The 57,072-nt window shown below is 57.8% G+C and carries 55 protein-coding genes and 1 pseudogene (2 of these 56 running past the window's edge); 13 read left to right on the top strand and 43 right to left on the bottom strand.

The genetic code is table 11. The features are described from left to right. The 3 genes in view from ENTHG_RS04045 to yobA are tightly spaced (at most 17 nt apart) and all read right to left on the bottom strand, a layout consistent with a single transcriptional unit that may run on beyond the window. A protein-coding gene (locus tag ENTHG_RS04045; protein ID WP_044173730.1) for a YebY family protein crosses the window boundary here: on the bottom strand, positions 1-314 show its 5' portion. Its footprint begins 28 nt before the window's first position; 314 of the gene's 342 nt are visible here — the first part of the coding sequence; it begins with the start codon at positions 312-314; its stop codon lies beyond the left edge, outside the window. A gap of 17 nt (positions 315-331) precedes the next feature. Beyond that, positions 332-1,189 (bottom strand): copper homeostasis membrane protein CopD, encoded by an 858-nt coding sequence (copD, locus tag ENTHG_RS04040; protein ID WP_044173728.1) that lies wholly within the window; start codon positions 1,187-1,189, stop codon positions 332-334. Between the two features lies 1 nt (position 1,190). Beyond that, complete coding sequence (gene yobA, locus ENTHG_RS04035) at positions 1,191-1,565, bottom strand: CopC domain-containing protein YobA (protein ID WP_044173726.1); 375 nt, start codon at positions 1,563-1,565, stop codon at positions 1,191-1,193. 134 nt (positions 1,566-1,699) lie between these two features. Here yobA and ENTHG_RS04030 point away from each other — a divergent pair, with 134 nt between their 5' ends. Then, on the top strand, positions 1,700-1,930 hold the full coding sequence (locus ENTHG_RS04030; RefSeq protein WP_044173723.1) for a DNA polymerase III subunit theta: 231 nt from the start codon (positions 1,700-1,702) through the stop codon (positions 1,928-1,930). 11 nt (positions 1,931-1,941) lie between these two features. Continuing rightward, positions 1,942-2,604, top strand: a complete 663-nt coding sequence (gene exoX / locus ENTHG_RS04025; RefSeq protein WP_044178962.1) for an exodeoxyribonuclease X — start codon at positions 1,942-1,944, stop codon at positions 2,602-2,604. On the opposite strand, the gene ptrB is transcribed toward exoX, so the two are convergent. The 4 genes from ptrB to ENTHG_RS04005 form a co-directional block, all read right to left on the bottom strand. Further along, positions 2,601-4,661, bottom strand: coding sequence for an oligopeptidase B (gene ptrB, locus ENTHG_RS04020; protein ID WP_044173721.1), 2,061 nt, complete (start codon positions 4,659-4,661; stop codon positions 2,601-2,603). The two genes, exoX and ptrB, sit on opposite strands and share 4 nt — an antisense overlap. Before the next feature lie 77 nt (positions 4,662-4,738). Further along, positions 4,739-5,398 (bottom strand): tellurite resistance TerB family protein, encoded by a 660-nt coding sequence (locus tag ENTHG_RS04015; protein WP_044173719.1) that lies wholly within the window; start codon positions 5,396-5,398, stop codon positions 4,739-4,741. A 94-nt stretch (positions 5,399-5,492) separates the two neighbouring features. Beyond that, positions 5,493-5,849 (bottom strand): protein YebF, encoded by a 357-nt coding sequence (gene yebF, locus ENTHG_RS04010; protein WP_044173716.1) that lies wholly within the window; start codon positions 5,847-5,849, stop codon positions 5,493-5,495. 64 nt (positions 5,850-5,913) lie between these two features. After that, positions 5,914-6,249 carry a YebG family protein gene (locus ENTHG_RS04005; RefSeq protein ID WP_044173715.1) on the bottom strand — a complete coding sequence of 112 codons (336 nt, stop codon included), beginning with the start codon at positions 6,247-6,249 and terminating at the stop codon, positions 5,914-5,916. Between the two features lie 130 nt (positions 6,250-6,379). Here ENTHG_RS04005 and purT point away from each other — a divergent pair, with 130 nt between their 5' ends. Beyond that, the gene (gene purT / locus ENTHG_RS04000) at positions 6,380-7,558 is read left to right on the top strand and encodes a formate-dependent phosphoribosylglycinamide formyltransferase (protein ID WP_044173713.1); all 1,179 of its coding nucleotides are present in this window, start codon (positions 6,380-6,382) and stop codon (positions 7,556-7,558) included. 91 nt (positions 7,559-7,649) lie between these two features. On the opposite strand, the gene ENTHG_RS03995 is transcribed toward purT, so the two are convergent. From ENTHG_RS03995 to zwf, 3 genes are all read right to left on the bottom strand, one after another. Continuing rightward, entirely contained in the window at positions 7,650-8,291 is a 642-nt protein-coding gene (locus ENTHG_RS03995; RefSeq protein ID WP_044173710.1) for a bifunctional 4-hydroxy-2-oxoglutarate aldolase/2-dehydro-3-deoxy-phosphogluconate aldolase, read from the bottom strand. A gap of 37 nt (positions 8,292-8,328) precedes the next feature. Continuing rightward, the gene (edd, locus tag ENTHG_RS03990; protein WP_044173708.1) at positions 8,329-10,140 is read right to left on the bottom strand and encodes a phosphogluconate dehydratase; all 1,812 of its coding nucleotides are present in this window, start codon (positions 10,138-10,140) and stop codon (positions 8,329-8,331) included. A gap of 234 nt (positions 10,141-10,374) precedes the next feature. Continuing rightward, positions 10,375-11,850, bottom strand: a complete 1,476-nt coding sequence (gene zwf / locus ENTHG_RS03985; RefSeq protein WP_044173705.1) for a glucose-6-phosphate dehydrogenase — start codon at positions 11,848-11,850, stop codon at positions 10,375-10,377. A 342-nt stretch (positions 11,851-12,192) separates the two neighbouring features. Here zwf and ENTHG_RS03980 point away from each other — a divergent pair, with 342 nt between their 5' ends. After that, on the top strand, positions 12,193-13,062 hold the full coding sequence (locus ENTHG_RS03980; protein WP_044173702.1) for a MurR/RpiR family transcriptional regulator: 870 nt from the start codon (positions 12,193-12,195) through the stop codon (positions 13,060-13,062). 113 nt (positions 13,063-13,175) lie between these two features. After that, entirely contained in the window at positions 13,176-14,618 is a 1,443-nt protein-coding gene (pyk, locus tag ENTHG_RS03975) for a pyruvate kinase (RefSeq protein WP_044173699.1), read from the top strand. 55 nt (positions 14,619-14,673) lie between these two features. On the opposite strand, the gene lpxM is transcribed toward pyk, so the two are convergent. The 3 genes from lpxM to znuA form a co-directional block, all read right to left on the bottom strand. Then, positions 14,674-15,645, bottom strand: coding sequence for a lauroyl-Kdo(2)-lipid IV(A) myristoyltransferase (lpxM, locus tag ENTHG_RS03970; RefSeq protein ID WP_044173696.1), 972 nt, complete (start codon positions 15,643-15,645; stop codon positions 14,674-14,676). Positions 15,646-15,759: 114 nt separating this feature from the next. Further along, positions 15,760-17,088, bottom strand: coding sequence for a murein DD-endopeptidase MepM (gene mepM / locus ENTHG_RS03965; protein WP_044173694.1), 1,329 nt, complete (start codon positions 17,086-17,088; stop codon positions 15,760-15,762). Positions 17,089-17,103: 15 nt separating this feature from the next. Further along, positions 17,104-18,048, bottom strand: coding sequence for a zinc ABC transporter substrate-binding protein ZnuA (znuA, locus tag ENTHG_RS03960; protein WP_044173692.1), 945 nt, complete (start codon positions 18,046-18,048; stop codon positions 17,104-17,106). Between the two features lie 78 nt (positions 18,049-18,126). Here znuA and znuC point away from each other — a divergent pair, with 78 nt between their 5' ends. Both znuC and znuB read left to right on the top strand, forming a co-directional pair. Continuing rightward, positions 18,127-18,882: a zinc ABC transporter ATP-binding protein ZnuC gene (znuC, locus tag ENTHG_RS03955; RefSeq protein WP_044173689.1), complete on the top strand. Its 756-nt coding sequence runs from the start codon at positions 18,127-18,129 to the stop codon at positions 18,880-18,882. Continuing rightward, the gene (gene znuB / locus ENTHG_RS03950; RefSeq protein ID WP_044173687.1) at positions 18,879-19,664 is read left to right on the top strand and encodes a zinc ABC transporter permease subunit ZnuB; all 786 of its coding nucleotides are present in this window, start codon (positions 18,879-18,881) and stop codon (positions 19,662-19,664) included. Before znuC ends, znuB begins: the two co-directional genes overlap by 4 nt. 305 nt (positions 19,665-19,969) lie before the next feature. On the opposite strand, the gene ruvB is transcribed toward znuB, so the two are convergent. The 6 genes from ruvB to aspS all read right to left on the bottom strand — a co-directional run bounded on the left by ruvB (position 19,970) and on the right by aspS (position 25,223). Next, positions 19,970-20,980 carry a Holliday junction branch migration DNA helicase RuvB gene (gene ruvB, locus ENTHG_RS03945; protein ID WP_044173683.1) on the bottom strand — a complete coding sequence of 337 codons (1,011 nt, stop codon included), beginning with the start codon at positions 20,978-20,980 and terminating at the stop codon, positions 19,970-19,972. 8 nt (positions 20,981-20,988) lie between these two features. Further along, positions 20,989-21,600, bottom strand: coding sequence for a Holliday junction branch migration protein RuvA (ruvA, locus tag ENTHG_RS03940; RefSeq protein WP_044173681.1), 612 nt, complete (start codon positions 21,598-21,600; stop codon positions 20,989-20,991). Between the two features lie 80 nt (positions 21,601-21,680). Then, entirely contained in the window at positions 21,681-22,202 is a 522-nt protein-coding gene (gene ruvC, locus ENTHG_RS03935) for a crossover junction endodeoxyribonuclease RuvC (RefSeq protein WP_044173679.1), read from the bottom strand. Between the two features lie 37 nt (positions 22,203-22,239). Further along, positions 22,240-22,980 (bottom strand): YebC/PmpR family DNA-binding transcriptional regulator, encoded by a 741-nt coding sequence (locus ENTHG_RS03930; protein ID WP_044173677.1) that lies wholly within the window; start codon positions 22,978-22,980, stop codon positions 22,240-22,242. A 28-nt stretch (positions 22,981-23,008) separates the two neighbouring features. Continuing rightward, a complete protein-coding gene (gene nudB / locus ENTHG_RS03925) occupies positions 23,009-23,452 on the bottom strand; it encodes a dihydroneopterin triphosphate diphosphatase (RefSeq protein WP_044173674.1) in 444 nt (147 codons plus the stop codon). Position 23,453: 1 nt separating this feature from the next. After that, complete coding sequence (gene aspS / locus ENTHG_RS03920) at positions 23,454-25,223, bottom strand: aspartate--tRNA ligase (protein ID WP_044173672.1); 1,770 nt, start codon at positions 25,221-25,223, stop codon at positions 23,454-23,456. Between the two features lie 266 nt (positions 25,224-25,489). On the opposite strand from aspS, the gene ENTHG_RS03915 reads away from it, so the two are divergent. Genes ENTHG_RS03915 through cmoB form a run of 5 tightly spaced genes read left to right on the top strand, consistent with a single transcriptional unit; the run spans position 25,490 to position 29,066 of the window. After that, the gene (locus ENTHG_RS03915; RefSeq protein WP_044173670.1) at positions 25,490-26,056 is read left to right on the top strand and encodes a hydrolase; all 567 of its coding nucleotides are present in this window, start codon (positions 25,490-25,492) and stop codon (positions 26,054-26,056) included. Then, entirely contained in the window at positions 26,053-26,871 is an 819-nt protein-coding gene (locus ENTHG_RS03910; protein ID WP_044173667.1) for a DUF72 domain-containing protein, read from the top strand. Before ENTHG_RS03915 ends, ENTHG_RS03910 begins: the two co-directional genes overlap by 4 nt. Before the next feature lie 48 nt (positions 26,872-26,919). Beyond that, complete coding sequence (locus tag ENTHG_RS03905) at positions 26,920-27,315, top strand: MAPEG family protein (protein WP_044173664.1); 396 nt, start codon at positions 26,920-26,922, stop codon at positions 27,313-27,315. 39 nt (positions 27,316-27,354) lie between these two features. Next, a complete protein-coding gene (gene cmoA, locus ENTHG_RS03900; RefSeq protein ID WP_044173662.1) occupies positions 27,355-28,098 on the top strand; it encodes a carboxy-S-adenosyl-L-methionine synthase CmoA in 744 nt (247 codons plus the stop codon). Next, entirely contained in the window at positions 28,095-29,066 is a 972-nt protein-coding gene (gene cmoB / locus ENTHG_RS03895) for a tRNA 5-methoxyuridine(34)/uridine 5-oxyacetic acid(34) synthase CmoB (RefSeq protein ID WP_044173660.1), read from the top strand. Before cmoA ends, cmoB begins: the two co-directional genes overlap by 4 nt. A 106-nt stretch (positions 29,067-29,172) precedes the next feature. Here cmoB and cutC read toward each other — a convergent pair whose 3' ends face one another. Together cutC and ENTHG_RS03885 are read right to left on the bottom strand one after the other, a co-directional pair. Continuing rightward, on the bottom strand, positions 29,173-29,913 hold the full coding sequence (cutC, locus tag ENTHG_RS03890) for a copper homeostasis protein CutC (RefSeq protein WP_044173658.1): 741 nt from the start codon (positions 29,911-29,913) through the stop codon (positions 29,173-29,175). 22 nt (positions 29,914-29,935) lie between these two features. Beyond that, positions 29,936-30,496: a VOC family protein gene (locus ENTHG_RS03885; protein ID WP_044173656.1), complete on the bottom strand. Its 561-nt coding sequence runs from the start codon at positions 30,494-30,496 to the stop codon at positions 29,936-29,938. A gap of 188 nt (positions 30,497-30,684) precedes the next feature. Here ENTHG_RS03885 and argS point away from each other — a divergent pair, with 188 nt between their 5' ends. After that, entirely contained in the window at positions 30,685-32,418 is a 1,734-nt protein-coding gene (gene argS / locus ENTHG_RS03880) for an arginine--tRNA ligase (RefSeq protein WP_044173650.1), read from the top strand. Between the two features lie 155 nt (positions 32,419-32,573). Here the strand turns inward: argS and bglB are convergent. From bglB to flhC, 22 genes and pseudogenes are all read right to left on the bottom strand, one after another. Then, positions 32,574-33,714, bottom strand: a pseudogene (bglB, locus tag ENTHG_RS03875) (beta-galactosidase BglB). A 10-nt stretch (positions 33,715-33,724) separates the two neighbouring features. Continuing rightward, positions 33,725-35,302 (bottom strand): MFS transporter, encoded by a 1,578-nt coding sequence (locus ENTHG_RS03870; RefSeq protein ID WP_044173648.1) that lies wholly within the window; start codon positions 35,300-35,302, stop codon positions 33,725-33,727. Positions 35,303-35,575: 273 nt separating this feature from the next. Further along, a complete protein-coding gene (gene flhE, locus ENTHG_RS03865; RefSeq protein WP_044173645.1) occupies positions 35,576-35,968 on the bottom strand; it encodes a flagellar protein FlhE in 393 nt (130 codons plus the stop codon). Further along, positions 35,968-38,046 carry a flagellar biosynthesis protein FlhA gene (flhA, locus tag ENTHG_RS03860; protein ID WP_044173643.1) on the bottom strand — a complete coding sequence of 693 codons (2,079 nt, stop codon included), beginning with the start codon at positions 38,044-38,046 and terminating at the stop codon, positions 35,968-35,970. Before flhA ends, flhE begins: the two co-directional genes overlap by 1 nt. Next, positions 38,039-39,187 (bottom strand): flagellar biosynthesis protein FlhB, encoded by a 1,149-nt coding sequence (gene flhB / locus ENTHG_RS03855; protein ID WP_044173641.1) that lies wholly within the window; start codon positions 39,185-39,187, stop codon positions 38,039-38,041. Before flhB ends, flhA begins: the two co-directional genes overlap by 8 nt. A 248-nt stretch (positions 39,188-39,435) precedes the next feature. Further along, a complete protein-coding gene (gene cheZ / locus ENTHG_RS03850; RefSeq protein WP_044173637.1) occupies positions 39,436-40,080 on the bottom strand; it encodes a protein phosphatase CheZ in 645 nt (214 codons plus the stop codon). A 10-nt stretch (positions 40,081-40,090) separates the two neighbouring features. After that, entirely contained in the window at positions 40,091-40,480 is a 390-nt protein-coding gene (gene cheY, locus ENTHG_RS03845) for a chemotaxis response regulator CheY (RefSeq protein WP_044173635.1), read from the bottom strand. Positions 40,481-40,496: 16 nt separating this feature from the next. Further along, the gene (gene cheB / locus ENTHG_RS03840; protein WP_044173632.1) at positions 40,497-41,546 is read right to left on the bottom strand and encodes a protein-glutamate methylesterase/protein glutamine deamidase; all 1,050 of its coding nucleotides are present in this window, start codon (positions 41,544-41,546) and stop codon (positions 40,497-40,499) included. Next, complete coding sequence (gene cheR, locus ENTHG_RS03835; RefSeq protein ID WP_044173630.1) at positions 41,543-42,412, bottom strand: protein-glutamate O-methyltransferase CheR; 870 nt, start codon at positions 42,410-42,412, stop codon at positions 41,543-41,545. Before cheR ends, cheB begins: the two co-directional genes overlap by 4 nt. An 18-nt stretch (positions 42,413-42,430) precedes the next feature. Further along, positions 42,431-44,029 (bottom strand): methyl-accepting chemotaxis protein IV, encoded by a 1,599-nt coding sequence (tap, locus tag ENTHG_RS03830; RefSeq protein ID WP_044173628.1) that lies wholly within the window; start codon positions 44,027-44,029, stop codon positions 42,431-42,433. Positions 44,030-44,071: 42 nt separating this feature from the next. Continuing rightward, entirely contained in the window at positions 44,072-45,736 is a 1,665-nt protein-coding gene (tar, locus tag ENTHG_RS03825) for a methyl-accepting chemotaxis protein II (protein ID WP_044173626.1), read from the bottom strand. 126 nt (positions 45,737-45,862) lie between these two features. Beyond that, on the bottom strand, positions 45,863-46,843 hold the full coding sequence (locus ENTHG_RS03820; RefSeq protein ID WP_044173624.1) for a Csu type fimbrial protein: 981 nt from the start codon (positions 46,841-46,843) through the stop codon (positions 45,863-45,865). Then, the gene (locus ENTHG_RS03815; RefSeq protein WP_044173621.1) at positions 46,843-49,239 is read right to left on the bottom strand and encodes a fimbria/pilus outer membrane usher protein; all 2,397 of its coding nucleotides are present in this window, start codon (positions 49,237-49,239) and stop codon (positions 46,843-46,845) included. Before ENTHG_RS03815 ends, ENTHG_RS03820 begins: the two co-directional genes overlap by 1 nt. Next, positions 49,218-49,982 (bottom strand): fimbrial biogenesis chaperone, encoded by a 765-nt coding sequence (locus tag ENTHG_RS03810; RefSeq protein ID WP_044173619.1) that lies wholly within the window; start codon positions 49,980-49,982, stop codon positions 49,218-49,220. Before ENTHG_RS03810 ends, ENTHG_RS03815 begins: the two co-directional genes overlap by 22 nt. Positions 49,983-49,997: 15 nt before the next feature. Next, the gene (locus tag ENTHG_RS03805) at positions 49,998-50,558 is read right to left on the bottom strand and encodes a Csu type fimbrial protein (protein WP_044173615.1); all 561 of its coding nucleotides are present in this window, start codon (positions 50,556-50,558) and stop codon (positions 49,998-50,000) included. 10 nt (positions 50,559-50,568) lie between these two features. Continuing rightward, the gene (locus ENTHG_RS03800; RefSeq protein WP_044173613.1) at positions 50,569-51,141 is read right to left on the bottom strand and encodes a spore coat protein U domain-containing protein; all 573 of its coding nucleotides are present in this window, start codon (positions 51,139-51,141) and stop codon (positions 50,569-50,571) included. Between the two features lie 429 nt (positions 51,142-51,570). Beyond that, positions 51,571-51,951, bottom strand: a complete 381-nt coding sequence (locus ENTHG_RS03795; protein WP_044173611.1) for a hypothetical protein — start codon at positions 51,949-51,951, stop codon at positions 51,571-51,573. A gap of 218 nt (positions 51,952-52,169) precedes the next feature. Continuing rightward, complete coding sequence (cheW, locus tag ENTHG_RS03790) at positions 52,170-52,673, bottom strand: chemotaxis protein CheW (RefSeq protein WP_044173610.1); 504 nt, start codon at positions 52,671-52,673, stop codon at positions 52,170-52,172. Positions 52,674-52,693: 20 nt separating this feature from the next. After that, positions 52,694-54,730 (bottom strand): chemotaxis protein CheA, encoded by a 2,037-nt coding sequence (gene cheA, locus ENTHG_RS03785; protein ID WP_044173607.1) that lies wholly within the window; start codon positions 54,728-54,730, stop codon positions 52,694-52,696. 4 nt (positions 54,731-54,734) lie between these two features. Next, entirely contained in the window at positions 54,735-55,694 is a 960-nt protein-coding gene (gene motB, locus ENTHG_RS03780; RefSeq protein WP_044173603.1) for a flagellar motor protein MotB, read from the bottom strand. After that, the gene (gene motA, locus ENTHG_RS03775) at positions 55,691-56,578 is read right to left on the bottom strand and encodes a flagellar motor stator protein MotA (protein ID WP_044173601.1); all 888 of its coding nucleotides are present in this window, start codon (positions 56,576-56,578) and stop codon (positions 55,691-55,693) included. The genes motB and motA overlap by 4 nt, the downstream gene beginning before the upstream one ends. Before the next feature lie 121 nt (positions 56,579-56,699). Further along, positions 56,700-57,072: the 3' portion of a flagellar transcriptional regulator FlhC gene (flhC, locus tag ENTHG_RS03770; RefSeq protein ID WP_044173598.1), read on the bottom strand. It continues 206 nt past the right edge of the window; the window shows 373 of its 579 coding nt (coding positions 207-579); the start codon falls outside the window, past its right edge — the gene reads right to left on this strand; its stop codon occupies positions 56,700-56,702.

Here is a 57,072-nt window from a genome sequence, read left to right as displayed (position 1 = left end):
ATAAACGGCTCAAGACTCATCTTTTCGCCAGGCCGTGCGGGGTCATCAATCTGAATAACTGTGATGGGCTGCGCAGTGGTTTTGCCGCTTTTTACCTGCTCCTGGGCGACATCGTTTAACGGATACTGCACCAGCGTACTGGGGTTAATGGCGTACAGCGCGTGGCCTGGACGGCACGTCAGCATCACCTCTTCCCGGTTGAATGCCCATTTGTCTTTGCCCACCTCGAATCGACTTACGGTAATGACCGAAGGCGCAGCCATCGCGCCCGCAGAACAGGCCAGTAACAGTATCGTCAGTATGCTTTTTCTCATCTTTCTCGCCCGATTTATCAGAAGGGTTCCCATGTTGCGAACTGGCTGACTAAAACCAGCACCGCAATACCCAGCGCCACCTCGGCCCAGGTTAGGGTAATAAAAAGGTCTCTTTGTCGCCCCAGACGCGGCACCAGAACATACCTGTTCACCAGCGCAATTGCCACCATTAACGCTACCAGCGCACATTTGGCAATAAGCCAGCAGCCGTAACCGGTCGCGGTCGACCATAACTGCCCCTGAATGAGCAGGGTATTGATAACGCCCGTCGCCAGCACGCCCGCCACCGCCAAATGGCCGTAGCGGGAAAAACGCATCATGGCATGAATGGCCTCGCTTTTATGGCGGCTGCGCGCCAGGCGCATACAGAACAGCACCGGCAGCAGACTGCCCAGCCAGGCGGCCGCAGAGAGTAAATGCAGGGCGTGGTTGCCCCGTTGGAGGGTGCCAGCCAGCCCTTCCCGCATCGCCGCGTGTCCTGTGCCAGCCAGCAGCAGCAACTGCGCGCCAGCCAGGATGGCAAGCCGCCCCTGCTGACGCGGATGCCAGTACGCAACAAGCAGCGTGGTGACTGCAAGCAGGAGTTGCCACAGCCACAGGTGGCCAAACTGGGTGCCTGCCACCGCCAGCCAGATTTGCGGCTGCCAGACATCCTGCCAGCCGTTGCCCATCATGCCGCCCTGAACGACGTACATCATCAGCGCCGACGCCAGCCCCAGCCACAGGCAGCCGCGCTGCATCACGCAAAACCGCCTTGTCATCAGGGGCGCTATCTGCCGTGGGGCGAGGCGGCTGATAAACAACGTACAGCCGAAAAGCAGCATCAGGGCCGCAAAATGGAGGCAACGCAGCCCGACATAGCCTGTTGCCAGCATCTTACTTCACGCTAAAACGGTAAGCGCCATGCGTTTTATGCCCGTCGACGGAGACCACATGCCAGTCAATGGCGTAGTCGCCGGGGGGTAATGGCTGCTCAAGCGGCACAATCATCTGCGTCTTGTCCTGCTCGTTACGCTTTACCGCGCCTGTTTTGATCTGTTGCTGCTGAGGGCCGGTTATCGTCACGCCGCTAAATTTCGGCTCGATACCTTCGGAGAAGTTAAGCGTAAGCGCCTGCGGCGCGGCCGTTACCTGCGCATCAGCGGCAGGATACTGGTGTTTCAAATGCGCATGGGCAAAAACGGCAGGAGCAGTAAAAAAAGCGGCAATAAGCGTCATCGCACGCAGTGCGGCAGGTGCAGTGAAGGCCATATTTCATTCCTTTTCGTTATAGATAATGCGTTGAGAATAACCCTGTATAATAGCTTCGTCGAGTATGATCGTCGGCGGGCTTGTCTTTCTGCGACAGGCTTAGTAACGTTGCGGCTTAGCTTTGGGAGATACACATGAACACAAATCTGGCTCGTCTTTCTCAGGAAGAGATGGACAAAGTGAACGTTGATCTGGCGGCTGCGGGCGTCGCTTTTAAAGAGCGCTACAACATGCCGGTGGTGGCCGAAATGGTCGAGCGGGAGCAACCGGAACATCTTCGCCAGTGGTTTCGTGAACGCCTTGTCGCCCATCGACTGGCATCGGTGAACCTTTCACGCTTACCTTATGAGCCTAAATCTAAATGAGCGACGAGACGATTTTACGGGTTATCGATACCGAAACCTGCGATCTGCAGGGCGGCATAGTCGAAATCGCCTCGGTGGATGTGGTGAACGGGCAGATAATTAACCCCATGAGTCATCTTGTCCGCCCTGATCGCCCTATCAGCCCGCAGGCGATGGCTATCCACCGTATCACAGAGGCGATGGTCGCGGACCAGCCGTGGATTGAAGAGATCATCGGGCACTATCAGGGCAGCCAGTGGTACGTTGCCCATAATGCCAGCTTTGACCGCCGCGTTCTGCCGGAGATGCCCGGCGAGTGGATCTGTACCATGAAGCTGGCGCGGCGGCTGTGGCCCGGCATTAAATACAGCAATATGGCGCTTTATAAGTCGCGTAAGCTGACGGTGCAGACGCCGCCGGGCTTACACCATCACCGCGCGCTCTACGACTGCTATATCACCGCAGCCTTGCTGATCGACATTATGAATACCTCTGGCTGGACGCCGGAGCAGATGGTCAATGTGACGGGTCGCCCTGCCCTGCTCACCACCTTCACCTTTGGTAAATACCGGGGCAAACCGGTGGCGGAGGTTGCCGAGCGCGATCCGGGCTACCTGCGCTGGCTGTTTAACAACCTCGACAGAATGAGCCCGGAACTGCGAATGACCCTTAAGCACTATCTGGATCAGAATTAATCCGCTTTCCTGCCCGGTAAGGTGCCCTGCGCCAGGCCGATCAGGAAGGCATACTCCAGCGCTACCCCTTCCCAGGATTTAAAGCGGCCCGATTTCCCCCCGTGGCCTGAATCCATGTCGGTACAAAGCAGTAGCAGGTTATCATCGGTTTTCATTTCGCGCAGTTTGGCAACCCATTTGGCGGGCTCCCAGTACTGTACCTGCGAATCATGCAGCCCGGTGGTCACCAGCATATGCGGATAATCATGCGCGGAGATATTGTCGTAGGGGCTATAGCTCTTGATATAGTGATAGTAGGTTTCATCCTGCGGATTCCCCCACTCCTCAAATTCCCCCGTGGTGAGCGGAATAGACTCATCCAGCATGGTGGTCAGCGCATCAACAAACGGCACCTGAGCGATAACGCCGTGGAACAGCGAAGGCCGTTCATTGATAACGGCCCCCATCAGCAGCCCGCCCGCGCTGCCGCCCATGCCGTAGCAGAACAGCGGCGAGCCATAGCCCTGAGCCAGCAGAGCGTCGGTTACATCGATGAAATCGTTAAAGGTGTTTTTCTTTTTCAGGAACTTACCGTCTTCATACCACTGCTGGCCCAGCTCACCGCCGCCACGAATATGGGCAATAGCGAAGACGAAGCCACGATCCAGCAGGCTAAGACGGCTGCTGCTGAAATCAGCATCAATGCTGGAGCCGTAGGAACCGTAACCGTAAACCAGCAGCGGGTTTTCTCCCTTGCGGAAATATTTGTGGTTGTAGACCAGTGATACCGGCACTTCTACTCCGTCGCGCGCCCTGACCCACAGGTGCTCGCTGCGATACAGGCTGGCATCGAAGCCGTTGACCTCGGCCTGTTTAAGCACCCGCCGCTCGCCGGTGTCCATATCCAGCTCAAAAAGCGTATCCGGCGTGGTCATTGACGAATAGCCGTAGCGCAGACGCGAGGTCTCCGGTTCGGGGTTATAAGCAAGCCAGGTAACATAGGCGGGATCGTCAAAGGCGATACCCGTTACCTCGCGCGTTTTGCGGTTGATCTGCCGCAGGCTGGTCAGCCCCCGCTGGCGCTCTTCCACTACCAGCCAGTCGGTAAAGAGGGTAAAGCCTTCCAGCATGATCTGATCCCGCGGCGGGATCAGCACTTCCCAGCGTTTTTCCGCGCGCACTTTGGTGCGATAGAGGCCAAAGTTCTTGCCGTCCCGATTCGAGCGCAGATAGAAGGTGTGCTGAAAGTGGTCGAGGCTGTATTCGTGATCTTTGCGACGGGGTAAAAAACAGAGCGGCTGCGCATCGGGCAGTTCCGCATCCAACAGCAGCACTTCGCTGGTGGTCGCGCTCGCCAGATGGATAATGATGTAATGTTGTGACGTGGTTTTACCCAGGCTGACGTAAAAGGTGTCATCGGCCTCTTCATACACCAGTTCGTCCTGACTTGCCGGGGTGCCTACGGTATGACGCCAGACCTGGTAGGGCAGCAGCGTGGTGGCGTGTTTACGCACATAGTAGAGCGTTTCGGAATCATTCACCCAGACGAAATCCGGCGAGACGTTGCTTAACATCTCCGGATACCAGTTTCCGGTTTCCAGATTCCTAAAGCGCAGGCCGTACTGACGGCGGGAGAGATAATCTTCCGCGAGCGCCATAAGCTTGTTATCAGGCGTCACGGCAAAGCCCCCCAGCGTATAGAATTCGCTGTGGGCGGCGCGTTTATTGGCGTCCAGCAGCACCTGCCACTCATCCCACTCTTCCGCCAGCACCGACTGGCGCTGGTAAATGGCATACTCACACCCCGGCTCATAGACATGACGGTAGCGGTAGCCGTTTTTGACGTAGGGAGCGGAGACTTCACGCGGCGGTATACGCGAAACGATTTCCTGGAGCAATCGCTCCTCCAGCGCCTGCTGAGAGGCCATTACCCGCCTGCCGTAGTCGTTCTCCTGGTTGAGGTACTCAAGCACCTCCGGCTGCGAGCGCGAATCGTCACGCAGCCAGTAATAGTTATCCAGTCGTGTATCGCCATGCACGGTCATGGCGTGGGGAATTCGTTTTGCTTTCGGCGGCATAGCTCTGTTCTTATCTGTTTTACACTCTATAAGGTTGGCAAAAGCCGCGCGTGATGCAAGCGAAACGTATTCTCAGGTCACTGCGGCAACGCCTGTTTTTGCGCTTGCAGGTCCGCCTGGATGCCGTCACGAACCTCCTGCGGAATTTTCAGCGCGTCGCCCAGCGCGCTCAGATAACTGCGCTCCATAAAGTGGTCGATATCGATGGCCGCGCAGCTGAGGAAGTAAACCTCCAGCGCCTCTTCTTCATTTTTGATATCCCGCGCCAGCCGCTGGGGATCCAGTGGTTGTTCAATGGCTTGCGCTATCAGCGCTCTGCCCTGGTTTTCGACGCCCGCCTCCCTGAGCTGTTGCTCAATGTGCGCACGTTCCTGGTCATCAATATGCCCGTCGCTTTTCGCGGCGAAAACCAGCGCCAGTATCAGCCGTTCGGTGCGTACATCCAACGGCGAGTTCTGCTGGCCGAAGTCAGGTTCCCCTTCGTGTGCCGCACGAATTTTATCTTTGTATTTATTCCACAGGACGGTGCCCGCTACCGCGCCACCGCCAACAAGCAGCGCGCTGGTACCGTATTTCGTCAGCAGTTTACGGGAGGATTTGCTGGAGACCAGCAGCCCGGCGAGGCCGCCTAACGCGCCAGGCACCAGCAGCTTGCCGAGACCCTGTTCGCCGCCAGAGGTAGTGGATTGCGCCTTTTGGCCAAGAAGTGATTGCAGTTGGTTTAACCAGTTTGACATGATGCCCCTCGCTATATGGCTTAAAAGGCTCAGCGTAAGCGAGGGGGTGTCAGGAAATGTCTAAATCAGCAAAAGTTGCGCAAAGGTAAATAAGTTACTGAGGCTGGTACTCTGCCTTGCCCGCCTTGCAGTCAAGGTGAACCAGGTAGTGAACGTCGGCGCTCTTGCCCCGGGCCGTTAGCGGCACCTGCCATTTGTCATCCTTGCCTTTAATATCTTTAAGGTTTATCCAGACAACCGGATCGGCCTGTCCCAGCTTTTTCTGATCGTCAGCCCAGCGCACGATGCGGTTTTGCTGATAATCGCGTTTGACGCTGGCCGCGATAGTTTCCGCGCTGCTGCCTTCACACGTCGGGAATTTTACCGTTTTGTGATCGACAGTCTCAGCCGCCGAAGCGGCCATCGCACTCGCCAGCACGACTGCGCCCAGTACCACCCCTGAAATTTTCATGCTTTTCTCCTGTGCATAAAGCCCATAGAAAGCATGGTACAAATTAGCGGCTGCGCAAGGCGGATCAGGCGGCGGAGCGTTTCGCTGCGCGCTTAATGCTCACTGCGTCTGCGCCAGCGCTGTCGGATTCATCGGTAGCAGGCTCGGAGGCAGGCGTATCGGCACCCGGCAGCTTGCCCGATTTAAGGATATGGCTGAGGACATCTTTTTGTTCAGCCACCCACATCGCCATCTGGTCGCGCTGTTCAGCTTCAAACGCTACGGGCGCATCGGCCAGCCAGGTTTCGAGCACCTCTGCCAGGTCGAGCATTTTATCGTAAGCGTCAGCTTCCTTTTTGCTGGCAAAAGACATTTTTTCCTCACCTTCGCGAATGACTACGTATTTAACTTCAACCGCCATGATGCAGCCCTCTATACTGTGTTTATGTACAGTATATTACCCCTGATCGCGTGAAAGCGCAAGACGGAAAAGACAGACGCAATCGTTTTCGTTATACTGCCGCCAATTTTTTTACGAAGGTCAAACGGCTATGACTCTATTAGGTACTGCGCTGCGTCCGGCAGCGACACGCGTCATGTTACTGGGTTCTGGCGAGCTTGGAAAAGAGGTGGCGATTGAATGCCAGCGTCTTGGCATTGAGGTGATTGCCGTAGACCGCTACCCAGACGCCCCCGCTATGCAGGTGGCGCACCGCGCCCATGTTATCAATATGCTGGATGGCGACGCCCTGCGGGCGCTGGTAGCCCAGGAGCAACCCCACTTTATCGTGCCGGAGATCGAAGCGATCGCCACCGATACGCTGATCGAGCTGGAAGCGCAGGGCCAGCGCGTCGTGCCCTGCGCCCGCGCGGCGAAGCTGACCATGAACCGGGAAGGTATTCGTCGCCTGGCGGCGGAAGAGCTGGCCCTGCCGACCTCGACCTACCGGTTTGCCGACAGCGAGGCCGGTTTTCGCCAGGCGGTAGAAGAGATTGGCCTGCCCTGTATCGTCAAGCCGGTGATGAGCTCTTCTGGCAAGGGACAGAGTTTTATCCGTAGCGCGGCGCAGTTGTCCAGCGCGTGGGAGTATGCGCAGCAGGGCGGCCGCGCAGGCGCAGGACGCGTTATCGTTGAAGGCGTCGTGAAGTTTGATTTCGAGATCACCCTCCTGACGGTAAGCGCGGTTGATGGCGTGCACTTCTGCGATCCGGTTGGTCATCGTCAGGAGGATGGCGATTATCGCGAATCATGGCAGCCGCAGGCCATGAGCCAGCAGGCGCTGGAGCGGGCGCAGGAGATTGCGCGCAAGGTGGTTCTGGCGCTGGGCGGGCACGGGCTGTTCGGCGTTGAGCTGTTTGTCTGCGGCGACGACGTTATCTTTAGCGAAGTTTCACCGCGCCCGCATGACACCGGTATGGTAACGCTTATTTCGCAGGATATGTCCGAGTTCGCTTTGCACGTTCGGGCATTTCTCGGGCTGCCTGTGGGACAGATCCGTCAGTATGGCCCGTCAGCGTCGGCGGTTATCCTGCCGGAACTGAAAAGCCAGAATGTGACGTTTGATAATCTGCAGCTGGCCGTGGGCGCAGGCATGCAGCTACGCTTGTTTGGCAAGCCGGAAATTGACGGCACGCGTCGGCTGGGGGTAGTACTGGCAACCGCCGCGACGGTTGAAGAGGCGGTTGAGCGGGCAAAAGCGGCGGCAGGTGCGGTGAAAGTCGCAGGCTAGTTGCGCCATCAGCCTGGCCGGCGCGAAATAAAAACCCCGGAAGCGTGACCGCCTGCCGGGGTTTGCCATCGCGCAGCTTGCGCTGTGGGAATTACTGTTTCGCGCCTTCTACCGCTTCGCGAGCCAGTTTAGTGATGCGGTCCCAGTCGCCTGCTTCCATCGCGTCTGCCGGCACCAGCCAGGAGCCGCCGATGCACAGTACGCTTTTCAGTGCCAGGTAGTCGCGGTAGTTGGCTGGAGAGATACCGCCGGTCGGGCAGAAACGAACCTGCGAGAACGGGCCGGCAATCGCCTGCAACGCTTTGGTGCCGCCGTTGGCCTCAGCCGGGAAGAATTTGAACTCTTTCAGGCCGAAATCCATGCCCAGCATCAGTTCGGAAACGGTGCTGATACCCGGAATCAACGGGATGGTGCCTTCGGTTGCCGCTTTCAGCAGCGGCTCGGTCAGGCCAGGGCTGATAGCAAACTGCGCGCCTGCTTCGGTCACTTCTTTTAACTGCTGCGCATTCAGCACGGTGCCCGCGCCGATAATGGCTTCCGGTACCTCTTTGGCGATGGCGCGAATCGCGTCCATTGCGCAAGCGGTACGCAGGGTGACTTCCAGCACGCGAACGCCGCCGGCGACCAGCGCTTTCGCCATCGGTACTGCGTGTTCCAGTTTGTTAATCACAATAACCGGCACAACCGGGCCAGTTTTCAGGATTGCTTCTGCACTCGTTTTCCAATTTTTCATCAGAGTTTTTCTCTCGCCTGAACTAAAAAACTTCGTCTTAAAAAGTGATACAGGTCGCACCCTGCTCCGCGCCGGAGAGTTTTTCCCGCAGCGCGCCAAACAGTTCGCGCCCCGTGCCAACGCGCGACGCACTTAAATCGGGGATATGCGGCTGACGTGAAGCCAGCTCGTTGTCATCCACCAGCAGCGTCAATTCGCCCGTCTGACCATTAACCCGAATAAGATCGCCGTCGCGGACTTTCGCCAGCAGGCCGCCATCATAAGCTTCGGGTGTCACGTGAATCGCTGAGGGCACTTTACCTGATGCGCCGGAGAGCCGTCCATCGGTAACCAGCGCAATTTTGAAACAGCGGTCCAATAATACACCAAGTGGTGGCATAAGTTTATGTAATTCTGGCATGCCGTTCGCTTTAGGTCCTTGATGGCGGACAACCACCACGCAATCTTTATCCAGCAGTCCGGCTTCGAAGGCAGGCAGCACGTCGTGCTGGCTTTCGAAAACCACCGCAGGCGCTTCGATCACCTGGTTTTCTGTTGGCACGGCGGAGGTTTTCATTACCGCGCGTCCCAGGTTGCCGCTCAGCACTTTGGTGCCGCCGTGATGGGAGAACGGTTTATCAATGGTCGCGATAATTGCGGCGTCCAGCGATGCGCTCGCCCCTTCACGCCAGTCAAGCTCGCCGTTATTGAGCCACGGCTCAAGGGTGTAGCGGGAAAGCCCAAACCCGGCCACGGTGTTGACATCTTCGTGCAGCAAACCGCCTTTCAGCAGTTCGCGCATCAGTACCGGCACCCCGCCTGCGGCCTGGAAGTGGTTGATATCGGCCGGGCCATTCGGGTAGAGACGCGCCAGCAGCGGCACGACGTCAGAAAGCTCAGAGAAATCATCCCAGTTAATGATGATACCCGCCGCCCGCGCCATCGCCACCAGATGCATGGTGTGGTTGGTGGAGCCGCCAGTCGCCAGCAGCGAGACGATGCCGTTGACGATGACCTTTTCATCAACCATTTTACCCACCGGCATCCATTCGCTGCCGTTGCCGGTCAGGCGCGTGACCTGACGCGCGGCGGCAGCGGTAAGCGCCTCGCGCAGCGGGGCGTCCGGCTGCACAAAAGAGGAGCCGGGAAGCTGCATCCCCATAAACTCCATCACCATCTGGTTGGTGTTAGCGGTGCCGTAGAAGGTGCAGGTGCCGGGGGCATGGTAAGAGGCCGCTTCAGACTCCAGCAGCGCCATCCGGTCTACCTTGCCTTCGGCATACAGCTGGCGGATGCGGACTTTTTCTTTATTCGCCAGGCCGCTGGCCATCGGGCCGGAAGGAACAAATACCGCAGGCAGATGACCAAACGAGAAGGCCGCCATAGCAAGCCCCGGAACAATCTTGTCGCACACGCCAAGGAACAGCGCGCCGTCAAACATATTATGCGACAGACCCACCGCCGCCGACATGGCGATCACTTCACGGCTGAGCAGGGAAAGTTCCATCCCATCCTGGCCCTGGGTAACGCCGTCGCACATCGCCGGAACCCCGCCTGCCACCTGCCCTACCGCATTCACTGAATGCAGCGCCTTGCGAATAATAGCGGGATAGGTTTCATAAGGCTGGTGGGCGGAGAGCATGTCGTTGTAGGAGGTGATAATGCCAATGTTGTTACGCAGCATGCTCTTTAAAGAGGCTTTATCTTCCGGCTGGCAGGCGGCAAAACCGTGAGCAAGGTTCCCGCAGGCGAGCGTCGAACGATGGACGGTGTTGCTCTTCGCCTGCTCGATGCGTTGCAGGTAGGCTGAGCGGGTTGCCTGAGAGCGTTCAATAATACGATTTGTTACCCGTAACAATACTGAGTTCATAAAAGCTCCTGAAATTTATCTGTCCGGGGCTGTGCAGGTCAGCGCAATTAATTTCTGCTGTTATACGGCAGGAAATGAGCTATACCACGCCCCAAAGGCAAAATCACTGGAGCCAGTGTAATAAAAAAAGCCCCGCTGGTGAATCCAGTCGGGGCCTGAAAGCATAAATATTAACCTGATTTCTGTGTTAGATCATGTTACCGGTAAACATGCGTAACATCACCGCAGGGGCGATCACTCAAATTCGTTCCAGGAGCGTCCGTCACGGGTAATCATCGCCACCGAGGCCACCGGCCCCCAGGTGCCAGCCTGGTAGGGTTTCGGCGAGTCGTTATCCATCGCCCAGGCTTCGGTAATGGAATCCACCCATTTCCACGCCTCTTCGACTTCATCACGACGCACGAACAGCGCCTGAATACCACGCATGGTTTCCAGCAGCAGACGTTCGTAGGCGTCGGCAAGATGCGTTTCATTGAAGGTTTCTGAGTAGCTCAGATCCAGTTTGGTGGTCTGCAGATTGTGCTTGTGATCCAGCCCCGGTACTTTGTTAAGGATCTGGATATCCACCCCTTCATCCGGCTGCAAACGAATGGTCAGCTTGTTCTGCGGCAGATCCGGCCAGGACTCTTTAAACAGGTTGAGTTCCGGGTTCTTGAAGTAGACCACCACCTCAGAGCATTTTGCCGGCAGGCGTTTGCCGGTGCGCAGGTAGAACGGCACGCCCGCCCAACGCCAGTTATCGATGTCCACGCGGATGGAGACAAAGGTTTCGGTGTTGCTGCTTTTGTTCGCGCCCTCTTCTTCGAGGTAGCCAGGCACTTTTTTGCCCTGGGCAAAACCGGCGGTGTACTGGCCGCGCACGGTTTTCTCACGCACGTTCGAGCGATCGATACGGCGCAGGGATTTCAGCACTTTCACTTTTTCGTCACGGATGCTGTCGGCGGTAAGATCCGACGGCGGCGCCATGGCGATCATGCAGAGGATTTGCAGCAGGTGGTTCTGGATCATATCCCGCATCTGCCCGGCCTGATCGAAGTAACCCCAGCGCCCCTCAATGCCCACCTCTTCCGCCACGGTGATCTCGACGTGGTCGATAGTGCGGTTGTCCCAGTTATTGACGAACAGCGAGTTGGCAAAACGCAGCGCCAGCAGGTTCAGCACCGTCTCTTTACCCAGATAGTGGTCGATACGATAGACCTGGCACTCTTCGAAATATTCGCCAACCTGGTTGTTGATATCACGGGAGGTAGCCAGCGATGTCCCCAGCGGTTTCTCCATGACAACCCGGGCCGGTTTCGCGTTGAGTTTCGCTTCGCCTAAGCCTTTGCAGATGGCGCCGAAGGTGCTGGGCGGCATAGCAAAATAGTTGATGGTAGTACGCGCTTTCTGGTCGAGCATGCTGCCAAGACGCTTAAACGCTTTGGTGTCGTTAACGTCGAGATTGCAAAAATCCAGGCGGCCGCTCAGCGTGTCCCATAAACTTTCATCAATTTTCTCTTTCATGAAAGTTTCCAGCGCTTCACGCACCACTTTGGTATAGGCTTCTTTATCCCAGTCCGCGCGCCCGACGCCCAGGATACGCGTGTCGGGATGGATCTGGCCCGCTTTTTCCAGTTGATACAGGGAAGGCAGCAGTTTCCGGCGCGCGAGGTCGCCTTTCGCGCCGAAAATGACCAGGTCACAGGCCTGGGCTGTTTGCGTTACCGCCATGTCATTCTCCTCAGTTAGCTTACCTGGTGCTTTTGCCAGGTTTTACTTGTAATTTTATTACACTGCACTGTACTGCTTTTACGTAAAACGCGATACCGCAAACGCTTAACCGCACGTGCCTTATTCCCTCTGCGGCGGAAAATCGCTTAACCGACGCTGAAAATCCAGGATATGTGCCTGATCTGGCAGGTGTAAAACCCGACGATGATCAAGTTATGAAAAAAACAACAACTTTCCCCGTAGTAATGACTTTTCTGAATCATGGGAAAGTATATTCTTGCTAAAACACACCACGATTTCACCTGCCGGTGGCATCGTTTAACCTGTGGGCATGTCGTTAAAATGAATATGCTGGAAAAAATCCAGTCACAACTGGAACACCTTAGCAAATCCGAACGTAAAGTGGCGGAAGTGATTCTGGCCTCGCCTGAGCAGGCCATTCATTCCAGTATTGCCGCTCTGGCCCAGCAGGCAGGCGTGAGCGAGCCAACCGTTAACCGCTTCTGCCGCAGCCTGGACACCCGTGGATTCCCCGATTTCAAACTGCATCTGGCGCAAAGTCTGGCAAACGGCACGCCGTATGTAAATCGTAATGTCGACGAAGATGATAGTGTTGAAGCCTATACCGGGAAAATTTTTGAGTCGGCGATGGCAAGCCTGGACCATGTTCGCCAGTCTCTGGATATGACGGCGGTTAACCGCGCGGTGGATCTGCTGACCCAGGCGAAAAAAATCGCCTTTTTCGGTCTGGGCTCCTCGGCGGCGGTTGCCCACGACGCGATGAATAAATTTTTCCGCTTCAATGTTCCCGTGGTCTATACCGACGACATTGTGCTGCAACGCATGAGCTGTATGAATTGTAGCGATGATGATGTCGTCGTCCTGATCTCCCACACCGGGCGCACGAAAAGCCTTGTGGAGCTGGCGCAGCTGGCGCGGGAGAACGACGCCATGGTTATCGCGCTGACCTCGGCCGACACCCCCCTCGCCCGTGAGGCGACGCTGGCGATAACCCTGGATGTGCCGGAAGATACCGACATTTATATGCCAATGGTGTCGCGGCTGGCGCAGCTGACGGTGATTGATGTACTGGCAACAGGCTTTACGCTGCGTCGGGGGGCAAAATTCAGGGATAACTTGAAGCGGGTCAAAGAAGCGCTGAAAGAATCGCGCTTTGATAAGGAGCTCCTTATCAGAAGCGATAAATACTAATAGTAATAACAAAGTTGTAACATCTTACGCTATTCGGTTAAATTCTTAGTTTGAGAACTGAATCGAATCCATGTTCACGCAACACCAAGTTGTTTTAGTCAACGGAGTATTACATGTCCAGAAGGCTTCGCAGAACCAAAATCGTGACTACCTTAGGCCCGGCTACCGACCGCGATAATAATCTGGAAAAGATTATCGCCGCTGGCGCTAACGTAGTGCGTATGAACTTTTCTCACGGTACGCCGGAAGATCATAAATTACGCGCCGACAAAGTGCGTGAAATCGCAGCGAAACTGGGCCGTCACGTTGCTATCCTGGGGGACTTGCAGGGTCCTAAAATTCGTGTTTCTACCTTCAAAGAAGGTAAAGTTTTCCTCAATATCGGCGATAAGTTTCTGCTCGACGCAAACCTCGGCAAAGGCGAAGGCGACAAAGAAAAAGTCGGTATCGACTATAAAGGCCTGCCTGCTGACGTCGTGCCGGGCGATATCCTGCTGCTTGACGACGGTCGCGTACAGCTGAAAGTGCTGGAAGTTCAGGGCATGAAAGTGTTCACCGAAGTGACCGTTGGCGGCCCGCTCTCTAACAATAAAGGCATCAACAAGCTGGGCGGCGGTCTTTCCGCAGAAGCCCTGACCGAGAAAGATAAAGCGGATATCGTCACCGCCGCGCTTATCGGCGTTGATTATCTGGCGGTCTCCTTCCCGCGCTGCGGCGAGGATCTCAACTATGCCCGTCGCCTGGCGCGCGACGCAGGCTGCGACGCGAAAATCGTGGCAAAAGTAGAGCGCGCGGAAGCCGTCTGCAGCCAGGAAGCGATGGACGATGTCATCCTCGCCTCTGACGTGGTGATGGTAGCCCGTGGCGACCTGGGCGTAGAGATTGGCGACCCGGAACTGGTCGGCATTCAAAAAGCGTTAATTCGCCGTGCCCGCCAGCTGAACCGTGCGGTGATCACCGCCACCCAGATGATGGAGTCGATGATCACTAACCCAATGCCGACCCGTGCGGAAGTCATGGACGTGGCGAACGCCGTGCTGGACGGCACCGACGCCGTGATGCTCTCGGCGGAAACCGCTGCCGGCCAGTACCCTGCGGAAACGGTCGCCGCGATGGCGCGTGTCTGCCTTGGCGCAGAAAAGATCCCCAGCATCAACGTCTCTAAACATCGTCTGGATATTCAGTTCGACAATGTGGAAGAGGCCATCGCCATGTCCGCCATGTACGCGGCCAACCACCTCAAGGGCGTTACCGCGATTATCTCTATGACGGAATCAGGCCGTACGGCGCTGATGACCTCACGTATCAGCTCTGGCCTGCCTATCTTTGCCATGTCCCGTCATGAGCGCACCCTGAACCTTACCGCGCTCTATCGCGGCGTTACACCGGTCTACTTCGATAGCGTAAACGAGGGTGTGGTTGCGGCGAACGATGCCGTTAACCTGCTGCGTGACAAAGGCTATCTGGTCTCTGGCGATCTGGTGATCGTGACCCAGGGCGATGTGATGAGTACCGTGGGCACCACCAATACCACCCGTATTCTGACCGTCGAGTAACCCATATCCGGCTAACGTTGCCCGTTACAGAAAACCCCGCGTTCGCGGGGTTTTTTTATCGTTTCGGGAACAGCTCTTTGCGCCGGTAAGGCTCTTTTTCGCCGGGCCTGCGTGTTTTTAAGAGCTTCAGTATCCAGGTGTACTGCTCCGGATGTGGGCCGACAAACACCTCCACCTCTTCGTTCATCCGCCGGGCGATGGTGACGTCATCTGCGGTCAGCAGATCGTCCATCGGCGGGCGAATCTGAATGATCAGCCGATGGGTTTTAGCGTCGTAGACCGGAAAGAGCGGCACAATGCGCGCGCGGCACACTTTCATCAGGCGGCCAATTGCGGGCAGCGTGGCTTTGTAGGTAGCGAAAAAATCAACGAACTCGCTATGCTCCGCCCCGTGATCCTGATCGGGCAGATAGTAACCCCAGTAGCCCTGGCGCACCGACTGAATAAAAGGCTTGATGCCGTTGCTACGCGCATGAAGACGCCCGCCAAAGCGGCGGCGCACGCTGTTCCAGACGTAATCAAAGACTTTATTCCCCTGGTTGTGGAACATCGCCGCGATATTTTTCCCCTGCGAGGCCATCAGCATTGCCGGAATATCTACCCCCCAGCCGTGCGGCACCAGGAAGATGACGTTTTCGTTATTGCGCTGCAGCTCATCAATCAGCTCACGCCCCTGCCACTCCACGCGGGGCAGGATCTTTTCCGGGCCGCGTATCGCCAGTTCGGCCATCAGCGCCATCGCCTGCGGCGCGGTGGCGAACATCTGGTCGATGATGGCTTCCCGCTGCGCATCTGATTTTTCCGGGAAACAGTACAGCAGGTTAATTTGCGCGCGACGGCGCGCGCTCTTACCGAGGCGTCCTGCCAGCCGTCCCAGTTTACCCAGCAGCGGGTCGCGTACGGAGGGGGGGAGCAATGCGACCCCGGCAAAAGCGAAGACACCTATCCATGCGCCCCAGTAGCGCGGATGGCGAAACGCTTTTTCGAACTCGGGAATGTACTCTGAATGATTTTTCCTGGTTTCCATGCATCTTCCGCAGGCAGTTTTGGTGATTAAAGTTGAGATAGTTTAGCGAGGCGAACCGGTTCCGACAAAACAAAAAGCCGGCGCGAAATGGCACCGGCTTGCAAGCGGTGAAGCTTAATCGAAGCGAAGCTGCGGAACGACCTCTTTCACCTGCGCCAGGTAATCACGGCGATCGGAGCCGGTCAGACCTTCGGTGCGCGGCAGTTTCGCCGTCAGCGGGTTAACCGCCTGCTGGTTGATCCACACTTCATAATGCAGATGCGGCCCGGTAGAACGACCGGTATTGCCGGAAAGGGCGATGCGATCGCCGCGTTTCACTTTCTGGCCCGGTTTCACCAGCAGCTTACGCAGGTGCATGTAGCGAGTGGTATAGGTGCGTCCGTGGCGCACGGCAACATAGTACCCCGCCGCGCCGCTGCGTTTAGCCACAACCACTTCGCCATCCCCGACGGCGAGCACAGGCGTGCCCTGCGGCATGGCGAAATCCACCCCTTTGTGCGGCGCGATACGGCCCGTTACCGGGTTAAGGCGACGCGGGTTGAAGTTGGACGAAACGCGGAACTGTTTTGACGTCGGGAAGCGTAAAAAGCCCTTCGCCAGCCCCGTACCGTTACGATCGTAGAACTTGCCGTCTTCGGCGCGGATAGCGTAGTAGTCTTTACCGGCGGAGCGCAGACGCACGCCCAGTAGCTGGCTTTGCTCACGCTTACCGTCGAGCATTTCGCGGGACATCAGGACCGAGAACTCGTCCCCTTTCTTCAACTTACGGAAATCCATCTGCCACTGCATCGCTTTGATCACCGCGCCAATTTCGGCGCTGGTCAAACCGGCCTGTTTGGCGCTACTGACAAAGCTGGCGCCTACGGTGCCGTTCAGGACGGCGTTAACCCAGTCGCCCTTTTGCAGTTCGCTGCTCATTTTGAAACCGCTGGCGGTGCGGTCGTAGGTGCGGGTTTCCCTACGGGACATCTCCCAGGTGAGACGCTGTAGATCGCCTTCCGGCGTCAGCGTCCAGGAGATCTGCTGGCCGATTTTGAGATTACGCAGCTCTTTATCGGCGCTGGCAAGCTGGGTGATATCACCCATATCAATACCATACTGATTCAGAATACTGCTCAGCGTATCGCCGGTAGAGACAACATATTCATGCACGCCGGCTTCATTGGCGGTTTTATCGTCCAGCTCATCCTGCGGAATATCTTCCACTTCATCGGGCATAGTCTGGTCGATTGGCTCACTGGCCTCGGGGAGCAGAGAACGAATTTCGTTCTGATGCAGTTCGATGGTTTTAACAATCGGGGTCGGCGAAGACTCCGGGTGGTAGACGTACGGTCGCCAGACGGCGACCGCAAAGGTGAGAACGGTAAGAGACCCCAGCATAACGCGGTGGGGTCGGGGCAAATTATTAAATGCCAGGGCGACAGAGCGGGCTATCTGTTGCACGTATCCACTTCCTCGTTAATCTCCTTTCAGGCAGCTCGCATACTGAGTAGACAACAGGGAAAGGAACTGTGAATAGCTCTCTTTACCCAATTTAATACTGGTTCCAAGCGGATCCAGCGTTCCCATTCGAACGGATGTCCCTCTGGCGACAGCTTCAACAACGGCTGGCCTGAACTGTGGCTCAGCAAAAACGCAGGTCGCTTTTTGCTCAACCAACTGTGTTCTGATTTGATGTAAACGCTGCGCGCCAGGTTGAATTTCAGGGTTGACGGTAAAGTGACCCAGCGGGGTCAACCCGTAATGTTTCTCAAAGTAGCCGTAAGCATCATGAAAAACGAAATACCCTTTACCCTTCACTGGCGCCAGCTCGCTACCAACCTGCTTATCGGTTTGGGCTAATTTTGCCTCAAAATCTTTCAGGTTGGCATCCAGCCGGGCTCGGCTTTGCGGCATAAGTTCTACTAATTTTTGATGGATTGCAACCGCCGACATCCGGGCGATCTCTGGTGAGAGCCACAGGTGCATGTTGTAATCACCGTGATGGTGATGTTCATCATGATTTTCGCCGCCATGATCGTGTCCTTCATGGTCATGCTCGTCGTCGTCACCGCCTTTAATCAGCAGCGGTTGCACCTCCGACAGCGCTTGCATCTGCACCTGGCGATTAGCGGGGATCTGGCGGGCTGACTTTTCCATAAACGCTTCCATATCCGGGCCGACCCAGAAAACTAAGTCCGCGTTCTGTAAGCGTTTTACGTCGGAAGGACGCAGTGAATAGTCATGCTCGGAAGCGCCGTCAGGCAGCAATACTTCGGTGGTGGTTACCCCATCGGCGATGGCCGAAGCAATAAAGCCCAGCGGCTTAAGGGAGGCCACGACGGCAGCGTTTGCGGTGCTGGTGACACCGGCCAGCAGCGCGGTTGAAAGCGCTGCGCAAAGAAGCGTATTTTTCTGTAACATAATGCGACTATTTATCGTAATGAATGAGTGGAATGTGATATTATAACATTCGACAACTTGTGCAACCCCCTAAATGATATGACTAATCTGGTAACGCTGGAAAACGTCGCGGTCAGTTTCGGCCAAAGACGCGTCCTGTCTGACATTTCACTGAATTTGCAGCCGGGAAAAATTCTCACATTACTCGGCCCCAACGGCGCGGGTAAATCCACCCTTGTACGCGTTGTGCTGGGGCTGGTAGCACCCGATAGCGGGACGATCAAGCGAGTTAAGGCGCTGCGCATCGGTTATGTACCGCAAAAGCTCCATCTTGATGCCACGCTGCCGCTGACGGTAGACCGTTTTTTACGTTTGCGTCCGGGTAGCCGCAAAGCGGATATTCTGCCCGCGCTTAAGCGGGTAAACGCCGCGCACCTTATCGACGCGCCCATGCAAAAACTGTCCGGCGGCGAAACGCAGCGGGTTTTGCTGGCCCGCGCCCTGCTCAACCGCCCGCAGCTGCTGGTGCTTGATGAGCCGACGCAGGGGGTAGACGTTAATGGCCAGGTGGCGCTGTATGACCTGATCGATCGGCTGCGCAGCGAGCTTGATTGCGCGGTGCTGATGGTTTCGCACGACCTGCATCTGGTGATGGCGAAAACGGATGAAGTGCTGTGCCTGAATCACCATATTTGCTGCTCCGGCGCGCCGGAAGTGGTCTCTATGCACCCTGAGTTTATCTCGATGTTCGGCCCGCGCGGCGCGCAACAGCTGGGTATTTATCGCCACCGGCATAATCATCGTCATGATTTGCAGGGGCGCATTGTATTACGTCAGGGAAACGATCGCGGATGATTGAATTACTTCTGCCCGGCTGGCTCGCCGGGATGATGCTGGCCTGCGCCGCAGGTCCGCTTGGCTCTTTTGTTGTCTGGCGACGGATGTCCTACTTCGGCGATACCCTGGCGCACGCCTCGCTGCTGGGTGTGGCATTCGGTCTGCTGCTGGATGTCAATCCCTTCTATGCGGTTATCGCCGTCACGCTACTGCTGGCCGCCGGTCTTGTGTGGCTGGAAAAGCGCCCGCACCTGGCCATTGATACCCTGCTGGGCATTATGGCCCATAGTGCCCTGTCGCTTGGGATGGTGGTGGTCAGCCTGATGTCGAATATCCGCGTCGACCTGATGGCCTATCTGTTTGGCGACCTGCTGGCGGTGACGCCGCAGGACCTTATTGCAATTGCCTTTGGGGTAGTGGTGGTGATCGCTATCCTCTGCTGGCAGTGGCGCAACCTGCTCTCAATGACCGTAAGCCCCGAGCTGGCCTTTGTGGATGGCGTGAAGCTGCAGCGGGTTAAGCTGCTGCTGATGCTGGTCACCGCCCTGACCATTGGCGTGGCGATGAAGTTCGTCGGCGCGCTGATTATCACCTCCCTGCTGATCATTCCTGCCGCCACCGCGCGCCGGTTTGCCCGGACGCCGGAGCAGATGGCGGGAATCGCCGTCGGCGCGGGGATGATAGCCGTGACCGGCGGCCTGACCTTCTCCGCGTTCTACGACACCCCTGCCGGGCCGTCTGTGGTGCTTTGCGCCGCGCTGCTGTTTATCCTCAGCATGGTGAAAAAAAGCCCCTCCTGATGCGACGCCGGGCCAGCGATGCTGACCCGGTTATTAGCCCAAATTAAGCGGGGCGAAATAGCTTACTCGTAAAATATTTCAGCCCTGTGATCTTTTGCTCACTTCTTCTTATACGTCACACACCGGCCCGCCAGCGACAGCTACAGTTCTGATAAGGACGGTAAAAAAGTATGGACGGGCTAACCAGACGGGAGGGGCAGAAGATGCTACTCATGATGGTATCTGGCACCTTTACATTACTTCTCCTGCTGGCCGTGCTGGTCTCCCGGTCGGCCATGCAGGATATCGACAACGACTATTAGCCGTTACGGCATCTCGGGGGGCGTGATGCCAAAATGGTTCCACGCCCTGACCGTCGCCATGCGCCCGCGCGGGGTACGCTGCAGAAAACCCTGCTGGATGAGAAACGGCTCCAGCACATCTTCGATCGTTTCCCGCTCTTCGCCAATCGCGGCGGCAAGGTTATCCAGCCCTACCGGACCGCCGAAGAATTTATCAATCACCGCCAGCAGCAGCTTGCGGTCCATATAATCGAACCCCTGCGCATCAACGTTAAGCATGTCCAGCGCCTGCGCCGCCACGTCCAGGGTAATTGCGCCATCGTGTTTCACTTCGGCAAAATCACGGACGCGCCTGAGCAGCCGGTTCGCGATACGCGGCGTGCCCCGCGAGCGTTTCGCCACCTCCAGCGCCCCCTCCTCGCTCATATCCAGCCCCATATAGCGCGCGCTGCGCCCGACGATATGCTGCAAATCGGCAACCTGATAAAACTCAAGGCGCTGGACAATACCGAAGCGGTCGCGCAAAGGAGAGGTCAGTGAACCGGCGCGGGTCGTTGCGCCAATCAGGGTAAAGGGCGGCAGGTCGATTTTGATGGAGCGGGCCGCAGGGCCGTCGCCAATCATAATATCGAGCTGGTAATCTTCCATTGCCGGGTAGAGCACCTCTTCCACGACTGGCGACAGGCGATGGATCTCGTCAATGAAAAGCACATCATGGGGTTCGAGGTTAGTCAGCATGGCTGCCAGATCGCCCGCTTTTTCCAGCACCGGGCCGGAAGTGGTGCGCAGATTGACGCCCATTTCATTGGCGACAATATTGGCAAGGGTGGTTTTGCCCAGCCCCGGCGGGCCGAAAATCAGCAGGTGATCGAGCGCGTCGCCGCGCAGCTTTGCCGCCTGAATGAAAATTTCCATTTGCGAGCGCACCTGCGGCTGGCCGATATACTCTGCCAGCAGCTTCGGGCGTATCGCGCGATCGGCAATCTCTTCGGCATTCACACTGTCGGCGGAGACCAGACGGTCTGCTTCAATCATCCTTTACCTCACAACGCGGCGCGAAGCGCTTCACGGATCAGAGTTTCACTGTTGGCGTCCGGTCTGGCGATTTTACTGACCATCCGGCTGGCTTCCTGTGGTTTATAGCCCAACGCCACCAGCGCGGCAACCGCTTCCTGTTCGGCATCGTCCACCGCAGGGCCGCCCGGCGAGGTGAGCACCAGGTCCGCCGCCGGGGTAAAGAGATCCCCGTGCAGGCCTTTGAAACGGTCTTTCATCTCCACAATCAGGCGTTCTGCCGTTTTTTTACCGATGCCCGGCAGTTTTACCAGCGCCGCGGGCTCTTCACGCTCAACCGCGTTAACGAACTGCTGGGCCGACATGCCAGAAAGGATAGCCAGCGCCAGTTTTGGCCCCACGCCGTTGGTTTTGATCAGCTCGCGAAACAGGGTGCGTTCTTGCTTATTGTTGAAGCCATACAGCAGGTGCGCATCTTCGCGCACAACAAGGTGGGTAAAGACGATGGCCTCTTTCCCCGCCTCCGGCAGCTCATAGAAACAGGTCATCGGCATATGTACTTCGTAGCCCACGCCTCCGACTTCCATAAGAACCAAAGGGGGCTGTTTTTCGAGAATGATGCCTCTGAGTCTGCCAATCACGATACGCTCCTGCGTTAAGGCGAAAAGAATAATGCGCTATCATAAAAAAAGGCTGGATAAACATCCAGCCTGATTTGTGATTATCGTAACCGGCCACGCGCAAGGTTAAGCCGGGATTCGCTCATCTGCACGGCGTTCTGGCTGACATGGCAGTGCGTAATCGCGATAGCCAGCGCGTCGGCGGCGTCGGCCTGCGGGTTCGCCGGAAGCTTCAGCAAGGTACGAACCATGTGCTGAACCTGGCTCTTCTCTGCGCCCCCCGTGCCTACCACCGTCTGCTTAACCTGACGGGCGGCGTATTCAAACACCGGCAGTTCGCAGTTAACCGCAGCGACAATCGCTACGCCCCGCGCCTGCCCCAGCTTAAGCGCCGAGTCGGCGTTTTTCGCCATAAAGACCTGCTCAATAGCGAAATAGTCCGGCTGGAACTGCGTGATGATTTCCATCACGCCTGCATAAATCAATTTCAGGCGCGAGGGCAAATCGTCCACTTTGGTGCGGATACAGCCGCTGCCAAGATAGGAGAGCTGGCGTCCAACCTGACGGATGACGCCGTAACCGGTGACGCGCGACCCCGGGTCGATACCGAGAATAATGGCCATCACACGCCTCCGGTTGGTGGTTTAACGATCGACAACATCAGAGCGTTGCGGCGACCTCATCAGAGATCTCGCCGTTATGGTAAACTTCCTGCACGTCGTCGCAGTCTTCCAGCATATCGATCAGGCGCAGCAGTTTCGGCGCGGTTTCCGCGTCCATGTCCGCTTTGGTGGACGGAATCATAGAGACTTCGGCGTTGTCGGCTTTCAGACCCGCGGCTTCCAGCGCGTCGCGCACGGCGCCCATCTCTTCCCATGCGGTGTAAACGTCAATAGCGCCGTCGTCATAGGTCACCACGTCTTCTGCGCCCGCTTCCAGCGCCGCTTCCATGATGGTGTCTTCATCGCCCTGCTCAAAGGAAATCACCCCTTTTTTGCTGAACAGATAGGCAACGGAACCGTCGGTGCCGAGGTTGCCGCCGCACTTGCTGAATGCGTGACGCACTTCGGCTACGGTGCGGTTACGGTTGTCGGACAGGCACTCGACCATGACCGCTGTGCCGCCAGGACCGTAACCTTCATAAATGATGGTTTCCATGTTGGCGTCATCATCGCCGCCAACGCCGCGCGCGATAGCGCGGTTCAGGGTGTCGCGCGTCATGTTGTTGGACAGCGCTTTGTCGATCGCCGCACGCAGACGCGGGTTGGAAGCAGCATCGCCGCCGCCCAGACGCGCTGCCGTTACCAGCTCGCGAATGATTTTTGTGAAGATCTTACCGCGCTTGGCATCCTGTGCCGCTTTGCGGTGTTTGGTGTTGGCCCATTTACTATGACCTGCCATAAAAAACTCTCCAAAAAAGCGCGCCCTTTCAGGCCGCGTTAATTACAAATTCTTCAATCGCCTGCCGGTTGCTCCATGACTTGGTGAGCGCCGCCGCAGCGGGCGCATCAAGCCACTGGTAAGCCAGATGTTCGGTAAAAACAATTGGCCGTTCATGGGGCAATGCAAGACAGAACCAGGATTCCGTGTTGCGCTCGATACCCGGCGCATAGCGATGACGTAAATGACTAAAAATTTCAAATTCCACCGTGCGCTGACAGTCCAGCAAGGACAGTTGCTCGCGGGCAACATCGATTGCGACCTCTTCCTTTACTTCGCGCATGGCGGCTTGCGGCGCGGTTTCTCCCGCCTCCAGGCTGCCGGTAACCGACTGCCAGAAGTCAGGATCGTCGCGCCGCTGCAGCATCAGCACTCTCCCGGTGTCTTTTGCATAAATGACCACCAGCACCGAGACAGGCTGTTTGAATGCCATATCAGTTTTTCTCTTCCTTTTTCACCACCTCGATGCCCAGCTCGCTCAGCGCTGCCGGGTTGGCGAAGCTTGGCGCTTCGGTCATCAGGCAGGCCGCGGCGGTGGTTTTCGGGAAGGCGATAACGTCACGAATATTATCGGTGCCGGTCAGCAGCATGGTCAGACGATCCAGACCGAAGGCCAGGCCCGCATGCGGCGGGGTGCCGTATTTCAGCGCGTCCAGCAGGAAGCCGAATTTCTCGCGCTGCTCCTGCTCGTTAATGCCCAGAATGCCAAAGACCGTCTGCTGCATTTCGCCGCTGTGAATACGCACGGAACCACCGCCCACTTCATAGCCGTTGATAACCATATCGTAAGCGTTGGCGACGGCCTCTTCCGGCGCCGCTTTCAGCTCGGCGGCGGTCATATCTTTCGGCGAGGTGAACGGGTGGTGCATGGCGGTCAGGCCGCCTTCGCCGTCGTCTTCAAACATCGGGAAGTCGATAACCCACAGCGGCGCCCATTTGGCTTCGTCGGTGAGATTAAGATCTTTACCCAGCTTGAGGCGCAGCGCGCCGAGGGCGTCGGCAACCACTTTTTTATTATCGGCGCCGAAGAAAATCATATCTCCGTCCTGCGCGCCGGTGCGGGCAAGAATAGCCTCCACAATTTCCGCGTTCAGGAATTTCGCTACCGGGCTGTTGATACCCTCCAGCCCTTTCGCACGCTCGGTGACTTTGATGTACGCCAGCCCTTTCGCGCCGTAAATCTTAACGAAGTTGCCGTAGTCGTCGATCTGTTTGCGGCTTAACGATGCGCCGCCCGGAACGCGCAGCGCCGCGACACGGCCTTTCGGATCGTTGGCCGGGCCCGCGAATACCGCGAACTCGACGCCGGTAAGCAGGTCGGCGACATCCACCAGCTCCATCGGGTTACGCAGATCCGGTTTGTCGGAGCCGTAGCGACGTTCCGCTTCGGCAAAGGTCATGATTGGGAAGTCGCCCAGATCCACGCCCTTCACATCCAGCCACAGATTGCGGATCAGTTTTTCCATGACTTCACGCACCTGCGGCGCGGTCATAAAGGAGGTTTCCACATCGATCTGGGTGAATTCCGGCTGACGGTCGGCGCGCAGGTCTTCATCGCGGAAACATTTAACGATTTGATAATAGCGGTCAAAGCCGGACATCATCAGCAGCTGTTTAAAGAGCTGTGGAGACTGCGGCAGCGCGTAGAACTTGCCTTTATGTACCCGGGAAGGCACCAGGTAGTCGCGCGCCCCTTCCGGGGTGGCTTTGGTCAGCATCGGGGTTTCGATATCAAGGAAGCCGTGATCGTCCATAAAGCGGCGCACGAAGCTGGTGATTTTCGCGCGGGTTTTCAGGCGCTGCGCCATTTCCGGGCGGCGCAGATCCAGGTAGCGGTATTTCAGACGCGCTTCTTCGGTGTTGACCTGGTTGGAGTCCAGCGGCAGCGGCTCAGAGCGGTTGATGATGGTCAGCTGGGTCGCGAACACTTCCACTTCGCCGGTAGCCATGTCGCTGTTGACGTTTTTGTCGTCGCGCGCACGCACGGTGCCGGTAATCTGGATACAGAACTCATTACGCAATTCGGAAGCCTGCTTGAACGACTCGGCATCCGGATCGAAGAAGACCTGAACGATGCCTTCGCGGTCACGCATATCAATAAAAATAAGGCTGCCGAGGTCACGACGACGATTGACCCAACCACACAGCGTCACCTGCTGCCCAACGTGGGTCTTACGCAGCTGTCCGCAATATTCTGTACGCATGAGATATCCCTTAACTTAGCCGCAGGCTGATTGTTGCCCGCCACGCAGGCGACCAGTCACAGCTTTAGCTGAATGTCACAACTGGATGAAAAAAGGCGGCTATTATACTGGAAATAATGGCCCGCGATAAGCCCGCCGCCGCCAGCACGCAGCGTTTGCTGCCCGCTTAGTGCGTATTCTCACAAAAACTAACAAAATTTGTAAACCGCAGGGGCAGTTATAACGCGTAAGGTAAGCGGGATTTTATCTATTTTTCAGGAGTTATTATGCTGGAACTACAAACTGCAAACACCGCGCTGGTGGTTATCGACCTTCAGGAAGGCATCCTGCCTTTTGCGGGCGGCCCTTACAGCGCGCAAACGGTGGTTGACCGCGCCGCGAAACTGGCGCAGGCGTTCCGTGCTAAAGGCGCGCCGGTGATCATGGTGCGCGTGGGCTGGTCAGCGGATTATGCCGAAGCGCTCAAGCAGCCGGTGGATGCGCAGGCCCCCGCTCAGGCGCTGCCGGATAACTGGTGGACCTACCCCGCTTCCCTCGGCAAAGCAGAGAGCGATATCGAAGTGACCAAACGCCAGTGGGGCGCGTTTTACGGCACCGACCTTGAACTCCAGCTGCGCCGTCGCGGTATCGACACGATTGTGCTGTGCGGCATTTCCACCAATATCGGCGTCGAGTCAACCGCACGTAACGCCTGGGAGCTGGGCTTTAAGCTGGTGGTGGTTGAAGACGCCTGCGCTGCCGCCACCGCCGAGCAGCACCAGGGCAGCATGACGCATATTTTCCCGCGCATTGGTCGCGTGCGCACCACCGATGAGATCCTCGACGCGCTATGATTTATATCGGTCTGCCGCAGTGGTCGCACCCGAAATGGGTGCGGCTGGGTATCACCAGCCTGGAAGAGTATGCCCGCCACTTTAACTGTGTGGAGGGCAATACCACGCTCTATGCGCTCCCCAAAGCGGAGATAGTCCAGCGCTGGCGCGCGCAGACCGGCGACGATTTTCGCTTTTGTTTTAAATTTCCGGCCACCATTACCCATCAGGCGGCGCTGCGCCAGTGCGGCGATCTTACCGGGGAGTTCCTCACCCGCATGTCGCCGCTGGCAGACCGTATCGGGCAGTACTGGCTCCAACTGCCCGCCGCCTTCGGCCCCGCCGATCTCACGGCGCTGTGGGCCTATCTGGACGCCCTTCCCGCTGATTTCACCTATGGTGTAGAGGTTCGCCACCCGGAATTCTTCGCCAAAGGTGAAGCGGAGCGGGAGCTTAACCGCGGGCTTCATCAGCGCGGCGTCAACCGGGTGATCCTCGACAGTCGCCCTGTTCACAGCGCGGTTGCCGACAATGAAGCGGTGATCCTGGCCCAGCGGCAGAAACCGAAAGTTCCGGTGCACGCGCTGTTAACGGCGCGCGATCCGATGGTGCGCTTTATCGGCAGCAATGATATGGCGCAGAACCGCGCCCTGTTTGATGTCTGGCTGGATAAGCTGCCCCAGTGGGAAGCCACCGCGACGCCCTGGCTGTTCCTGCATACGCCGGATATCGCGCAGGCGCCGGAGCTGGTCGATACGCTGTGGGACGATCTGCGCCAGGCGCTGCCCTCCCTCGGCACTGCTCCGTCCATTCCCCGGCAATCTTCTCTTTTCTGAATGGATTACCTATCATTGTAAAGCCATCATGTATTAAAGGGAGTTGGTATGGTTAGCGCGCTGTATGCCGTGCTGGGTGCGTTGCTGCTCATTAAATTTTCGTTCGACGTTGTTCGTCTGCGTATGCAATACCGCGTTAGCTATGGCGACGGCGGTTTTAGCGAATTGCAAAGCGCAATTCGTATTCATGGCAATGCGGTGGAGTACATTCCCATTGCATTGATTTTATTATTGTTTATGGAAATGAATGGCGCACTGACCTGGATGGTGCACGTCTGCGGCATCCTGCTGATTGCAGGTCGCCTGATGCACTATTACGGCTTTCAGCACCGTCTGTTTCGCTGGCGTCGCTCCGGTATGAGCGCCACCTGGTGCGCGCTACTTTTGATGGCAATCGCCAACATCTGGTACATGCCGTGGGAGTTGGTTTTCTCCCTTCGTTAGCGCACAATACGCCACTTTGTTTTCCCGGATCTTTACACTATGACTAACCGCGACACGCTTTTTTCCGCGCCTATCGCCAGCCTGGGCGACTGGACCTTCGATGAACGGGTAGCCGAAGTCTTCCCGGATATGATCCAGCGTTCCGTACCGGGTTACTCCAATATTATCTCTATGATCGGCATGCTGGCGGAGCGCTTCGTGCAGCCCGACACGCAGATCTACGATTTGGGCTGTTCGCTTGGCGCCGCCACGCTCTCCGTGCGCCGTAATATTCACCACGGCGGCTGTAAAATTATCGCCGTGGACAACTCCCCGGCCATGGTCGAGCGCTGCCGCCGCCATATTGATGCTTACAAAGCGCCTACGCCCGTTGAGGTGGTGGAGGGGGATATTCGTGATATCACCCTTGAAAACGCGTCGATGGTGGTACTGAACTTCACCTTACAATTCCTCGAACCGCAGGAGCGCCAGGCGTTACTGGATAAAATCTACCAGGGCCTTAACCCTGGCGGCGCGCTTGTCCTTTCTGAGAAGTTTAGCTTTGAAGACGCCAGCGTCGGCGAGCTGTTATTTAACATGCACCATGACTTCAAGCGGGCCAACGGCTACAGCGAACTGGAGATCAGCCAGAAGCGCAGCATGCTGGAAAACGTGATGCTGACGGACTCGGTTGAAACCCACAAACGCCGTCTGCGCCAGGCCGGGTTTGAACACAGCGAAGTCTGGTTCCAGTGCTTTAATTTCGGCTCGCTGGTGGCGTTAAAAGCAGGTGAATCCGCATGATGGCGTTTGACCGTTTCTATCAGCAAATCGCCGTCAGCCCCCTCTCCCACTGGCTGGAGACGCTGCCCGCGCAAATCGCCAGCTGGCAGCGCGACCAGCTGCACGGCCAGTTCAAACAGTGGACCAACGCCGTCACCTTCCTGCCTGAGCTTAAGCCTGCGCATATCGATCTGCGCAACGGGGTGAGCGCCAGCAGCGACGAGCCGCTCAGCGAAGGTCAGCTTAAGCGCATGGAGACGCTGCTGCGTAATCTGATGCCCTGGCGCAAAGGGCCGTTCTCGCTCTATGGCATCGATATCGATACGGAATGGCGCTCCGACTGGAAGTGGGATCGCGTGCTGCCCCATCTCTCAGACTTAAACGGGCGCACTATTCTGGATGTCGGCTGCGGCAGCGGTTATCACCTGTGGCGGATGGTTGGCGCAGGGGCAAAGCTGGCGGTGGGCATCGACCCGACCCAGCTGTTTCTTTGCCAGTTTGAAGCGGTGCGCAAGCTGCTGGGTGACGATCGTCGCGCCCATCTTTTGCCGCTGGGTATTGAACAACTGCCCGCGCTGAACGCCTTCGACACGGTCTTTTCGATGGGGGTGCTGTACCACCGCCGCTCGCCGCTGGAGCACCTGTGGCAGCTTAAAGATCAGCTGGTCAAAGAGGGTGAGCTGGTGCTGGAGACACTGGTGGTAGAGGGCGACGACCAGAGCGTGCTGGTGCCAGGCGACCGTTACGCGCAGATGCGCAACGTCTATTTTATTCCCTCCGCGCTGGCGCTGAAGAACTGGCTGGAAAAATGCGGCTTTGTGGATGTCCGGGTCGCCGACGTCTGCCCGACCACCACACAAGAGCAGCGCCGCACCGCCTGGATGACCACCGAATCGCTGGCCGATTTTCTCGACCCGGATGACAGCAGCAAAACTGTCGAAGGCTACCCCGCGCCGGTACGCGCGGTGCTGATTGCCAGAAAGCCGTAATCGCCGCTCTCACCTGAAAAAAGCATAAAAAAAGACCCCTGTGAAATGCAGGGGCCTGGTACGAGCAAGCATCACATTGGGCGACATGATGCGCGGTAAAAAACGGTTACGGACGACCGACTATGAGGGCTTTCATCGTCGCCACAGCCTTGCCGTCTACGCCATAGCGGGAGTATTCATCCGCACTGGCATCCGACGACATGGATAATCCGGTATTGCGATAGCGCATGGGCGATGGGCTATACTGCCCCGCCGAACTGTGCACTTCCCTGACGCCTGCGTCGAGAAAGTGTTCCAGGTTGGCGGCGCGAACGCCAGCACCCGCCATAATGATTGGAACACCGGATCGGGCATTAAGTTCCACAATTAATGAAATTCCTTTTTCCGCCGTCGCCTGTTGCCCCGATGTCAGGATGCGGGCGACGCCCAATTCTCCTAATACATCAAAGGCTTCAACAGGATTTGCGCACATATCGAAAGCGCGATGAAAAGTGACCGCCATCCCCTGCGCGGCCTGCATAATTTGCCGCATTCGCGCAGTATCAACCCCTCCGTCTTCATTCAGCACGCCGGTCACCAGCCCCGGGAAACCCAGTTCGCGGATGAAACGGATATCCTCCAGCATGGCGCTGAACTCACTCTCGCTGTAGCAAAAGTCGCCGCCGCGCGGGCGCACGATAGGATGTACGGGGATCGTTATCCGCTTTCGCGCTTCGCGCAGTACGCCGACAGAGGGGGTCAGCCCCCCTTCTTTGGGCGCGCTACAGAGCTCAATTCGGTCGGCGCCCTCGCGCTCGGCGAGCGCCGCGCACTCGACGCTATAACAACAGATTTCCAGAATCGTCATTTTTCTTTCCTTTGCTGGCGCATTAACGTTCGCTGGCGACAATCTCTTCAATAGACCAGGGGTGAAATTTCACCGTCACTTTGCCATCGGTCACCGCAAGCGTCGGGTTCGGCAGACGCTCCCGCTCCCCTTTCGGCGAGCTGGTTTTAACCGAGATCCCCGGCTGGCTGAGACCGTCGTCGGCCAGCAGCGCCAGCGCCCTGGCATTGAGCGTCTCCGGCGGCCCCGGCAGCACGATTTCAATATGTTCCCAGCCTTCGTGGGGATAGCGCTTTTCACCCGGCCACGGCAGCTCAACAACCGTAAAGGCCCAGTGGGCGACGCGGATCGGCTCGGCCAGGGTAAACAGGCAAATCGGCCTGCCGTTGATAATATTCTCGGAAAGCAACGCGCCGCACTGCTCAAGGCCGCGTCGCCAGCGTTCCGCCGTTGTATTCTGATGGCAGCGCAGCGAGATATGATCGGCAAACAGCGGCGCGATATCCAGACCGAGACGGGTTGTCAGGTGAGTAAGATCGTCCGTAAAGCGGGTAAGATCCGCCGTCAGGTCCTGCAGTTCATCAATATGTTGCCAGCTAGCCATAGGTTTATCCGTGTGGTTTTATCTGGGCGTTAATTTACCTGCTTCCCGCGCGCTAACCAACCCGCATTGCGGCATTACCGCTGCGGTTGCAGGGCTGACGCCTGCGGGCATTTGCAGTATACTCCCGCCTTTGTTGATAACACCGCGGCCCGCCCTTTCGCGCCGCGTCATAAACGTAAGGTATCCAGGTGAATATTCAGGCTCTCCTCTCAGAAAAAGTCAGTCAGGCGCTTATTGCCGCAGGTGCGAACGCGGATTGCGAACCGCAGGTCCGTCAGTCAGCCAAAGTTCAGTTCGGCGACTATCAGGCCAACGGCGTGATGGCTATCGCCAAAAAGCTGGGCATGGCGCCGCGACAGCTGGCCGAGCAGGTTTTGACTCACCTGGATCTCAACGGCATTGCCAGCAAAGTTGAAATCGCCGGGCCTGGCTTTATTAATATTTTCCTCGATCCGGCGTTCCTGGCACAGCACGTTGAGCAGGCGCTGCAGTCGGAACGCCTGGGCGTTGCGCAGCCACAGCCGCAGACCATCGTTGTTGATTATTCCGCGCCGAACGTGGCGAAAGAGATGCACGTAGGCCATCTGCGCTCGACGATTATCGGCGACGCGGCGGTGCGCACGCTGGAGTTTCTCGGCCATAACGTCATTCGCGCCAACCACGTCGGCGACTGGGGCACCCAGTTTGGGATGCTGATTGCCTGGCTTGAGCTGCAGCAGCAGGAGAACGCCGGTGAAATGGCGCTGGCTGACCTGGAAGGCTTCTATCGCGACGCTAAAAAGCACTACGATGAAGACGAAGCTTTCGCCGAACGCGCGCGCAGCTATGTCGTCAAGCTGCAGGGCGGCGATGAATACTTCCTGCAGATGTGGCGCAAGCTGGTGGACATTACCATGTCCCAGAACCAGATCACCTACGATCGTCTGAACGTCACGCTGACCCGCAACGATGTAATGGGCGAAAGCCTGTATAACCCGATGCTGCCGGGTATCGTCGCCGATCTGAAAGCCAAAGGTCTGGCGGTGGAAAGCGAGGGAGCCACGGTGGTGTTCCTGGATGAGTTCAAAAATAAAGAAGGCGAGCCGATGGGGGTCATCATCCAGAAGAAAGATGGCGGCTTCCTCTATACCACCACCGATATCGCCTGCGCAAAATACCGCTATGAAACTTTGCATGCCGACCGCGTGCTCTACTACATCGACTCCCGTCAGCATCAGCACCTGATGCAGGCATGGACTATCGTGCGCAAAGCGGGCTACGTGCCGGCGTCCGTGCCGCTGGAACACCATATGTTCGGCATGATGCTGGGTAAAGACGGCAAGCCGTTCAAAACCCGCGCCGGAGGCACGGTAAAACTGGCCGATCTGCTGGATGAAGCGCTGGAGCGCGCCCGCCGTCTGGTCGCGGAGAAGAACCCGGACATGCCTGCCGATGAGCTGGAAAAACTGGCTAACGCCGTGGGTATCGGCGCGGTGAAATATGCGGATCTGTCGAAAAACCGCACCACCGATTACGTGTTCGACTGGGACAATATGCTGGCGTTTGAAGGTAACACCGCGCCGTATATGCAGTACGCGTACACCCGCGTGCTTTCTGTCTTCCGCAAAGCGGGGATTGAAGAGAGCGCCCTGAACGCCGCGAAAGTGGTGATTAATGAAGATCGTGAAGCGCAGCTGGCCGCGCGCCTGTTGCAGTTCGAAGAGACCCTCAACGTGGTTGCGCGCGAAGGGACGCCGCATGTCATGTGTGCTTACCTCTACGATCTGGCGGGACTGTTCTCCGGCTTTTACGAACACTGCCCGATCCTCAGCGCGGAAAACGACGAAGTGCGTAACAGCCGCCTGAAACTGGCGCTGCTGACCGCGAAGACGCTTAAGCAGGGGCTTGAGACGCTGGGTATCGAAACCGTTGAGAAGATGTAAAGCCAAACGCCTGAATATAGGGAACGGCGTAGCCCGGGTAAGCGAACAGCGCACCCGGGACTCCCGGATGCGGCGTAACGCCTTATCCGGGCTACAGTTTGAGTAAAGAAAAACCCGGCGATTGCCGGGTTTTTTATGGTGCACAGGTGCAAGGTCTAAAAATACTTGCGCAGATACTCGGTCAGGCAGAGCATCGCCATTGCCTGGCCGTAAGGCATGGAGGTGAGCGGGATCTGGCGGTAGAACTCAAGATCGCTGCCCATGCCGGTGCCAAACGAGACCTGCAGCAGTTCCCCTTCCGGCGAGATGTTCTTCACCACTGCCCGGATCGCGTTTTCCGCGACCTGCGCGTAGTGCGGGTCAACATAACGCTTCCGCACCGCTTTCAGAATGCCGTAGGCGAACCCGGCGGTGGCCGACGCTTCCAGGTACGAGTCTGGATCGTCTAACAGCGTGTGCCACAGGCCGCTCTCGTGCTGGCATTTCGCCAGGGCTGCAATCTGCGCGTTCAGCACCTGCACCAGATAACGGCGCACGGCGTTGTTTTCCGGCAGGTCCACCAGCTCCAGGAAGTCAGGAATCACGATGGTCAGCCAGCTGTTGCCACGCGCCCAGCGGGCGTGGGCAAAGTTGTGGCTACCTTCGTAGCTCCAGCCGTGGAACCACAGTCCGGTTTTCCCGGTCCATCAGGTTCTGCACGTGAAGCAGGAACTGGTAGGTCGCCTCCTCCACATACTCCGGGCGCTTAAGCAGCTTGCCGATTTTCGCCAGCGGCAACACGGTCATCATCAGCGTGTCGTCCCACATCTGCTGATGGTTCTCTTCCGCCAGGGTAATGTGCTGCATGCCGCCGTGCTCGGTACGCGGCATTTCATACATCGCCCACTCCGCCCAGCTCTCCAGCCACGGCAGATAAGCCGGGTTGCCGGTCTCTTCATAGCGATACGCCAGCGTCAGGAACGGCGCCATGGTATTCACGTTTTTGGTGGTCGCGCCTTCGGCAAAGCGGTCGGCGAACCAGCCATCGATAATGTCACGCACCGTCTCATCGCCGGTCTGGCGATAGTACTGGTACATACCGTACAGGCCCACGCCGTGAGTCCATTCCCAGCCTGCCCATCCTTTGGTGTCAATCACGCGCCCGTCGTCAAGCCGCAGTAAGAACTCGCCGGTGGTGTCGTGAATATTGACCAGATTATGAGTCACCTTCTGAATCAATGATTTAAGCTCGTCGCGGGCGATAAAACGCTCTGGCTGGCAAAGTAACGGGCTATGTTTGACAGGCCAAACCTTCATATTCTTAACCTCAGTTGTAAGTCGATTTCAGTGACGCGCTCTCTTTCAGAGACGGCGCGGCAGGTTTATTACGATTCAGATAGCCGATGTTGTTATTGCCCCACAGAGATTCGTACGGCAGGCCCGCCAGCATCTCTACGGTGGCGCGCGCTTCCGGCGTCACGCTCTCCGGCATGGCGCGGCCAGTTTCACGCATTTTCGCGGTCTCTTCACGCAGTACGCCGTGGGTTTTCAGGTTCAGTTTGAAGCGCAGGGAGACCAGGAAGCCGCAGGCCAGCACCAGCAGCGTGCCGAAGCACATCACCATCAGAATGGTGTGGCTCACTTCCGGCAGCTGTGTTTTCTGCCCGGAGACAAAACCGGAGGCCTGCATAATGATGCCTACCAGCATCACCGCGCCTGCCTGAGAGGCTTTACGGGTCAGGGTCATAATGCCGGCGAAGATCCCTTCACGGCGCTGGCCGGTGACCACTTCATCGATATCCGCGATATAGGTGTAGGTGTTCCACGGTACATAGTTGATACCGCCACGGCCCAGACCGGCAACGGCAGAGACCAGCAGCAGCAGCGCGTAGATATCGCTCAGGCCAGCCCAGTAGAGTACGGCGAACGACGCGGCGCTCAGGCCGAACAGCACCACCACCATACGGTAGGAGGGCGCGGGTCCGAAACGGATGCACAGCGGGATCATCGCGATAACGGCGATAAACTGGAAGATGGCCATCGTGCCCATCAGGTTGGACGCGACGGAGGCCTCCTGCATCAGGACGAAGACCACATAGTAAGTAAAGACCGCGTTAAAAACGTCCTGCGCGATATAGCCGCCCAGGTACATGCCCAGATGCTGGCGGAAAATTTTGATACGCAGCGTGGAGCTCAGTTCCACAAACAGGCGGCTCAGGCTCTGGCCAAGGGTCAGGTGTTTCTTCTCTTCTTCCGCACGCAGCGCGGCTTCGGTCCAGTCTTCACGCGGACGCTCCCAGGTAAAGCACCAGACGAAGGTGAGCATCAGGGCGCACAGCACCGAGAACACCAGGCTCGCGTAGAAGAAGGAGATGGGGTTGTCTTTGCCAAAATGGGTTAACAGAATGCCCGGCAGGAAAGAGGCCAGAATCGCGGACATTTGCGCCATGGAGATACGCGCCCCGGAAAATTTGGTCTTCTGTTTGAAGTCGTCGGTCATCTCCGGCACCAGCGTTTCGTACGGCACCAGGATCATGGTATAGACCACATCAAACAGCAGATAGGTCAGCAGGTAGTACCAGAAGCTCATATCCCCGACCCACATAATGGAGTAGCTGAATACGCAGGGGATACCTAACAGGATAAAGAACTTGCGGCGACCAAAGCGTTTACCAAGCCAGGTGGAGCCGAAGTTATCCGTTAAAAAGCCCATCAGCGGGCTGACTACCGCGTCCAGTACCCTGGCGGCGGCAAAGATAAATGTCGCTTCGATAGGCGTCAGACCGCAGAAAGTCGTGTAGAAGTACAACAGCCATGCAGCGGTCAACGCAGTGGTGCCCGCTCCAAGGAAATCGCCTGAACCGTAGGCGAGGTAGTTAACCAGTCCAATTTTACGTGTTTTCATTGCCGTCAACCCTGTTCGTTTTGAGGGACCTCTGACAATCCGGCTTTATCAGAGGTAATGTTTACACGGCTAAAGTAAAAGTATGTGCATCTGGAAACCTTTCTGTTTCTGCCATCAAAGTGGTGAGACTGGCAAAAAAGCAAAGAGTGTGACAACGCGCTTCACTGATTTATAAAACAGTGTTTCTGATGATTCAAAAGACGGGGCCGGATATTGCGATCCAGCCGCCATATTGCAAAAAATGTGCATGACGGCTGGCGAAAAGGCGAGCGATTACCGGTAGTTAACGATAACCTGATTACTGCGGACATTTAACGCCGGGATCAGCCTGCCGCCGCCGGGCACTTCCCAGACGAAGCGCAGCGGCTCGCTGGCGTCAACGCCATCCAGCCCGCGGGTGGTGCCGCTCTGGCCCTCAAGCTGTACGCAGCGAACCTGCGAACAGAGGCGTACCCGCAGCCCGGCTGGCGTGGGTCCGTTCAGAACATAGCGCCATGCGATAAGCGTCATCTGGCCGCTGACCGGCTGCGAAGAGGCCAGCGGGCGCGAGGAGATCGACTGCCCCCGATGGCTAAGGGTAATCCCCATTCCACTGGCCTGCCACGCCCCCTCTCCGGCGGCGTGAGCAAACAACGGCAGTGCGACCAGCAGCAGTACTTTGCGCATTAGCGTCCTCCAATGGTGGCGGTCATACGAATGTGGCGATTGTCGGACAGCTCCAGGTTCGACAGGACAACCAGCTGCGGCAGGCTGCGGCGCAGGAAGCGCGACAGCAGCGGGCGCAGCGCATGGTTGACCAGCAGCACCGGCGGCGCGCCCAGCATCTCCTGGCGTGAAAGCGCCTCCTGGGTTTGCTCCAGCAGTCGGTCCGCGAGGCCCGGTTCCAGCCCGCCGCCGCCCTGCAGAGCCTGCAACAGCAGGCGCTCCAGCGGAGCGTCGAGACCGATGACCTGCACTTCGCCGCTGCCAGGGAACCACTGCTGGGTAATCGCACGACCCAGCGCAACGCGCACTACCGTAGTGAGTTCGTTCGGGTCGTTCTGCAGCGGCGCATGCTCCGCCAGCGTCTCCAGGATGGTGCGCATATCGCGGATAGGCACTTTTTCCGCCAGCAGGTTTTGCAGGACTTTGTGCAGGGTGGTCAGGGTCACCACGCCCGGCACCAGGTCTTCGGTAAGCTTCGGCATCTCCTGGGTGACGCGGTCGAGCAGCTGCTGGGCCTCCTGGCGGCCAAACAGCTCCGGCGCGAACTGCCCAATCAGATGGTTAAGATGGGTCGCCACCACGGTACTGGCTTCCACCACGGTATAGCCCTGGATCTGCGCCTGCTCTTTCAGGGCGCTTTCAATCCAGATAGCCGCCAGGCCAAAGGCCGGATCGGTGGTCGGTTCGCCGGGCAGAGTCCCTGCGGCGGTGCCGGGGTTGATGGCCAGCCAGCGTCCCGGATAGGCGTCCCCGCTGCCCACTTCCACCCCTTTCATCAGGATGCGATAGCGCGCGGGCGGCAGGTCCATATTGTCACGAATGTGCACGACCGGCGGCAGGAAGCCCATATCCTGGGCGAACTTCTTACGAATACTGCGGATACGCCCCAGCAGCTCGCCATCCTGCTGAAAGTCCACCATCGGGATAAGGCGATAGCCCACCTCCATGCCCAGCGAATCCTCCAGCTGGACGTCGTTCCACGTCGCCTCGACGGCCTGGTTGTTCTCCGGCATCTTAACCGGCGTCGCTTCGGCTGGCCCCTGCTGCTGTTTACCGCGCAGCCACCAGGCGAGCCCCAGTAGCGCAGCGGTAAAAAGCAGAAAGACAAAGTTCGGCATGCCCGGCACCAGGCCCAACAGCCCCAGTACCGCGGCGCTCAGTACCATGACCCGCGGGTTGGTAAAGAGCTGACCGACCATCTGCTGGCCCACATCTTCATCATTGGCTACGCGAGTAACAATCACGCCGGCGGCAGTCGAGATAACCAGCGCCGGGATCTGCGCCACCAGGCCATCGCCGATGGTGAGCAGGGTGTAACTCTCCGCCGCGCTGCCAACGTCCATGTTGTGCTGCAGAACGCCCACCAGCAGCCCGCCGATAACGTTAATCACCATAATGAGGATGCCAGCGATAGCATCGCCGCGCACGAACTTACTTGCACCGTCCATCGAGCCGTAGAAATCGGCCTCCTGGGTCACCTCGGAACGGCGCTTCTTCGCCTCTTCCTCGCCAATCAGCCCGGCGTTAAGGTCGGCGTCGATAGCCATCTGTTTGCCGGGCATGCCGTCAAGCACAAACCGCGCGCCCACTTCGGCGATACGCCCCGCACCCTTGGTGATAACCATAAAGTTGATGATAACGAGGATGATAAACACCACGATACCGATGGCGAAGTTACCGCCGACGAGGAAGTGGCCGAAGGCCTCCACCACCTTGCCCGCCGCCGCGCCGCCGGTGTGCCCTTCCATCAGAATGATACGCGTCGAGGCCACGTTCAGCGCCAGGCGCAGCAGCGTGGTAAAGAGCAGTACGGTGGGAAAGGCGGCAAATTCCAGGGTCTTCTGGGTGAACATCGCCACCAGCAGCACCATGATCGACAGCGCGATATTGAAGGTAAACAGCAAATCGAGCACGAATGCCGGTAACGGCAGTACCATCATCGACAGGATAAGCAGAATAAGTACTGGCCCGGCCAGAATTTGCCACTGCGTGGATTTGAAGTTGCCAGGGAGTCGCAACTTTGCCGCCAGATTATTCATCAGTGTCCTTCTCGTTCATAAAATCCAGCGCCTCGGGCACCGGAAGATTTGCAGGTGTCGCAGGGCGTTGCCCCCCGGCCAGGCGCCAGCGTTTCAGCTGCCATACCCAGGCCAGTACTTCGGCGACCGCCGCGTAAAGCTGGCCGGGGATCTGCTGGCCAATTTCAGCGTGGCGGTACAGCGCTCGCGCCAGCGGCGGCGCTTCCAGAACCGGAATCCGGTTTTCCGCACCCAGCTCGCGGATGCGCAGCGCCACCAGTCCGGCCCCTTTGGCCAGCACTTTTGGCGCGCTCATTTTGTTCTCGTCATACTGCAGCGCGACGGCGTAATGGGTCGGGTTAGTGACAATAACGTCGGCTTTTGGCACATCGGCCATCATGCGACGCCGCGCCGCCGCCCTTTGCATCTGGCGAATGCGCCCCTTAACGTGAGGGTCGCCCTCCTGCTGCTTATATTCGTCGCGGATATCCTGCTTCGACATGCGCAGCTTTTTCGTGTGGCTGTAGATCTGGAAGAAGACGTCAAAGCCCACCATCGGGATTATCGACATCACCACCAGCAGGCAGCACATACCCGCCAGATTGAGGGCGTCGGCCATTGCCGTCACGGGCGACTCGGTCATCAGGCGCATAATCTCCGGCCACTTATGCCAGAGGTAGAGCCCTGCCACGCTCCCCATCAGCGCCGTTTTCATCAGCGCCTTCACCAGCTCCGCCACCACCTGAGCGGAGAAGAGGCGCTTAAGGCCGGAAAGCGGGTTGATTTTGGCGAAGTCAAAGCGTAACGATTTGCCGCTCAGAACCAGTCCGCCCAGCAGCGGCGGCGCGACCAGACCTATCAACACCACGCCGGTAACCAGCGGCAGCAGCGCCAGCATCCCGCTTTTCAGCAGCAGAATGACGTGGCCGAAGCTGAGCTTCGGGTCGTTGACAATCGCGTGATCAAAACGCAGCCCTGATTTGAGGATGCCCGACAGATGACGGGCGAAACCCTCGCCGCCGACCCATAAGATGCCGACGCCGATGAACAGAATCAGCAGCGAAGTCAGCTCCTTTGAGCGAGGGATCTGCCCTTCCTCACGGGCCTTCTCTCGTCGGTGGGGTGTGGGGGCTTCTGTTTTGTCGTCGCTGTCGTCTGCCACGGCTCAAATCCACGGGTAGAAATTTGATGACATATTGCCAGAGTCAAGCGTGGCTAATGGCAAGAGTAAGGCATAAAAACGGGGGGTTTTCGGGATTTGGCGCAGGGGCGAGTTGCGCAGCATTGCGGTATCGTATGGAGTTTAGCGCAGTAATCGCGGCTCCCGGATGCGGCGCTGACGCGCCTTATCCGGGCTACCCAAACCGTAGCCCGGGTAAGGCGCAAGCCGCACCCGGGAGGGGGCGAAAGTCAGAAACCCAGGCTGTCCAGCAGGTCGTCAACCTGATCCTGGCTGGCAACCACACCGGCTTTGCTGGTGTCGAGCTGCGGGCCGTTAAGCAGGCTTTCGTTTTCACGTTTGGTGCGCGCGGCGGGCTCCGGCATGTTCTCCAGCAGCACCATCAGCAACTGGCGCTCAATCTCCTGGATCACGTCCATCATCCGCTTGATAACCTGACCGGTGAGGTCCTGGAAATCCTGCGCCATCATGATATCGAGCAGCTGTGCGTTGGTGAAGCTGGTGTGACCCGGCACGTCCGCAAGGTATTTACGCGTGTCGGTCACCAGCTCGCGGGCGTCTGCCAGCTCAATCGGGTTTTCGAACCACGCATCCCAGCGCGTACTCAGCGCTTTGGCCCCTTTTTCCATCTCGTCCTGATGCGGCTGAGAAGCCTCAACGCTATTCAGGGCGCGCTCTGCCGCCTGGGCGGTCATTTGCACCACATAATCCAGACGGTCGCGGGCATCGGGAATGGCCTCGGCCGCTTCGGCAATCGCCTGATCCAGCCCCAGTTCACGCAGGCTGTCGCGCAGCATACGCGTCAGGCTGCCGATGCGGGCAATGATATCGCTGGGCGAATGCTCTTCCACAGGTTTCATTGAAGGTTGAATCATCATCCCGTCCTCACATGCCGAGTTTCTCGAAAATTTTGCCGAGTTTCTCTTCAAGGGTCGCTGCGGTGAACGGTTTCACCACGTAGCCGCTCGCGCCAGCCTGCGCCGCCGCGATAATGTTCTCTTTCTTGGCTTCCGCCGTCACCATCAGCACCGGTAGCGCGGACATATTGCCGTCGGCGCGAATGGTTTTGAGCAGCTCAAGTCCGTCCATGTTCGGCATGTTCCAGTCAGAGATAACAAAACCAAAACCGCCCGCCTGGAGTTTGTTCAGCGCGTCAACGCCGTCTTCGGCTTCCTCAACGTTGTTGAACCCCAGCTCTTTTAACAGGTTGCGAACGATGCGACGCATCGTGGAAAAGTCGTCAACAACCAGAAATTTGAGCTCTTTATCCGCCATAAAACTACACTCCTCATTAAATACGTATTGCCTGTCCGGCACTGATTTTCGCCAGCATCTGCTGGCTTACCTGGCTAAGATCGACCACTTCGCACACGCCACCCATATTGATGGCCTCGCGCGGCATGCCGAACACCACACAACTTGCTTCGTTTTGCGCGATGGTCCAGGCGCCCGCCTGGTGCATCGCTAACATCCCGGCCGCGCCGTCGTTGCCCATGCCGGTGAGGATAACCCCCACGGCATTGCGCCCGGCGTGCTTCGCGACCGAATGAAACAGCACATCCACGGCAGGACGGTGGCGATTCACCGGCGGCCCGTCGTGAAGTTTGATCTGATAGTTAGCCCCGCTGCGCGCCAGCTCCATATGCCGGTCTCCCGGCGCGATATAGGCATGCCCCGGCAGAACGCGCTCGCCGTCCTCGGCCTCTTTCACGGCGATCTGACAAAGCTTATTTAGCCGCTCGGCAAAGGAGCGGGTAAACCCTGGCGGCATATGCTGCGTAATCAGAATACCCGGACTTGAAAGCGGCAATGGCTGGAGTACATGGCGAATTGCCTCTGTTCCTCCGGTTGATGCGCCAATGGCCAGCAATTTTTCCGAGCTGAGCAGCGGGCCGGCTTTTAACGTCACCGGCGCGGCCAGCGGTTTATGCGCTGCCAGACGTGCCCGGGAAGCGGTGCGTACCTTTTCGGCGATCATCTCGCTGTAGGCCAGCATCCCTTCACGGATACCAATTTGCGGCTTGGTGACGAAATCAATCGCCCCCAGCTCCAGCGCCCGCAGCGTGACTTCGGAGCCTTTACCGGTCAGGGAGGAGACCATCACCACCGGCATCGGACGCAGGCGCATCAGCTTCTCCAGAAAATCCAGGCCGTCCATGCGCGGCATTTCGACATCGAGCGTCAGCACATCCGGGTTAAATTTTTTAATCAGATCCCGGGCGACCAGCGGGTCCGGCGCGGTGGCCACCATCTCCATGTCGCTGTGACTGTTGATAATTTCGGTCATGATTTGACGCATTAGTGCAGAATCATCGACGGACATTACCCTGATTTTACTCATGCTTTATCCTTACTCAGCGCGTAAACCGTCTGCCCACGCAGGCTAAATTCGCGCACGAGGTTGCTGAAATTCTCCGAATGCCCGGCAAAGAGTAATCCATCAGGCTTAAGCAGGGGCGCAAAGCGGTGCAGGATATCTTGCTGTGTCGTTTTATCGAAATAAATCATCACGTTGCGGCAAAATATGGCGTCAAACGGCCCCGGCACGTTGTACTGTTTGTCCAGCAGGTTGACCGACTGGAAGTCGACATAGTTCGCCAGCTCCTGCCGTACGCGAACCAGGCCTGCGTGCGGCCCGGTGCCGCGCATGAAATAACGCTGCAACTGCTGGGGCGAGAGGGTTTTCAGCTCATCCAACCGGTAGATGCCGCTGCGCGCCTTCTCCAGCACTTCGGTGTCGATATCGCTGGCTATCACCTTCCAGCGTCCCGGCGCCATCCCCAGCGCATCGGCCAGGGTGATGGCTATCGAGTAGGGCTCTTCCCCCGTCGAGGCCGCCGCGCTCCAGACGCGATATTCCCCTGACCGCTTGCGAGCGTGATCCGCCAGCACCGGAAAGTGGTGCGCCTCACGGAAGAAAGCGGTCAGGTTGGTGGTCAGCGAGTTGATAAAGGCCTGCCACTCCGCGCTGTTCTGGTTCGCTTCCAGCATGCTCAGGTAGCGGCCAAAATCATCCAGCCCGAGCGTGCGCAGACGCCGCACCAGCCGGTTGTAGACCATGTCCCGCTTATGATCGGCAAGGACGATCCCGGCGCGCTGATAGATAAGCTGGCAAATCCGCCGAAAATGCGCGTCAGAGAGCGCGAGACGCTGGGACATCTGCTGCAAAATAAACGACGTTTGCCCGTTGGGCATGGATGATGTCATAGCGTCTTCTCAACCTGATTAAGATACAACTGGCGCAGCCCTGGGGGGCGCCGGCTCTGGTGTCGCACTGTGTTCTTCAACGTTAAATACCGCCACCAGCGAGGTCAGATGATCCGCCTGGTGCGCTAACTGGTCGGTGGCCGCCGCGGCCTCTTCCACCAGCGCCGCGTTCTGTTGCGTAACCTGATCCATCTGGCTCACGGCCTGAGCGACCTGCTCTATGCCGCGACGTTGTTCATCGGACGCGGACGCAATCTCGCCCATAATGTCATTCACCTGGGTAACAGAACGGACGATCTCCGTCATGGTCTGCGCGGCGGTATCCACCAGCTTCGACCCCTGTTCCACCCGCGAGACCGACTCTTCAATCAGCCCCTTAATCTCTTTTGCCGCCTGGGCGCTGCGGCTGGCGAGGTTACGTACCTCCCCTGCCACAACTGCGAAGCCGCGGCCCTGTTCGCCCGCGCGGGCCGCTTCTACCGCCGCGTTCAGCGCCAGGATATTGGTCTGAAAGGCGATGCCGTCAATGACGCTGATAATGTCGCCAATTTTTTGCGAACTGGCGGCGATGTCGTGCATGGTAGTGGCGACATTCGACGCCTGCTGCCCGCCTCTCTTCGCGGTTTCCGCCGCGCTCTGGGCCAGGCCGGATGCCTGGCGCGCGTTATCGGCGTTCTGACCGACGGTGGCGGTTAACTCCTCCATGCTGGCGGCGGTTTGCGCCAGCGAAGCGGCCTGCTGCTCGGTTCGCGCCGACAGGTCATTGTTGCCTTCGGCAATTTCAGCAATGCCGGTGTGCATCGCATAGCTGCCCTGCCGGACATCGCTCACCGTAGCGCGCAGCGCCCCCTGCATCTTTTTCAGGCTGGCGAAAATGGCCGATATCTCGTTCTTGCCGTACACCACGATAGGCCGCGCCAGATTGCCTTCGGCGATGCTGTCAAAATGGTCGCCGACAATCGCCAGCGGCTGCACAATCATCCGGCGCGACCACCACAGCGAGGCGGAAGTTAACAGCGCCGCCAGAATCACCACGGTGATAAAAATCACCGCTGAACGCTGATAATTGCGCTGGCCGTCCACTTTTGCCGTTTCGACAAAATGGTTGATATGCTGCTGCCAGGCGTTGAAATTGGCGTCAAACACATCCTGTGACTGCTGCACCGGCGCCGACATAAAATCAGAGAGCTGGTTGTTTTCCAGCCACGTCGCCTGGTGGGCCAGATCGCCGTGCCACGCCTCATACGCCGCTTTGGTCGCCGCCTGCAATTTTGTGCCCTCTTCCGAGAGCGCCGGAATGGCGAGGAACTCTTTCACCCGGCCATCCGCGTCCTGTAAATCGGCTTTCGCCTCGCTCATCAGCCCTTTAATGTCATCCGGCGGGTAACTCAGCGCGGTTAACGTGCCCGCTTTGTTCAGCGCCGCGCTGGCCTGCAAAAGCGAAGTGCGGGTCTGCATCAACGCGCTACGCTGGTGGTTACTCTTTTCCAGCTCTTCCAGATGCCCGGTACTCTCCCTGAATGCCCAGAAAGAGAGGCCGTTACTGCCAATCTGCAACACGCCGCAGACGATCAAAATTAAAAACAGTGTTGTCGAGATACGAATACGATTTAACATCCACGCTCCCATCTGGCGGCACGCTGCCGCACTGTAATACTGCTAGAAAGTTTCCCAGTTATCGTCTTGCCCGGTCGTCAGCGGTAGGCTTCTTACAGCCGTCGGCGCAGCGACGGCGGTCGGGCTTGCTGTTTCCTGAGCGGTTTTTGCAGGTACAGATGAAAGACGGAATAGCGATACCGCCCTGGTTAAATTGCTGGCCTGTTCTTCTAGCGCAGCCGCGGCGGCTGCGGATTGTTGTACCAGCGAGGCGTTTTGCTGCGTGACGCGATCCATTTCGGAGACCGCCAGCGCAACCTGGTCGATACCCCGGCTCTGTTCGTCCGACGCCGAGGAAATCTCACCCATGATGTCGTTAACCCGGGTGACGGCGTTGACGATATCGTTCATGGTCTCCCCTGCGCTCTCCACCAGCACCGAGCCGGTATCCACGCGGGAGACAGAGTCTTCAATCAGGGCCTTGATCTCTTTCGCCGCCTGAGCGCTGCGGCTGGCAAGGTTGCGCACTTCCCCGGCCACCACGGCGAAACCGCGCCCCTGTTCGCCCGCACGCGCCGCTTCTACCGCCGCGTTAAGGGCAAGGATATTGGTCTGGAAAGCAATCCCGTCGATAACGCCGGTAATGTCGGCGATTTTCTGCGAGCTGGCGGCGATGTCGTGCATGGTTTTCACCACCCCGTCCACCACTTTGCCGCCGCGCTCCGCGGTCTCGGAGGCGCTTTCCGCCAGCAGCGAGGCCTGACGGGCGTTTTCCGCGTTCTGTTTCACCGTCGCGGTGAGCTCTTCCATACTGGCGGCGGTCTGTTCCAGCGCAGAGGCCTGCTCTTCGGTACGGGAGGAGAGATCGTTATTACCGGCGGCAATTTCGCTGGTGCCGGCGTGAATGGCATCGGAGCTGGCGCGCACGCTGGCTACCGTCTCAATCAGCGAGCGCTGCATATGGTCGACGCTTTGCGCCAGATCGGTGATTTCACTGCGCCCTTCTACCGTCAGGCGGTGGGCAAGATTCCCCCCGGCAATTTCGCGGATGTGGCCAATGACCGCGCCAAGCGGCGTCAGCAGAATGCGGCGGATGCCGTACCAGACCAGCAGCAGCACCAGTACCAGCGCCAGCGCAAGACCCGCCATCTGCCATTTGGCGAAGTGGTAGTCGCTGACGCTCTCATCAAAGGCGTTGCGATAGAGGCTTTCGCTGAGCTTTGCATAGTTGCCCATCGCCTCGCCAAGGGCGTTTTGCATCCCCTGCGTCGGCTGGGCGAAGAAGCCGTCCATATTGCCGCTCTCCAGGAACTGCACCAGTTCGCTAAGGCCGGCGGCGTAAGCCTGGTATTTTTCGTCAAGCTGGCCGCGTACCTGCGCCATCTCCGGGATGGCGGGCAGCGCACGGAAGGCGTCATAGTGCTGGGCGGCTTCGGCAAGGCTCTTTTTCGCGCTGTTCAGCAAGTCGGTTTTAGCGCTGCTCTGCTGGTTGTTCGGGTCCATCATCATGCGCGCGGAAGAGCGGCTGAGGTTGATGCGCGTTTGCAGCATCAGCTCCCAGGTTTTCGCCAGTTCAGTCTGCTGCGTGCGCAGATCGTTAGAGACAGCAAAGCTCTGCTGGTTTTGCTTGAGTGAGGAAAAAAGCAGTCCGCCAGAGAGTAACTGCAGCAGCGCGAAGACCACCAGTACACTCATCAACATTGTGACTACGCGAATACGGTTCAACATGCGACACCTTCCAGATAACGTGTTAACGGTGTTATCGGCAAGGGTGTAGAGAACTTTACGTTTGCGAAAAGGAATTACATGCACGCTGAATAATCAGCCTGCGCAATGAGCAAACCTGCCGTGGCGCTAAAATGCCAGGTCCACCAGCAGCGTATCGCTGTAGGTGCCGCCGGGGGGCGTGTTCTGGCCGGGCAATACCTGGGCGGTGAAGTTGTAGGTGCGCAGAAGTCCGTCGGTGCTGACGGCAGAGGACGCCGCGCTGGCCCAGCGTTCCGCCCCGACAGCGCCCCAGCGGGAGGTGGTGGTGCCTTTGTAGATCTCGTAGCTTAGCCGGTTAGTGCCGCTGGCCATCTGGCGCACGTTACCACTGGGGTTGCTGCCATTACTGATGCCCACCGTATAGGCATAGCCTTTTGTGCAGGTCACGCCGACAGACCCCGAGAGCGTGGGGAAGTTCTTCGCCAGCGGCGCGCTGCCAAAATTAAGATTGGGCGCGCTGATGGCCGTACAGTCATTGGTAACCGTCATGTTCACCGTCAGGGTCAGCGGCAGATTTCCCGACTGCAAACTGGAGCAGCCCGTCAGAATCGTCCCCACCGCGCAGATACTGTAGTAGACGTTCAGATTGAGTATCGCCTGGTAAGGCCCGGCGGAGACCGTCTGCCCGGTGACCGTGCGCAGATAGAGCGGCAGGGTATAGCGCTTTGACCCGAGCAGCGTCAGCAGCATGCTGGAGTTCCAGGTGTAGCCGGTGTTAGTGCTGGTCACTTCGCTGTTGGCCGGGCAGTTATTCGCGCCGCAGAGCTTAAGCGGAATCAAATCGGTCACCGCCAGATCGTCAGTTCTTTTCATCGCCGCGCGGTTGGTGACGATGTTTGACGCCCCGCTAAGGGTCAGGGTGACATAGTCGTTGGTCAGCAGCGACAGCGCGGAATCACACTGCAAGATAAGGTTGGTGGTGACCCCCTGCTCTGTGCTGTTGAGCACAAAGGAAGTGACCGACGCGCCAAGCGATGGCGCGGTGTTTGACAGGCTCGCCGTACAGGCGGACCAGGCCTGGTTGATGCCGCCCAGCAGCACAATCAGCAGCAGAATCGCCTTGCGCATCAGTTGCTCCTTTTACAGGTCAGCGGGCCATAGGTTTGTAATTTATGTTCCGGGTTTGGGTCCAGGGTCAGGCGAGCGATACAGCGCGCGCCGTCGGGCTGACGAACAGTAAGCACGTTGTTCTCCTCCAGGTTCTCAAGCCAGGCGATGCCGTCATAACCCACCACGGCGGGCGCTCTCCCCTGACGGCTGACCTCGCTGGCGAGCGGGACCGGCAGGCCCGCTTCGTCATGAAGAATGACGCTGGCGACCCGCTCCTGCACCATCGGGAACTCCACCAGATAACCGGAGTGACGGCGCAGGGCCACGCGCCGCTCAGTTTCAGTGATGCGGGTGTCGGCAGGGAGATCCAGCGTATTGATGCTGTAGCTGGCCGGGTAGTACGACGAGACGCCGCTCACCAGCAGATAGCCGTTGCGGTTGGTTTTGCCGACCGGCTGGTTTTCATAGTTAACCGGTATGCCCGGCTGCCCGCTGGTGCTCACCACCACGAAGGCGTCATTGATTCTGTTGGCGGCAAGAAGTTCATTGTCCATCAGCACCAGCGAGCCCATCGCTTCGCCCCACCAGGTACGCATGTGGGTGTAGCCATACATCCCCCCCTGCAACTCCACATTGTTATTGCGCCAGCCGAGGGTGGCCTGCTGGTAATTATCCTCCCGGGATTGCCGCGCCAGCGCCATATTCCAGCTAAAGCCGCCCTCCGTCGGCATGGCATGGCTGTAGTTGATCCGCTGCGTATTGCCCGCGTCCGGCGTATTTTCCGCACTCAGCGCCACGTTATCGCGCTCGCCAATCGGGATTTGTAACGTCATCGCCACCGTCCAGTCATCGCGCTGACGATCGCGGCTTGCAGAGAGATAGATGTTGCTGGCGCGCCACAGGTTGCGGCTCCAGGAAAGGTTAATCAGTTCGGTTTTGCTGTTATCAAAGCTGCGCACGCCAATCCACGCCGCGCCAACGTTGCCAAAATCCCCCAGGCTCAGGGACAGGGAATACTGATCGCTATTGCGGCTCAGGCTGGCAATGGGTTGCTGCTCGTCGTTATCCGTGCGGGTGTAATAATAGTTCTGGTCATACAGCGCGAGGTTGCCGAAGCCCCGTTCGCGGCGGCTGTGCTGGGTGGCAATGCTGAACACGCCGGTACTGTACTGGTAGCCCCAGTTGAGCTGGCTGCCGCTGTCGCCGCGCATCCGGCTCTGCGTCCATGCGCCGTTCACCACCCCCAGCCTGCCCAGTTTCACTACCGTTCCCGCGCCGCCCAGCGCCAGCTCCTGCGCCCCTTCCCCGTGGGCTTCCAGCGTCAGATAATCGGTCAGGCCATAGCGATAAGAGCCGCTGCCCACCAGCGGGCCGTAATCAAAATTATCGATACCGTAACTTCGCCGCAGGCTGCCGACGGTGGCCGCGCCGTCGCTTAGCCCCTTTTTAAGCAGGTCGCTGGCAACGTAAAACGGCAGCGTGGTGCTGACCTGACGGCCAAGGGCATCGGTGGTGACCAGCACCGCGTTCCCCGCGCCGTTGATATAGGGCATGTTAGTGAGGGTGAACGGGCCGGGCTCAAGCTGTTTTGACCCTGCGCGGTAGCCGTTAATGAAGACATCCACCGAGGTGGGAACCGCCGCCTCGCCGGAGAAGGTCGGCACCGGCCAGGTCACCAGGTCAGGACGCAGCGAGAAATCACGCCCGTAGCTGATGCCGCCGACCCGCACGCTGTTGCTCCAGCTGAGCGCGTCGGATATCACATCGCCAACGCTCCACTGGATAGCGTCCTCTTCATCGGTAAATGTCAGCGTGGTGTCGTAGCGGGTGTAGCCCTCCTGCTGCGAATCGCCCCCGGCGAAGGGGGAGATGACCGTTCCAGTCGAGGAGAAAGACGCATTCCCGGCAAAAAAACGGTATTCATGCCACAGGGAGGCCTGGCCGCCAATGCTGTCGGTGTTGCTGGCGTAAAAATCGTAGTTCAGCAGCGAGCCGCGCCCGTAATAGAGCTTGCTGCGCGCCTGCCCGCTGTTAAAGGCGGTAAACCGTTCCGGCAGCCAGTCACCGGGAACAAACAGCAGCAGACGCTGCCGCTCGCTGTCGTAATCGGTGCGCACGTTGGGCAGCGCGGAGACGTTCACCTCCCCCTGCGGCAGGTACTGCGCGGGAATTCCGGCGCGCTGCAAATCCACGCTCGCCACGTACCAGTCGTTATCGCGCCTGGTAACCGGCACAACCTGCTGGGTATCGTAGTGGTTCAGCACCAGCGTAAGGTGGAACACCGCCTGCTGGTTGATGGCCTGAACATCCGGCGGCGGTGGAAGGGCGTCATCCCCCTGTTGCGCCTTTACGGCAGCCGGATACCCGAGCAGGATAAGCATCGCCGGAAAGATTACCGGGCGCGCGACTGCCATTCGCTCTGCCTGGCGTTAATTTTTGCTTTCAGCTCCACCGGCGCGGGCAGCCCCGGCGGTAGAGGCCACGCCCGGCTTCCCCCTGGCAGCACGTAGCCCAGCAGCCCTTCGGCCAGCGTACGCTGCTGGCCGCCCTGGCTGGCCGAGACCTCCGTGAGACGTACATGCACATTGCCGTTATTCCGTACCTGAATGGCCGGTTTGCCGTTGTCCCGAATGACAGACCAGCTCAAATCACGCGGGTCGACCAGCGCAGGGTTGGCGCTGTCAGGGTAAGTGCTGATTCCCTGCCCGTAGACAAACAGCGGTATCGAATAACGCATCTGCAGTTTAATGCCGATTTGCGGGGTCGCGCCCTGCTCCGGCTGGGGGATCTCATCGACGATAATGCGGTAGGCCTGTTCCACCCCAGCAGGCACCTGAGCCTGTTTTATCAGGCGGATAAGCTGTTTGCTGCCCTTTTCAATACGGACAATCGGCGGGCTGGCGACTACATCCGTTTGCTGCTGATAGCGCTCGCCACCCCCCTCCTGACGCCAGCGTACAATACGCACCTGCATGGTGGTCGGCGTTGTACCCTGATTCTGAATCCACAGCTCTGTCGCCTTCGTCTCCGGCCCCAGCCAGGGATCGATAGGCCACAGTAAAATGGTCGCCGCCGCCCTGGCGTCGCCTGCCAGAGTGGCAAGCGACGCCGTCAGCATAACACCCGCCGCCAGCGCGGCCTTCGAGGTGATGCGCATGTCCTTTCTCCCTTTTTACCATGACAACGTCACGGTCAATTGATCGGTGTACGTTCCCGCCGTGCTCAGGGCGGTGAGTTGCGCTGCGCCAAACAGGCTCAGGGCGATATTATTGCTGTCGGTATAGGCCACGGAGACGGTCTGGTTGACGCCGATTTCGCTGTTCGCCGCCAGCGAGCTGCTGCTATAGAGGCGGTACGGTACGCGCTCGGTACCGCCATTACGCTGCATATTGCGCACCGAGGTGTAGTTCAGCCCGCCGTTAATGCTCATACTCAGCGAGACGCCTGGCGTGCAGGCGAGAGACAGCGAGGCGTTCGGCACGAAGCTGGTGGTGACGCGTCCGCTTTCAGCCCCGGTATGCGTACCAAAATTGAGCGTGCCAAGCTGCCCGCCGCTGCCGCTCACCACCGAGCAGCCAGGCGTAACCGTCGCCCCGACGGTGAAGCTCGTGGAGGTCACCGTCACGGCAATGGCCTGCTGCGGCAGGCTGACCGCGCAGGCCAGCAGGCCAAAAATGGCGTGCAGCAGGCTGCGGTCTCCCGTGGGGGAGAGCCGTTTTTTTTCTGGCTGCATCAGGGGTGCGTCAGTAGGTGACGCTCACATTGAGTGTGTCGGTGTAGGTCCCCGGCAAGACCGTGACGCTGTTGCCCCCGCCGCGAATACGCCCGTAGAGCGTATAAGAGTCCACGCCGTTGGCGGTGGAGGCGCGAGGAATAGCGGCGCCGTTAATCACTTCATTGCTGAATCCGCTGTCGCTGTAAACGCTATAGGCTACGCCTTGCGTATTGGTCGGCGTGGCGGAACGCAGATAGCGCACCGCGGCTCCCGGCGTCCCCACGGTTGAACCTGGCGTTGCGGTATTGGTGTTGCCGGTGATCTGCACGGTATAGCTGGCGGTGGTGCACTGGATGGTAAAGGTACTGCCCCCTGCCCCGGTACCGGAAAGCTGGGTAGTCAGTTCGTTGAAGGTCGCCGGGCTTTCGCCAAAGTCCAGCGTACCGAAGTTGATGCCGCTCTGGGCGGGTGAGCCATTAATCAGGCAGCCGTTCGATAACGTTAGCGTCGCGCCAATTGTTCCTGTACTGGTGACTGCCCCGGCATTATTTACGGATAACGCCATCAGCCCACTTAATAAAACCAGGCCTGTTTTTTTCATACTGCACCTCCGGAAAAGACGCGTGTTATTTATTGTGAAGAAAAAGAGTAATCCCAGAGCGCGCATTCTCTGATGGTAATAAAAAAACTTAGCCGATAGCGAGACGTTCAACCACTGAATAACGAAGCGAGAAAAATGGAGGCATAAAGAATATATTTGATAGACATCAATGCGTTAGTTTAAATAACGTCGAAAAGCCCAGCACAATGCAAATAATATATCCGCTAAATTGTGACCTTGATCGCAATTTTATTTTACAGCTAGAATTATTTTTTAATATCTCTTAAACGGAACTTTAGCCACATTTAATATTTAAAATTAAGCCCCGCTAAATTAATAGTTAGCTTCCAAGAGGCTTGAGAATTATTAAAAATGCGCTTATTTCAGGGTTATTCCGGCCAGAAATACTGGCCTGGAAATTAATTCAATTTAGTAAACAACCGTAATATTTACCGTATGGAATGTATTCTCAGACAGGCGTTCGGGCTGGTGGGAACGCGCATACAGCCTGTAGCTGTCGGTCCCTTCACGTGTCGAAACCCGTGGCAGACTGTCGCTGGCGGCAATAGCCTGACCGTTGTCGCTGTATAAGCTGAACGGCGCGTTCCCGGCGCTGTCAGCCTGAATAGCGTAACTACGGGACGTACACTGCACGTTAAAGGCCATATCATTACGCACCGCGGAGCTATTAATTGCGCAGCCGTTGGTCAGCGTCAGCGTCGCGCCGATGGTGCCGTTGGCGGCTATTGCGCAGGCAGGAGTCAACAACGCCACGCTCAAAAGAACGGGAAGTGAGTGCTTATATTTCATGGCGCTTTCCAGCAAAGTGTGCGGTGCAAAAAAGTCAATTCGACGCTTACGGACAGGAAAGATGTTACTTGAAGTTAAGCAGAAAGAACATCTATTTCAGCAATGCTTAAATAAACACATTTCGAGGAAAAAGAGGCAGGCCCGGTTAAGCGAAACGCGACCGGGCTGGCAGGCGCAGCGTTGCCCGGATAAGGCGCAGCCGCATCCGGGATTAAGCATTACGCGACGTGAGTAGCAGCGATATCCAGCAGCGCCATCTCTTCGCTGTTAAGCAGCTTTTCAATGTTAACCAGAATTAGCATCCGCTCGCCGAGCGCGCCAAGGCCGGTCAGGTATTCCGTCGACAGGGTCACCGCAAACTCCGGTGCCGGACGAATCTGATCCGCCGCCAGCGAGAGCACGTCGGAAACGCCGTCCACCACGATACCTACCACGCGCTGACCCAGATTGAGCACGATAACCACCGTGTTGTCGTTGTACTCGACTTCGGTCTGGCTGAACTTCACGCGCAGATCGACGATCGGCACGATGACGCCGCGCAGGTTGGTCACGCCTTTAATAAAGTCCGGCGTGTTGGCGATACGGGTGACCTGGTCATAGCCACGGATCTCCTGCACCTTGAGAATATCGATGCCGTACTCCTCATCGCCCAGGGTGAAGACCAGGAATTCCTGCCCCGATGGCTCGCCAGCCAGTTTTGCTACATTACTCATACCGGTCATGTTTTTACCTTCTAATTCAATCAGGCCGCTGTGTGCGCCATACGTTGTTCACGGTTTAATCCCTGCAGCGCCGAAACATCAACAATCAGCGCGACGCTGCCATCACCAAGGATGGTCGCCGCGGAAATGCCCGGCACTTTGCGATAGTTGCTCTCCAGGTTTTTCACCACTACCTGGTGCTGACCAATTAACTGATCCACCAGCAGCGCGTAGCGACGGCCCGCGCTTTGCAGAATCACTACGATGCCCTGCGTGGCTTCGGTTTTCGCCCCTGCCACATCGAATACTTTCCACAGCTCTACCAGCGGCAGGTACTCGCCGCGCACTTCCAGGACGCGCTCGCCGCCCGCCAGCGGGTGCAGATCTTCTTCACGCGGCTGCAGCGATTCCATGACCGCGTTCAGCGGCAGGATAAACACCTCATCGTTGACCTTGACCGACATGCCGTCGAGGATTGCCAGCGTCAGTGGCAGCAGGATACGGATAGTGGTGCCCGCCCCCTGGCGCGAGGCGATCTCAACATGGCCGCCCATCTCCTGGATATTACGTTTCACCACGTCCATGCCGACGCCGCGACCGGAGACATCCGTCACCTGTTCGGCAGTCGAGAAGCCCGGCGCGAAAATCAGCATGCCGACCTCTTCATCGCTCATGTTCTCATGCACCGCCATGCCCTGCGACAGCGCCTTCGCCAGAATGCGTTCGCGGTTCAGGCCTGCGCCGTCATCGGTGACTTCGATACAGATATTGCCGCCCTGGTGTTCTGCGGAAAGGATCAGGTTACCCACCGGAGATTTGCCCGCCGCCACGCGTTTTTCCGGCGTTTCGATCCCGTGGTCGAGGCTGTTACGCACCAGGTGCGTTAACGGGTCGATAATGCGTTCGATGAGGCTTTTGTCCAGCTCGGTGGAACTGCCCTGTAACGTGAGCTCTACCTGTTTATCGAGCTTGCTTGCGAGGTCGCGCACCAGCCGCGGGAAGCGGCTAAAGACATACTCCATCGGCATCATACGGATGGACATCACCGACTCCTGCAGATCGCGGGCGTTGCGCTGCAGCTGGCTCATACTGGTAATCAGATCGCCGTGGGTCACCGGGTCGAGTTCATTGGAGCGCTGGGCCAGCATCGACTGGGTAATCACCAGTTCGCCAACCAGGTTAATCAGCTGATCGACTTTCTCCACCGCAACGCGAATGCTGGTGGATTCGCTGGCGCGCGCCGGTTTTTCCCGGGCGGCAGGCGCCTCTTTCGGCACCGCTTTCAGCGCGGCAACGGGGGCGGGCGCAGGTGCGACAACCTCTGGCGCGGCAACGGGCTGTTCCACGGTCTCCACTGCCGCCGTTTCCGCAGGGGCAGCCGCGGTTTCGAAGGCAATCTGATCCGGTTCGATCACAAAGCAGAGCACCGCCACGATGTCATCTTCGCTGACGCCGCCGTCGAGCGTGGCGCTCAGACTGTTTGTTCCTTTAACGACATCGCTCAGCGTGCCAAGGTTACCCAGCTCCTCTTCGAGCAGACCGACTTCATTCTCTTTCAGACGCGACAGCACAATACGCAGTTTGCCGTCGCCCTGTGCCGGCGCGGCAGGTTGCGCAGCCTCCGGCACGACGTTTTCCACAACGGATAATCTGGCGCCGCTAACGGCGACGGAAGCAGACTCCCCTTTCGCCTCCAGCGCAAGCTGACGCAGCGCGTTGCAGATATATTCAAAGCTGGCAGCATCCGGCTCTTGTGAGCTTTTATAGGCGTCGAGCTGTTCCTGCATAATATCTTTGGTTTCCAAAAACAGGTTGATAATGTCGGTATTGAGCTGCATCTCGCCACGGCGGGCCTCATCCAGCAGGTTTTCCATCAGGTGCGTGGTTTCCTGCAAAATGGTAAAGCCGAACGTGCCTGCGCCGCCTTTTATAGAGTGCGCCGCACGAAAGATGGCGTTGAGCTGTTCGGAATCCGGCGCTTCGGGCGCCAGGTCCAGCAGATGCTGCTCCATATCGGCCAACAACTCGTCAGCTTCATCAAAAAACGTTTGATAAAAATCGCTAATATCCATGCTCACGCTATCACCTCGACTCGGATTGTGGCGATGTAGTAACTGCTGCCGCAGGTACAGGCGCGGCAACCGGCGCCGCCTCTGTTGGTGCCTGCGGCTGTGTAATGACGCTTATCGGCACGTTCTGGCTTTCAGCGTTCTCATGCAGAATGGCTTCTTCTGCTTGTTTATTCAGTACCAGCAGGCTGATGCGGCGGTTGATGGCATCGTCAGGCCCGCGTTCGGACAGGCGCATCGTTGCCGCCATGCCCACTACCCGCAGCATTTTTCCATCGTCAAGCCCCCCGACCACCAGCTCACGACGCGAGGCGTTCGCGCGATCCGCCGAAAGCTCCCAGTTGCTGTATCCCTTCTCGCCATTGGCGTAGGGGTAGTCATCGGTGTGGCCTGACAGGCTGATTTTATTCGGTATGCCATTCAACACCGGCGCGATAGCGCGCAGAATATCGCGCATATAGGGTTCCACTTCCGCGCTGCCGGTTTTAAACATGGGCCGGTTCTGGCTATCGATAATCTGAATGCGAAGCCCTTCCTGAACGAGGTCAATCTTTAAGTGCGGGCGCAAGGCGCGCAGTTTCGGATCCGCCTCGATCAGCTGATCCAGATCGCCGCGCAGTTTCTTGAGCCGCGCCTGTTCCATACGCTGTTTCAGGTCATCAATATTCGGGTGCTTCTGAACTTCACCCTGCTGCTGGGTGTAATCATCGCCACCACCGGGAATCGGGCTGTCGCTGTTCGAAATACGCTGCCCGCCAGTCACCGCCGTCGCCAGGGGCGTACGGAAGTATTCGGCAATCTGAATCAATTCTTTAGGGCTGGAAATGGAGATAAGCCACATCACCAGAAAAAAAGCCATCATCGCCGTCATAAAGTCGGCATAGGCAATCTTCCACGAGCCGTGTGCTCCGCCGCCATGTCCTTTATGTTTTTTGCGTCTTACGACGACGATAGGATGGGACTGGTTTTTCATGCGTCCTCAGTCGTCGTCTGTTGGTTAGGGTTTCTTACCGCGCGCACGTGCTCATCAAGTTCGATAAACGACGGACGTTCGGTGGAGTAAAGCGTTTTACGGCCAAACTCAACGGCGATGGGCGGCGCATAGCCATTCAGGTTCGACAGCAGGGTTATCTTCACGCACTGCATCATTTTGGTGGTTTCGGCGCTCTTCTGGCGCAGCACGCTGGCCAGCGGAGAGATAAAGCCGTACGCCAGCAGGATGCCGAGGAAGGTGCCCACCATCGCGTGGGCAATCAGCGCGCCGAGTTCCGCCGCCGGGCGATCCGCCGAGGCCAGCGCATGAACCACGCCCATTACCGCCGCAACGATACCGAACGCGGGCAGGGAATCCCCCACCGCCGCCAGCGCGTTGGCTGGCACTTCGGCCTCGCTTTCATGGGTTTCGATCTCTTCATCCATCAGCGCTTCGATTTCGAAGGTGTTCATGTTGCCGCTGATGATGAGGCGCAGGTAATCGACAATAAATTCGAGCATCGTCGCATCGGCGATAATGCGCGGATAGCTGGCGAAAATTTCGCTCTCTTTCGGGTTTTCGATATCCCGCTCCAGCGAGAACATCCCCTGCTGACGTGATTTGGCCATCAGGCGATAGAGCAGCGCCAGCAGATCCATATAGACGCTTTTCGTGTATTTGGAACGGCGAAACAGCAAAGGCAGCGCTTTCATCGTGCCCTTGATAGCTTTGCCGTTGTTGCCAACAATAAACGCACCAATGCCAGCACCGCCGATGATAATAAGCTCGGACGGTTGATACAGTGCTCCAAGGTGCCCGCCGGTCATCATGTATCCGCCCAGGACTGCACCTACAACAACTATGTAACCTAATACGATAAGCACGACATCATCCTTCCGCTAATGGCTAAGGCAAGGAGAAACAGAGGCAGGCGGTGAAACGAGAGGAAAAAAAAGCAGCGGTATAACTTCACCGCTGCTGGAGTTTGTTCCACGTACGTTTCGGTCAAACAGCCTGATCGATCTGTTCATCCAGCAGTTGTGGAATAATATCGGCAGCATCCCGGGAAAGTTTACGTCTTTTTACCGCGCGAGATGGCGGCTGGCATAAACTGCAGGCGAAGCTGCCTGCGGGCTGGTGCGCATGAGTAATAAAATTACCGCCGCAGCAGTTACAGCGCGATAACTCCAGCATTCCGCTTTCCACGAAACGGACCAGCGTCCAGGCGCGAGTCAGCGCCAGCAGCGGCCCTTCCTCAGGCTGAGGACACTGTTCAAGGTAGAGACGATACGCTTTGATTACGGCATCAACGCCGCTGCACAGCCCGGTTTTCAGCAAAAATTGCCAGGCGTTGCAGAACATGGAGGCATGAATATTT

The sequence above is a fragment of the Phytobacter massiliensis JC163 genome (assembly GCF_000321045.1).
GTDB classification, from domain to species: Bacteria; Pseudomonadota; Gammaproteobacteria; order Enterobacterales; family Enterobacteriaceae; genus Phytobacter_A; species Phytobacter_A massiliensis.
This window is presented reverse-complemented; position numbering and strand designations above follow the sequence as displayed.

Coding starts and splice junctions, on each gene's coding strand:
- copD (WP_044173728.1), bottom strand. CDS start 1,189: ATGCTGGCAACAGGCTATGTCGGGCTGCGTTGCCTCCATTTTGCGGCC.
- yobA (WP_044173726.1), bottom strand. CDS start 1,565: ATGGCCTTCACTGCACCTGCCGCACTGCGTGCGATGACGCTTATTGCC.
- ENTHG_RS04030 (WP_044173723.1), top strand. CDS start 1,700: ATGAACACAAATCTGGCTCGTCTTTCTCAGGAAGAGATGGACAAAGTG.
- ptrB (WP_044173721.1), bottom strand. CDS start 4,661: ATGCCGCCGAAAGCAAAACGAATTCCCCACGCCATGACCGTGCATGGC.
- ENTHG_RS04015 (WP_044173719.1), bottom strand. CDS start 5,398: ATGTCAAACTGGTTAAACCAACTGCAATCACTTCTTGGCCAAAAGGCG.
- yebF (WP_044173716.1), bottom strand. CDS start 5,849: ATGAAAATTTCAGGGGTGGTACTGGGCGCAGTCGTGCTGGCGAGTGCG.
- ENTHG_RS04005 (WP_044173715.1), bottom strand. CDS start 6,249: ATGGCGGTTGAAGTTAAATACGTAGTCATTCGCGAAGGTGAGGAAAAA.
- purT (WP_044173713.1), top strand. CDS start 6,380: ATGACTCTATTAGGTACTGCGCTGCGTCCGGCAGCGACACGCGTCATG.
- ENTHG_RS03995 (WP_044173710.1), bottom strand. CDS start 8,291: ATGAAAAATTGGAAAACGAGTGCAGAAGCAATCCTGAAAACTGGCCCG.
- edd (WP_044173708.1), bottom strand. CDS start 10,140: ATGAACTCAGTATTGTTACGGGTAACAAATCGTATTATTGAACGCTCT.
- zwf (WP_044173705.1), bottom strand. CDS start 11,850: ATGGCGGTAACGCAAACAGCCCAGGCCTGTGACCTGGTCATTTTCGGC.
- ENTHG_RS03980 (WP_044173702.1), top strand. CDS start 12,193: ATGAATATGCTGGAAAAAATCCAGTCACAACTGGAACACCTTAGCAAA.
- pyk (WP_044173699.1), top strand. CDS start 13,176: ATGTCCAGAAGGCTTCGCAGAACCAAAATCGTGACTACCTTAGGCCCG.
- lpxM (WP_044173696.1), bottom strand. CDS start 15,645: ATGGAAACCAGGAAAAATCATTCAGAGTACATTCCCGAGTTCGAAAAA.
- znuA (WP_044173692.1), bottom strand. CDS start 18,048: ATGTTACAGAAAAATACGCTTCTTTGCGCAGCGCTTTCAACCGCGCTG.
- znuC (WP_044173689.1), top strand. CDS start 18,127: ATGACTAATCTGGTAACGCTGGAAAACGTCGCGGTCAGTTTCGGCCAA.
- znuB (WP_044173687.1), top strand. CDS start 18,879: ATGATTGAATTACTTCTGCCCGGCTGGCTCGCCGGGATGATGCTGGCC.
- ruvB (WP_044173683.1), bottom strand. CDS start 20,980: ATGATTGAAGCAGACCGTCTGGTCTCCGCCGACAGTGTGAATGCCGAA.
- ruvC (WP_044173679.1), bottom strand. CDS start 22,202: ATGGCCATTATTCTCGGTATCGACCCGGGGTCGCGCGTCACCGGTTAC.
- ENTHG_RS03930 (WP_044173677.1), bottom strand. CDS start 22,980: ATGGCAGGTCATAGTAAATGGGCCAACACCAAACACCGCAAAGCGGCA.
- nudB (WP_044173674.1), bottom strand. CDS start 23,452: ATGGCATTCAAACAGCCTGTCTCGGTGCTGGTGGTCATTTATGCAAAA.
- aspS (WP_044173672.1), bottom strand. CDS start 25,223: ATGCGTACAGAATATTGCGGACAGCTGCGTAAGACCCACGTTGGGCAG.
- ENTHG_RS03915 (WP_044173670.1), top strand. CDS start 25,490: ATGCTGGAACTACAAACTGCAAACACCGCGCTGGTGGTTATCGACCTT.
- ENTHG_RS03910 (WP_044173667.1), top strand. CDS start 26,053: ATGATTTATATCGGTCTGCCGCAGTGGTCGCACCCGAAATGGGTGCGG.
- ENTHG_RS03905 (WP_044173664.1), top strand. CDS start 26,920: ATGGTTAGCGCGCTGTATGCCGTGCTGGGTGCGTTGCTGCTCATTAAA.
- cmoA (WP_044173662.1), top strand. CDS start 27,355: ATGACTAACCGCGACACGCTTTTTTCCGCGCCTATCGCCAGCCTGGGC.
- cmoB (WP_044173660.1), top strand. CDS start 28,095: ATGATGGCGTTTGACCGTTTCTATCAGCAAATCGCCGTCAGCCCCCTC.
- cutC (WP_044173658.1), bottom strand. CDS start 29,913: ATGACGATTCTGGAAATCTGTTGTTATAGCGTCGAGTGCGCGGCGCTC.
- ENTHG_RS03885 (WP_044173656.1), bottom strand. CDS start 30,496: ATGGCTAGCTGGCAACATATTGATGAACTGCAGGACCTGACGGCGGAT.
- ENTHG_RS03870 (WP_044173648.1), bottom strand. CDS start 35,302: ATGAAAACACGTAAAATTGGACTGGTTAACTACCTCGCCTACGGTTCA.
- flhE (WP_044173645.1), bottom strand. CDS start 35,968: ATGCGCAAAGTACTGCTGCTGGTCGCACTGCCGTTGTTTGCTCACGCC.
- flhA (WP_044173643.1), bottom strand. CDS start 38,046: ATGAATAATCTGGCGGCAAAGTTGCGACTCCCTGGCAACTTCAAATCC.
- cheZ (WP_044173637.1), bottom strand. CDS start 40,080: ATGATTCAACCTTCAATGAAACCTGTGGAAGAGCATTCGCCCAGCGAT.
- cheY (WP_044173635.1), bottom strand. CDS start 40,480: ATGGCGGATAAAGAGCTCAAATTTCTGGTTGTTGACGACTTTTCCACG.
- cheB (WP_044173632.1), bottom strand. CDS start 41,546: ATGAGTAAAATCAGGGTAATGTCCGTCGATGATTCTGCACTAATGCGT.
- cheR (WP_044173630.1), bottom strand. CDS start 42,412: ATGACATCATCCATGCCCAACGGGCAAACGTCGTTTATTTTGCAGCAG.
- tap (WP_044173628.1), bottom strand. CDS start 44,029: ATGTTAAATCGTATTCGTATCTCGACAACACTGTTTTTAATTTTGATC.
- tar (WP_044173626.1), bottom strand. CDS start 45,736: ATGTTGAACCGTATTCGCGTAGTCACAATGTTGATGAGTGTACTGGTG.
- ENTHG_RS03820 (WP_044173624.1), bottom strand. CDS start 46,843: ATGCGCAAGGCGATTCTGCTGCTGATTGTGCTGCTGGGCGGCATCAAC.
- ENTHG_RS03815 (WP_044173621.1), bottom strand. CDS start 49,239: ATGGCAGTCGCGCGCCCGGTAATCTTTCCGGCGATGCTTATCCTGCTC.
- ENTHG_RS03810 (WP_044173619.1), bottom strand. CDS start 49,982: ATGCGCATCACCTCGAAGGCCGCGCTGGCGGCGGGTGTTATGCTGACG.
- ENTHG_RS03805 (WP_044173615.1), bottom strand. CDS start 50,558: ATGCAGCCAGAAAAAAAACGGCTCTCCCCCACGGGAGACCGCAGCCTG.
- ENTHG_RS03800 (WP_044173613.1), bottom strand. CDS start 51,141: ATGAAAAAAACAGGCCTGGTTTTATTAAGTGGGCTGATGGCGTTATCC.
- ENTHG_RS03795 (WP_044173611.1), bottom strand. CDS start 51,951: ATGAAATATAAGCACTCACTTCCCGTTCTTTTGAGCGTGGCGTTGTTG.
- cheW (WP_044173610.1), bottom strand. CDS start 52,673: ATGACCGGTATGAGTAATGTAGCAAAACTGGCTGGCGAGCCATCGGGG.
- motB (WP_044173603.1), bottom strand. CDS start 55,694: ATGAAAAACCAGTCCCATCCTATCGTCGTCGTAAGACGCAAAAAACAT.